General features: G+C 27.5%; 45 protein-coding genes, 3 tRNA genes and 2 rRNA genes. 45 read left to right on the forward strand and 5 right to left on the reverse strand.

The window, feature by feature from the left end:
- From CLTHE_RS03280 to CLTHE_RS03300, 5 genes are all read left to right on the forward strand, one after another.
- Window positions 1–125: ribosomal RNA gene (locus tag CLTHE_RS03280) — 23S ribosomal RNA — on the forward strand; the annotation flags it as partial.
- 57 nt (window positions 126–182) lie between these two features.
- Window positions 183–299, forward strand: a 5S ribosomal RNA gene (rrf, locus tag CLTHE_RS03285).
- A gap of 9 nt (window positions 300–308) precedes the next feature.
- Window positions 309–384, forward strand: a tRNA-Phe gene (locus CLTHE_RS03290).
- Window positions 385–393: 9 nt separating this feature from the next.
- A tRNA-Ala gene (locus CLTHE_RS03295) sits at window positions 394–469 on the forward strand.
- 190 nt (window positions 470–659) lie between these two features.
- Entirely contained in the window at window positions 660–1,406 is a 747-nt protein-coding gene (locus CLTHE_RS03300; RefSeq protein ID WP_080021985.1) for a peptidylprolyl isomerase, read from the forward strand.
- Between the two features lie 171 nt (window positions 1,407–1,577).
- Here CLTHE_RS03300 and CLTHE_RS03305 read toward each other — a convergent pair whose 3' ends face one another.
- Window positions 1,578–2,243 carry an HAD family hydrolase gene (locus CLTHE_RS03305; protein WP_080022017.1) on the reverse strand — a complete coding sequence of 222 codons (666 nt, stop codon included), beginning with the start codon at window positions 2,241–2,243 and terminating at the stop codon, window positions 1,578–1,580.
- 134 nt (window positions 2,244–2,377) lie between these two features.
- Here CLTHE_RS03305 and CLTHE_RS16640 point away from each other — a divergent pair, with 134 nt between their 5' ends.
- Window positions 2,378–2,521: a hypothetical protein gene (locus CLTHE_RS16640; RefSeq protein ID WP_002596645.1), complete on the forward strand. Its 144-nt coding sequence runs from the start codon at window positions 2,378–2,380 to the stop codon at window positions 2,519–2,521.
- A 151-nt stretch (window positions 2,522–2,672) separates the two neighbouring features.
- Here CLTHE_RS16640 and CLTHE_RS03310 read toward each other — a convergent pair.
- Window positions 2,673–2,748 (reverse strand) — tRNA-Pro (locus tag CLTHE_RS03310).
- A 393-nt stretch (window positions 2,749–3,141) separates the two neighbouring features.
- On the opposite strand from CLTHE_RS03310, the gene CLTHE_RS03315 reads away from it, so the two are divergent.
- From CLTHE_RS03315 to rsmI, 3 genes are all read left to right on the forward strand, one after another.
- Window positions 3,142–4,446: a C40 family peptidase gene (locus tag CLTHE_RS03315; protein WP_080021986.1), complete on the forward strand. Its 1,305-nt coding sequence runs from the start codon at window positions 3,142–3,144 to the stop codon at window positions 4,444–4,446.
- A 315-nt stretch (window positions 4,447–4,761) separates the two neighbouring features.
- A complete protein-coding gene (locus tag CLTHE_RS03320) occupies window positions 4,762–5,451 on the forward strand; it encodes a tRNA1(Val) (adenine(37)-N6)-methyltransferase (RefSeq protein ID WP_242945612.1) in 690 nt (229 codons plus the stop codon).
- Complete coding sequence (gene rsmI, locus CLTHE_RS03325; protein WP_080021988.1) at window positions 5,444–6,289, forward strand: 16S rRNA (cytidine(1402)-2'-O)-methyltransferase; 846 nt, start codon at window positions 5,444–5,446, stop codon at window positions 6,287–6,289. Before CLTHE_RS03320 ends, rsmI begins: the two co-directional genes overlap by 8 nt.
- A 252-nt stretch (window positions 6,290–6,541) precedes the next feature.
- Here rsmI and CLTHE_RS03330 read toward each other — a convergent pair whose 3' ends face one another.
- Window positions 6,542–6,781, reverse strand: a complete 240-nt coding sequence (locus tag CLTHE_RS03330; protein WP_002596649.1) for an AbrB/MazE/SpoVT family DNA-binding domain-containing protein — start codon at window positions 6,779–6,781, stop codon at window positions 6,542–6,544.
- Window positions 6,782–7,256: 475 nt separating this feature from the next.
- On the opposite strand from CLTHE_RS03330, the gene CLTHE_RS03335 reads away from it, so the two are divergent.
- Window positions 7,257–7,841, forward strand: coding sequence for a DUF1836 domain-containing protein (locus CLTHE_RS03335; RefSeq protein ID WP_002596650.1), 585 nt, complete (start codon window positions 7,257–7,259; stop codon window positions 7,839–7,841).
- Window positions 7,842–8,152: 311 nt separating this feature from the next.
- Window positions 8,153–10,429 (forward strand): helicase C-terminal domain-containing protein, encoded by a 2,277-nt coding sequence (locus tag CLTHE_RS03340; RefSeq protein WP_080021989.1) that lies wholly within the window; start codon window positions 8,153–8,155, stop codon window positions 10,427–10,429.
- 134 nt (window positions 10,430–10,563) lie between these two features.
- On the opposite strand, the gene CLTHE_RS03345 is transcribed toward CLTHE_RS03340, so the two are convergent.
- Window positions 10,564–11,442, reverse strand: a complete 879-nt coding sequence (locus tag CLTHE_RS03345) for an aldose 1-epimerase family protein (RefSeq protein WP_080021990.1) — start codon at window positions 11,440–11,442, stop codon at window positions 10,564–10,566.
- Between the two features lie 154 nt (window positions 11,443–11,596).
- On the opposite strand from CLTHE_RS03345, the gene CLTHE_RS03350 reads away from it, so the two are divergent.
- Window positions 11,597–12,436 carry a YihY/virulence factor BrkB family protein gene (locus tag CLTHE_RS03350; RefSeq protein WP_080021991.1) on the forward strand — a complete coding sequence of 280 codons (840 nt, stop codon included), beginning with the start codon at window positions 11,597–11,599 and terminating at the stop codon, window positions 12,434–12,436.
- A gap of 23 nt (window positions 12,437–12,459) precedes the next feature.
- Here CLTHE_RS03350 and galE read toward each other — a convergent pair whose 3' ends face one another.
- Window positions 12,460–13,446: a UDP-glucose 4-epimerase GalE gene (galE, locus tag CLTHE_RS03355; protein WP_002596654.1), complete on the reverse strand. Its 987-nt coding sequence runs from the start codon at window positions 13,444–13,446 to the stop codon at window positions 12,460–12,462.
- 262 nt (window positions 13,447–13,708) lie between these two features.
- On the opposite strand from galE, the gene CLTHE_RS03360 reads away from it, so the two are divergent.
- The 33 genes from CLTHE_RS03360 to CLTHE_RS03520 form a co-directional block, all read left to right on the forward strand.
- The gene (locus CLTHE_RS03360) at window positions 13,709–14,020 is read left to right on the forward strand and encodes a DUF6514 family protein (RefSeq protein WP_002596655.1); all 312 of its coding nucleotides are present in this window, start codon (window positions 13,709–13,711) and stop codon (window positions 14,018–14,020) included.
- Window positions 14,021–14,073: 53 nt separating this feature from the next.
- Window positions 14,074–14,442, forward strand: a complete 369-nt coding sequence (acpS, locus tag CLTHE_RS03365; protein ID WP_080021992.1) for a holo-ACP synthase — start codon at window positions 14,074–14,076, stop codon at window positions 14,440–14,442.
- A gap of 5 nt (window positions 14,443–14,447) precedes the next feature.
- Window positions 14,448–15,944 carry an NAD(P)H-hydrate dehydratase gene (locus CLTHE_RS03370; RefSeq protein WP_080021993.1) on the forward strand — a complete coding sequence of 499 codons (1,497 nt, stop codon included), beginning with the start codon at window positions 14,448–14,450 and terminating at the stop codon, window positions 15,942–15,944.
- A 58-nt stretch (window positions 15,945–16,002) separates the two neighbouring features.
- Entirely contained in the window at window positions 16,003–16,629 is a 627-nt protein-coding gene (locus CLTHE_RS03375) for a germination lipoprotein GerS-related protein (protein ID WP_080021994.1), read from the forward strand.
- An 18-nt stretch (window positions 16,630–16,647) separates the two neighbouring features.
- Window positions 16,648–17,805 (forward strand): alanine racemase, encoded by a 1,158-nt coding sequence (alr, locus tag CLTHE_RS03380; RefSeq protein ID WP_080021995.1) that lies wholly within the window; start codon window positions 16,648–16,650, stop codon window positions 17,803–17,805.
- A 90-nt stretch (window positions 17,806–17,895) separates the two neighbouring features.
- Complete coding sequence (locus CLTHE_RS03385) at window positions 17,896–18,123, forward strand: hypothetical protein (RefSeq protein WP_002596660.1); 228 nt, start codon at window positions 17,896–17,898, stop codon at window positions 18,121–18,123.
- An 8-nt stretch (window positions 18,124–18,131) separates the two neighbouring features.
- Window positions 18,132–18,485 carry a type II toxin-antitoxin system PemK/MazF family toxin gene (locus tag CLTHE_RS03390; protein WP_002596661.1) on the forward strand — a complete coding sequence of 118 codons (354 nt, stop codon included), beginning with the start codon at window positions 18,132–18,134 and terminating at the stop codon, window positions 18,483–18,485.
- A 626-nt stretch (window positions 18,486–19,111) separates the two neighbouring features.
- Window positions 19,112–19,936, forward strand: coding sequence for a transketolase (locus CLTHE_RS03395; RefSeq protein WP_080021996.1), 825 nt, complete (start codon window positions 19,112–19,114; stop codon window positions 19,934–19,936).
- Window positions 19,933–20,877, forward strand: coding sequence for a transketolase family protein (locus tag CLTHE_RS03400; RefSeq protein WP_143324024.1), 945 nt, complete (start codon window positions 19,933–19,935; stop codon window positions 20,875–20,877). The genes CLTHE_RS03395 and CLTHE_RS03400 overlap by 4 nt, the downstream gene beginning before the upstream one ends.
- 95 nt (window positions 20,878–20,972) lie before the next feature.
- Entirely contained in the window at window positions 20,973–21,818 is an 846-nt protein-coding gene (locus CLTHE_RS03405; protein WP_080021998.1) for a YitT family protein, read from the forward strand.
- 26 nt (window positions 21,819–21,844) lie between these two features.
- The gene (locus CLTHE_RS03410; RefSeq protein ID WP_080021999.1) at window positions 21,845–22,696 is read left to right on the forward strand and encodes a YitT family protein; all 852 of its coding nucleotides are present in this window, start codon (window positions 21,845–21,847) and stop codon (window positions 22,694–22,696) included.
- Between the two features lie 131 nt (window positions 22,697–22,827).
- The gene (gene ftsE, locus CLTHE_RS03415) at window positions 22,828–23,514 is read left to right on the forward strand and encodes a cell division ATP-binding protein FtsE (RefSeq protein WP_002596666.1); all 687 of its coding nucleotides are present in this window, start codon (window positions 22,828–22,830) and stop codon (window positions 23,512–23,514) included.
- Window positions 23,504–24,394, forward strand: coding sequence for a permease-like cell division protein FtsX (gene ftsX / locus CLTHE_RS03420; protein ID WP_080022000.1), 891 nt, complete (start codon window positions 23,504–23,506; stop codon window positions 24,392–24,394). The genes ftsE and ftsX overlap by 11 nt, the downstream gene beginning before the upstream one ends.
- Window positions 24,395–24,503: 109 nt before the next feature.
- Window positions 24,504–25,724 carry a S41 family peptidase gene (locus tag CLTHE_RS03425; protein WP_080022001.1) on the forward strand — a complete coding sequence of 407 codons (1,221 nt, stop codon included), beginning with the start codon at window positions 24,504–24,506 and terminating at the stop codon, window positions 25,722–25,724.
- Window positions 25,725–25,742: 18 nt separating this feature from the next.
- Window positions 25,743–27,029, forward strand: coding sequence for a PDZ domain-containing protein (locus tag CLTHE_RS03430; RefSeq protein WP_080022002.1), 1,287 nt, complete (start codon window positions 25,743–25,745; stop codon window positions 27,027–27,029).
- 23 nt (window positions 27,030–27,052) lie between these two features.
- Complete coding sequence (gene uvrB, locus CLTHE_RS03435; RefSeq protein WP_080022003.1) at window positions 27,053–29,026, forward strand: excinuclease ABC subunit UvrB; 1,974 nt, start codon at window positions 27,053–27,055, stop codon at window positions 29,024–29,026.
- Window positions 29,027–29,227: 201 nt separating this feature from the next.
- Entirely contained in the window at window positions 29,228–29,917 is a 690-nt protein-coding gene (locus CLTHE_RS03440; RefSeq protein ID WP_080022004.1) for a Pr6Pr family membrane protein, read from the forward strand.
- Between the two features lie 178 nt (window positions 29,918–30,095).
- On the forward strand, window positions 30,096–30,539 hold the full coding sequence (locus CLTHE_RS03445) for a C-GCAxxG-C-C family protein (protein WP_002596672.1): 444 nt from the start codon (window positions 30,096–30,098) through the stop codon (window positions 30,537–30,539).
- A gap of 274 nt (window positions 30,540–30,813) precedes the next feature.
- On the forward strand, window positions 30,814–33,639 hold the full coding sequence (gene uvrA, locus CLTHE_RS03450) for an excinuclease ABC subunit UvrA (RefSeq protein WP_080022005.1): 2,826 nt from the start codon (window positions 30,814–30,816) through the stop codon (window positions 33,637–33,639).
- 147 nt (window positions 33,640–33,786) lie between these two features.
- Window positions 33,787–34,227, forward strand: a complete 441-nt coding sequence (locus tag CLTHE_RS03455; protein WP_002596674.1) for an FHA domain-containing protein — start codon at window positions 33,787–33,789, stop codon at window positions 34,225–34,227.
- A gap of 18 nt (window positions 34,228–34,245) precedes the next feature.
- Complete coding sequence (locus CLTHE_RS03460; RefSeq protein ID WP_080022006.1) at window positions 34,246–35,463, forward strand: FtsW/RodA/SpoVE family cell cycle protein; 1,218 nt, start codon at window positions 34,246–34,248, stop codon at window positions 35,461–35,463.
- A 1-nt stretch (window position 35,464) separates the two neighbouring features.
- Complete coding sequence (locus tag CLTHE_RS03465; protein ID WP_080022007.1) at window positions 35,465–36,964, forward strand: peptidoglycan D,D-transpeptidase FtsI family protein; 1,500 nt, start codon at window positions 35,465–35,467, stop codon at window positions 36,962–36,964.
- Between the two features lie 188 nt (window positions 36,965–37,152).
- On the forward strand, window positions 37,153–39,018 hold the full coding sequence (gene uvrC, locus CLTHE_RS03470; protein WP_080022008.1) for an excinuclease ABC subunit UvrC: 1,866 nt from the start codon (window positions 37,153–37,155) through the stop codon (window positions 39,016–39,018).
- 96 nt (window positions 39,019–39,114) lie between these two features.
- The gene (gene murB / locus CLTHE_RS03475) at window positions 39,115–40,023 is read left to right on the forward strand and encodes a UDP-N-acetylmuramate dehydrogenase (protein ID WP_080022009.1); all 909 of its coding nucleotides are present in this window, start codon (window positions 39,115–39,117) and stop codon (window positions 40,021–40,023) included.
- A 104-nt stretch (window positions 40,024–40,127) separates the two neighbouring features.
- Window positions 40,128–41,234, forward strand: coding sequence for a histidinol-phosphate transaminase (hisC, locus tag CLTHE_RS03480; RefSeq protein ID WP_080022010.1), 1,107 nt, complete (start codon window positions 40,128–40,130; stop codon window positions 41,232–41,234).
- Between the two features lie 211 nt (window positions 41,235–41,445).
- Window positions 41,446–42,321 carry an RNase adapter RapZ gene (rapZ, locus tag CLTHE_RS03485; RefSeq protein WP_002596680.1) on the forward strand — a complete coding sequence of 292 codons (876 nt, stop codon included), beginning with the start codon at window positions 41,446–41,448 and terminating at the stop codon, window positions 42,319–42,321.
- Window positions 42,318–43,691, forward strand: coding sequence for a gluconeogenesis factor YvcK family protein (locus tag CLTHE_RS03490; RefSeq protein WP_080022011.1), 1,374 nt, complete (start codon window positions 42,318–42,320; stop codon window positions 43,689–43,691). The genes rapZ and CLTHE_RS03490 overlap by 4 nt, the downstream gene beginning before the upstream one ends.
- 145 nt (window positions 43,692–43,836) lie before the next feature.
- Entirely contained in the window at window positions 43,837–44,787 is a 951-nt protein-coding gene (gene whiA / locus CLTHE_RS03495; RefSeq protein ID WP_080022012.1) for a DNA-binding protein WhiA, read from the forward strand.
- 41 nt (window positions 44,788–44,828) lie between these two features.
- The gene (locus CLTHE_RS03500; protein WP_080022013.1) at window positions 44,829–48,404 is read left to right on the forward strand and encodes a DNA polymerase III subunit alpha; all 3,576 of its coding nucleotides are present in this window, start codon (window positions 44,829–44,831) and stop codon (window positions 48,402–48,404) included.
- A 528-nt stretch (window positions 48,405–48,932) separates the two neighbouring features.
- On the forward strand, window positions 48,933–49,892 hold the full coding sequence (pfkA, locus tag CLTHE_RS03505; RefSeq protein WP_080022014.1) for a 6-phosphofructokinase: 960 nt from the start codon (window positions 48,933–48,935) through the stop codon (window positions 49,890–49,892).
- A 74-nt stretch (window positions 49,893–49,966) separates the two neighbouring features.
- The gene (pyk, locus tag CLTHE_RS03510; RefSeq protein ID WP_080022015.1) at window positions 49,967–51,385 is read left to right on the forward strand and encodes a pyruvate kinase; all 1,419 of its coding nucleotides are present in this window, start codon (window positions 49,967–49,969) and stop codon (window positions 51,383–51,385) included.
- Between the two features lie 583 nt (window positions 51,386–51,968).
- A complete protein-coding gene (locus CLTHE_RS03515) occupies window positions 51,969–52,931 on the forward strand; it encodes an AAA family ATPase (RefSeq protein ID WP_080022016.1) in 963 nt (320 codons plus the stop codon).
- A 184-nt stretch (window positions 52,932–53,115) separates the two neighbouring features.
- A partial coding sequence (locus CLTHE_RS03520) for a rubredoxin-like domain-containing protein (RefSeq protein WP_341456349.1) occupies window positions 53,116–53,327 on the forward strand: 212 nt, incomplete at its 3' end.

Consider the following 53,327-nt stretch of genomic DNA (forward strand, 5'->3'; position numbering starts at 1 on the left):
AAGATTAGATTTCCCATAGCGTAAGCTAGTAAGATCCCTTGAAGAACACAAGGTTGATAGGTTAGGGGTGTAAGCATGGTAACATGTTCAGCTGACTAATACTAATAGATCGAGGGCTTGACCAATAAAAATATCAACAGAATTTGATGTGCAATTTTCAGAGAACAATAAATTTCTGAATATCTAGTGATGATGGCATAGAGGAAACACTCCTTCCCATTCCGAACAGGAAAGTTAAGCTCTATAACGCCGATGGTACTGCATGGGAGACTGTGTGGGAGAGTAGGAAGTTGCTAGGTACATTGTATGGCTCGATAGCTCAGTCGGTAGAGCAGAGGACTGAAAATCCTCGTGTCGCTGGTTCGATTCCAGCTCGAGCCACCATACAATTTTGGGGGTATAGCTCAGCTGGGAGAGCACCTGCCTTGCACGCAGGGGGTCAGGAGTTCGAATCTCCTTACCTCCACCAAATTGAGAGAAGATGTTCAGTGGGAGCATCTTTTTTTTTATAAAAAAGTATAGAATTTGTGGATAAATGTTTCAAAACTATAAAAATATGTGGATAATATATATAAAATCTTAAATATAATTGTCATTTTATAGTTATATTGATACAATAATAAATATATAAGCAAGATAAAGATAAAGGAGAATTTAAAATGGAAAATAAAGTATTAGCAAAAGTTGGTTCATATGAAATTACTGAACAAGAATTAAATGATATAATTTCAAAATATCCTGCAGAAAGAAAATCAATGGTAGAAAGTGAAGCAGGAAGAAAACAATTATTAGAGCAAATGATTCATTTTGAATTATTCAATAAATTAGGTGAAGATCTAAAAATTAATGAAACTGAAGAGTATAAGAAAACAGTAGCTCGTTTAGAAAAAGAAATTTTAACTCAAGCTACAATGAATAAAGTTTTGTCAGAAATATCAATTACTGATAAAGAAATAGAAGAATTTTACAATGCTAATAAGGAAAGATTTGCAGAACAAGCTAAAGTTTCTGCTAAACATATATTAGTTGATAGTGAAGAGTTAGCTAAAAAAATAAAAGAAGAAATAACTTCAGGAGAAATAACTTTTGAAGATGCTGCTCTAAAATACTCAAGTTGTCCATCAAAAGAGCAAGGTGGAAATTTAGGTGAATTTGGAAAGGGTATGATGGTTCCAGAATTTGAGAAAGCTGCTTTTGAAGCTGAATTAAATGAAATAACTGCTCCTGTTCAAACACAATTTGGATATCACTTAATAAAAGTTGAAGCTAAACATGATGCTAAAATAAAAGAATTATCAGAGGTTAAAGAAGTAGTCACTCAGCAACTTATGCAACAACAACAAGAAAAGAAATACATGGATACAATTAAAGAATTAGAAGCTAAATACGGAGTTGTTAGAAACTAGTATTTTCTTATTTTTAAGTGTGAACTGATAGTAGATAAGACTATTAGTTCACACTTTTATTATATATATGAATTTATATGTTGTTTAATTGATATATATTAAATATTTAATATATAATGATAGGTTTTATAATAACTTAGAAAAAATCACTCGATTAGCCGTTGTATTATATTAAGTGTTTATAGACAATTCCTTTAATAATTCGATATAATCTAATATATATTTATCAGAAATGTTGATAAGCTCATTTCTATCATCTATAGACTCTATATCTTCAATAGCTATTGTTTTCATTCCTATACTCTTGGCGCTTTTGATAGCAATTAATAAGTCCTCAAATACAATACAATTTGTTGGTGAAACATTTAATTTTTTAGCAGAAAGTAAATAGACATCAGGTTTATCTTTACCATTATCTACTTCAGAAGTAGTTGTTATAGAATCAAATAAATTATAAATTTCATTTTGTTTAAGAGCTGCTTCTAATAAAAGATTTGAATTACTAGTAGCTAAACCTATTTTTATTCCTTTATATTTTAAATACTCTAAGAATTCCTTAGCTCCATTTTTTAAAGGTGTAGAGGTTGAATAAAACTTAAATGCCATGTCATTCCATGTGTTCATAATAGTCTCTACTGAGTCTTGTATATTAAACCTTTTTTTAAAGTATTCTGCTGTTTGATAGAAACTTAAGTGGCCTATATCTTTATGTAAATCTTCTGGAACAGATAAATTTTTAGATTTAAGATATTCTATATCAATTTTATGCCAGATTCCTAATGAATCAATTAAAGTTCCATCCAAATCAAATATTGCAGCTTTTATATTATTAAGTATCATATTTATCCCCCCTTAAATAAACTTATATATTATTATACTATAGAATATGATTATTATTAATTAAAATGGAAATACTTTTAATTAGAAAATATTTAAGCGAGATATTATAAAGTGGAAGGAATGAGTAAATAATGATAGTATTTCTCTTATTTTATATAATAATATTAATAGTTATAATAGCCTTATGTAAAGCAGCAGGTAAAGGAGATAAAGATATAGAAGCCATAATTAAATCAGAAGATGAGTTTAAAGAGAATATAACTCATAAAGAATAATAAAGAATTTCTATGAGGAGTTTATAAACTTACATATGAACTAATATATATTTTACAAGTATATATTATTAAAAATATATACTTATACTACTTATATATTTATTTAGAAATAAAATTAAAAAAAGAACTTATCTTTTGATAAGTTCTTAAATGGTCGGGGTGACAGGTCTCGAACCTGCGACCTCATGGTCCCAAACCATGCGCGCTACCATCTGCGCCACACCCCGTTGACTACCTTATATAGTATATGTGAAAATTATATAAAAGTCAATCGTATTAATAAATTTTTAAAAAAGGTTACAAAAATGAAATTTTTGTGATATTATATATATATGGCCAATAAAATTATATGTTCATATTGGTTAGGAAATTGTAAAAAATAATTTGTGATATTAATTAGAAAAATTAGTATTACTCTTAATGAAAACATTATCAATAAATTTTATAAAATTAATAAAAAATTACTAAATTTAATAAAAAAACACTTGAAATTTATAAAATGTAAGATAATTGTCAGAAATAATATTGTTCATAATTTTCTTAAATGATATAATAAAATATGTGTTAGGGGAAAACACACAATTTGAAAGGGGGGGAGGTTCTTAGGAACCGTTTGACTCATGAAAAGAAAAATAATAGCTGCGATAGTTGCGGCGGCATTGACATTAAATGTAGTACTACCGACAATAACAGCTAATGCTGAGCCAGTTAATAAAGAAGTACAAGCTGCTCAAGATCAATATGCAGAAATGCAAGCAAATATAGCTAAGATAACAGAAAAGATTAATTCATATAATTCACAAATAGAACCATTAGTTGTTAATGTTCAAAATAATAAACAAGAAATATCAGATTTACAAAAGCAAATGGAAAATACTCAACAAGAAATTGAACAAGCTAAAGAGAAAATATCTAAGCAAGAAGAAGTTCTTGGTAATAGATTAAGTGATATGTATAAATCAGGTGGAGAATTTAGTTATGTAAATCTTATATTTGGTGCGAATAACTTTGGTGATTTAATAAATAGAATTGAAGTTGCAACAAGAATAATAACAACTGATAAAAATATAGTAGAGACATTAAAAAATGATAAAGAAAATTTAGATAATCAAGTAAAATCATTACAGGAAAAAACAAAAAAAGTTGAAGATTTAAAAACAAAAAATGAAAAAGAACTTGAAAATCTTCAAAATTTAAAATCAGAACAGGAAGTTATTGGACAGCAAGCTAATGAAGCGCAAAAAGAGTTTGATAAAAAATACTTATCAAGATATGAGAAAGAAATTGTTTCAGGACAACTTTCTGTATTAAATAACAATTCAAGTTCAATAAGTGATTTAAAGAGTGCTATATCTCAAATAACAGATTTAAATAATAGTCAGATTAAAAGTCCTATAGTTAAGCAAGAAATACAAGATGCTATAGCTAATGGAAAAAGATTAATTAGTCAAAAAGAAGCGCAAGCTAGAGCAGAACAAGAAGCACAAGCTAGAGCAGAACAAGAAGCTAATAGAGGAAGTAACGGAAATAGTACAAGCAATAGTAGTGGAAGTAGTAATAATGTAGCTCCTCCATCAGCGAACAAAGCTACAGCACAGGCTGTTTTAAATGAAGCATATAAACACTTAGGAAAGCCTTATGTATGGGGTGCTACTGGACCAAATTCATTTGATTGTTCAGGATTTACAAGTTATGTTTATAAAAAAGTAACTGGAAGATGGATTGGAAGAACTACTTATGATCAAATTAATGTAGGTACTCCAGTTTCAAGATCACAATTACAACCAGGAGATTTGGTATTTACAAGTGCAGGACATGTTGGAATTTATGTTGGAAATAACAATTTTATAAATGCGCCTAGAACAGGTTCAAATGTAAGTGTTATGCCACTATGGTCATTCTATGCTGCTAGAAGAATATTATAATTTACAATAACTATAAAAAGTAATATGATTAAAAAAGGTTTATGTCAATTTATAATAAAAGACATAAACCTTTTTTATTATATATAATACTAATATAGAAAAGAATTATAGTAGTAATTAAATGTGCAAATATTACATTGATGATTAAGGATTGATAGTAAATAGATTGAATATGTTATAGTATTGTTATGTAAAATGCTTTAATGTATAATTAAAAGAATAATTAAAATATTAAATAACATAAGGAGTTTAGTAGTGGATAATAAGCTTGTTAGAGAAGATGAAAATTTAGATGATTTACAATTAAAAGGTCTTATGCTTATTCAAAAAAAAGATGGATTTAAGTTTGGAGTAGATGCAGTACTTTTATCGCATTTTGCAAATGTAAAAAAAAAGCATAGAGTTATAGATTTATGTACTGGTACGGGAATAATACCATTTTTATTAGAAGGAAAATATTCACCAAAGGATATTTTAGGAATAGAAATTCAAGGTGAATTTGTAGATATGGCTAATAGAAGTGCAGCTTTAAATACAACTCATAACATATCATTTATAAGTGAGGATTTAAAAAATTTGAAAGCTCTTAAAAATATTGATAAGGCAGATGTTATAACAGTAAATCCACCATATAAGTTGAATAATGCAGGAATAGTAAATCCTTCTGATAAATTAGCTATTGCAAGGCATGAAATTATGTGTAATTTAGAGAATGTCATAGAAGCTAGTAGAATTTTATTAAAGGATAATGGAAGAATATATATGGTTCATAGACCAGAAAGGCTTGCTGATATAATCACACTTATGCGTAAATATAAAATAGAACCAAAAAGAATACAAATGGTTCATCCAAAATTAGGAAAAGCTCCTAATATTGTATTAGTTGAAGGCCAAAGAGATGGAGGGGCATTTTTGAAATGGGATGCACCCTTATATGTATATAATGAAGATGGAAGTATTTCAGATGAAATAAATAAAATTTATGGGAGGGATGTAAATGAATAATGGAAAATTATATTTAGTTCCAACACCAATAGGAAATCTTAAAGATATAACTTTAAGAGCATTAGAAGTTCTAAAAGAAGCTGATGTGATAGCAGCAGAGGATACAAGGCAAACTTTAAAGTTATTAAATCATTTTGATATTAAAAAGACTTTAATTAGCTATCATATGCACAATGAACAAGGAAAAAGTGAGGAAATAATAAATAGATTAAAAAATGGAGAGAAAATAGCATTAGTAAGTGATGCTGGAATGCCAGGAATTTCAGATCCTGGAAGCATTATTATAAAAAAGTGTGTTGAAGATGGAATCGAATTTGAAGTTCTTCCAGGAGCAACTGCTTTTGCAACTGCTTTAATATATTCTGCATTAGATAGTTCAGCTTTTGCTTTTAGAGGATTTATTTCAAGAGAAAATAAAGAAAGAAATAAACTTATAGAAGAAATAAAAGAAATGAAAGAAACTTTGATATTTTATGAAGCACCACATAGATTAATTAGTACCTTAACATTTTTACAAGAAAACTTAGGAAATAGGGAAATGGCTGCATGTAGAGAATTAACTAAGCTTCATGAAGAAATAAAGAGAGGGAGAATATCTGAAGTTAAAGAATATTTTTTAGAAAATCAGCCAAGAGGAGAATTTGTTCTTGTAGTTAGTGGTAAAACAGAAGAAGAATTTGAAAAAGAAAAAATGGAGGAATGGGAACACTTAACAATAGAAGATCATATAAGAAAATATATAAATGATGGGTTTTCAAAAAAAGATGCAATAAAAATGGTTGCTAAAGATAGAAAAGAACCTAAAAGCGTAATATATAAATATTCAACTGAAATATAATACTAATAGAAATGTTATAAATAACACAAAAGATAAATAGAGAGAAAGAATAGTTTTAATTTATATTTATTTGTCTGTAAAATATATCTATAATGAGCAAATACAATAAGATATAGGTTTGTAATTAATATAGAATTTTAAGTTTATAAAAATATTTTTTTATAATACAAATATTTAAATTAAAAAGCTGATGCTTATGCATCAGCTTTAATCAACCAAATTAATCATATGTAACTATCTTTTATAAAAAGATTATTTTTTAAGTTCAGCAAAACAGTTTTTGCAGATATTTTTACCTTTGTAGTTAACTACGTCTCTAGCATCACCACAGAAGATACAAGCTGGTTCATATTTTTTTAATATGATTTGCTCTCCATCTACATATATTTCTAATGCATCTTTTTCTGCTATGTCAAGAGTTCTTCTTAACTCTATTGGAATAACTATTCTTCCTAATTCATCTACTCTTCTTACTACTCCTGTTGATTTCATAAAGGTTCCTCCTAAAATTAAATTGTGTATCTATCCTACAAGTTTCGACATTTCACTATGTTATCTTACCAAAACTGTAATTTAAAGTCAACAGATAAATGTTAACATTTAATAAACTACAAAAAATAATAATAAATACTACAGTTATAATATACTACCAAAAAATACTAATGTCAATAGTTTACAAATTAAAAAATTATTAACTAATTTTATTCAAAAATTAATAATAAATACCAGCATATATATACTAAAAATAGCTTTTTAATAAATAAATGTATATATTTTATCGAATTGGATAAAATATATAAAAGTCGAAAAAATAATTATAAAAAACAATAATAATTGTAATTTTATGGAGTTATAAGAGAAGATAAAAATTAGAAAATAATGATAAAATTAACTTGTAAAAGGTTTATATAAACTATATAATAATATTATAAATAGGGAAAAGAAAGTAAGGGTGGATATAGTGACTATGAAAATAAATTCAGATTATATTGCTGAACTGACAGAAGAGATGTCAAGAAGTAGCATGATAGCTTATGATGAGTTACCAAAATATGATTTATTCTTATCTCAAGTAATTGATTACTTAAATGATAAATTTACTGAAGATAAATATACAAATAATATAGTACAAAATTACATAAAGAGTGAAGTTATAACTAAACCAGAAGACGGAAAAAAAAGAGGCTATACTAAACTTCATCTAGTTCAATTAGTTCTTTTAAGTTATATGAGACCAATTTTAACTACAGATGAAATTAAAAAAGTTTTTAGTCTTGCTTTTAATAACATAAACGACAGAACGGATGATATAATATCTTGGGAAACTGCATATAAAGTTTTTTCAGAAACTCAAAAAGAAAGTTTAGATTCCTTTTTAGCTTCTTCAAATGATATTGATGAAAAATTGGATAATTTAGTAAAAGAACTTAAATTAAATACAGATGAAGAGGATAAAATAAAAACTTTTATGTTTGTATTATCATTAATAGCTCAAGCGAGTGTTATAAAAAAATTAGTTCAAAAAATAGTGAAAGAACAGCATAATAAATAAAAAATATTAATTATATAGAAGAGTAAAATTTAATATTAAATTTTACTCTTTTTTCATTTTCTTAACTGTAACACTATAAAATTAGGAGATTTATGGGTTAATTTCTTAATTTAAATAGGAAATTTATAAGTTATAATATTGGATTATTTAGATAGATATAATAATTTGAAAATTTAAATTAATTTGGAAGTTAATAAGAGAAAAATTCATATAAGATAAGTTATTAAGAACAAAATAAGTTTAAAATTACTGATTACGTAACTTTTATGAGTAGGTTATAATATAAATAATTAAAATAATGGAGGTTTGTGATGAGTAAAGTTTTTATAAAAGAATCTGTGAGAAGTCTTGTAGAATTTATACTCAAAAGTGGAAGTATAGATAATAGATTCACATCTATAACTAATAAAAGAGCATTAGAAGGAACTAGAGCTCATCAAAAAGTTCAGAAGAATAATGAGGATTTCTATAAAAAATACGATAAGGAAGTTTATTTAAAATCAGAATTTGATTTAGGAAACTTTATTTTAAAAGTAGATGGAAGAGCTGATGGAATAATAATAGAAGGTAATAATGTTATTATTGAAGAAATTAAATCTACTTATAAAAACTTAGAAGATATAAAAGATGATAATGAGACGCATTGGGCACAATTAAAATTTTATGCATTTATTTATGCGTTAGATAATAATTTGAAAGAAATGGATATTCAACTTACATATTATCAATTAGATGTAGAAGAAACTAAAATTTTTAGGAGAAAGGTTACTTTTGAAGAACTTGAAAAATATATATTAAGTATATTAGAGGAATATAAGATTTATTTTGATCTTCTTACTACATATAGAGAAAAGCGTGATTTGACAATAAGAAGTATGGAATTTCCCTTTGAAAATTACAGAAAAGGACAATTGAAATTAGCAAGATCAGCTTATGGAACTATAAGAGAAGAAGAAACTATTTTTATAAAAGCTCCAACTGGAATAGGAAAAACTATATCAACATTATTTCCTGCGATAAAAGCTATTGAAGCATTAGGTAGAGAAAAGATATTTTATTTAACAGCAAGAGGAGTTAATGGAAAAGTAGCGGAAGATACATTAAATGTGTTGAGAGATAAGGGGTTATATTTTAGAAGTTTATCTATAATGGCTAAAGAAAAGATTTGCTTAAATGATAAAGTTAGTTGTAATCCAGAGGAATGTATATATGCTAGAGGATATTATGATAAAAATAAAGAAGCAATAAAAGAATTTTTAGGTAAAGGAGATCATATATATAGTGATGATATTATAGAAATTAGTAAAAAATTAGAGATATGTCCATTTGAGTTATCTTTAGATTTAATTGGATGGTGTGATTGTATAATTTGTGATTATAACTATATGTTTGATCCTAGAGTAGCTTTGAAAAGAGTTCAGGATGATGAAGACAAAGGAAAAATACTTTTGATTGATGAATGTCATAATTTGGTAGATAGAGGAAGATCTATGTATTCTGCTTCACTTAATAAAGAATCTGTAATGAATTTAAGAAAAAAATTAAAGGGAAAAGATATAAATATATATAAAATTCTAGGAAAAATAAATGATTGTTTTATAAAGCTAAGAAAAGAATGTGATGAGATTGAGAAGGATAATTTCAACACAAAAGAACCTCCAGGAGAAATATTTAGACATTTAAGAAGATTTATGAGTGAAAGTGAAGAGAGTCTTGCTAAATATAAAGCAGAAGAATTTATAGAGGAATATCTTCAATTATATTTTGATATAAATAAATTTTTATCTATAGGAGAAATATATGGAGATGATTATGTAACTTATGTAAAAAAGTCTGGAAATGATATAACTCTTAAATTATTTTGTGTTAATCCTTCTGAAAAATTATTAAATATATTGAAAGGGACTGGGGGAAATGTGCTTTTTTCTGCAACATTAACACCTATGAGTTATTATATGGACTTAATAGTAGGAAAAAGAGAAGCTTATAGATTAAATTTAGAAAGTCCATTTGATAAAAATAATTTACAAGTTATAAAAAAAGGAATTGATATAAGATATAAAGCAAGAGAGAGAACTTTAAGTAGGGTTTGTGATGAAATAAAAAAATTTATTTTAGAGGAAAAGGGAAATTATCTAGTATTTTTTCCATCATATGAATATTTAGATATAGCTTTTGAAGAAATAAAAAGTATTGATAATATGACTTTAATGGTTCAAGATCAATATATGTCCGATAGAGATAAAAAGAGATTTATAGAAATATTTGAAAATGAAAAAAATATTGTAGGACTTGGAGTTCTTGGAGGTATGTTTTCAGAAGGAATAGATTTACCAGGAGAAAAGCTTATAGGAACTATAATTGTAGGGGTTGGTTTTCCTAAAATCTCGATTGAAGGAGAAATAATAAAAGAATATTTTGAAGATAAAGGTTTTGATTATTCTTATATTTATCCTGGAATTAATAAAGTTATGCAAGCTGTTGGAAGAGTTATAAGAACAGAAGAAGATAGGGGAAGAGCTCTTTTAATAGATGATAGATATTTCAATTATAAATATAAAAATATATTGCCTAAAGAGTGGTATTAAAATTTTAGAATAAGATTTGATATATTAAAAATAATATTTATTTAAATATAAAAAATTAAAGTAGATTAACAAAATGGTGCATAGAAAATTTAATTTAATAAATTTTCTATGCACCATTTTGTTAAAATATATATTTATATTGTTATTGTAATAGTATAAGAACAATTAAATTCTTCATCTATATTAAGACTTTGAATTCCTTCTTTTTCTTTAAATTCTCCAGTAAAATCTTCATAATCAGAATGACCAAACCAAGGTTCAATACATACAAATGGAGCACCAGTTGGTTTAGACCATAATCCCATATATGGAAATCCAGTGAAGTCCATAGTTAAACTTTTATTATGATTTTTTGATTTTAATGAAATTTTGTTTGAGTTTAAGTTATCAAATACTAATGCATCATTTTTAAAGACTTCTTTGCTTAAATTTATTATATTTTCATTATTTAAATAAGGTAATCTTTCATGTGAGAAATATCCTTCGGCATTAAGTGTTAAAAGGGATGAAGTTTCTTTTTTATTAAATTCAAAATAATAATCATTCATTGTTTCTTCAGGCATAATAGGACACATAAAGGCAGGATGTGCACCTATTGAGAAAAATATTTCTTTTGAATCTTTATTTATTACTTTATAGCTTACTTTTACTCCATTTTCAATTAAATCATATCTTATTTGAAGTTCAAATTTATAAGGATAAACCTCTAAAGTTTTATTTGAATATAGAAGAGAGAAAATTATTGAAGTATCAGTTTTCTTTATCATATTAAATTCAGAAATTCTTGCTAGACCATGCTGAGGCAATGAATAAGTATTTTCTTCAGCTATATATCTATTATGTTTAACTTTACCTACTATAGGGAAAAGTATAGGGGCATGATATTTCCAAAACCCTTCATTTCCATTCCATAAAAATTCTGTTCCATCAATTTTAGATGTTAAGTTATGAAGTTCTCCACCAAAAGGACTTGCTGTAATTTTTATATTTGAATTTTCTAGTGTATAAATCATATAAAAACTCCTTTAAAAAAATAATTATTAATAATATGTTACCATATTATACAATAATTAAGAAGTAAATGTTATTTTACTTATAGCATGTACATATGATAATATAATTCAAAAGAAGTAATAAAATGAAAGAAAACTATTAAATGGTGAAGATATGAGAAGAAAAATAAAAAGAGAATCAATAATTGATACTTTAGTGTATCTCATTGTAAAAGTTAAAAATGATGATATTTTTGCATCAGGAGCACAACTAGCATATTATTTAATATTATCTTTTTTCCCTTTCCTTATTTTTTTGATGACATTAATAGGATTTAGTAATTTAAGTTCATCAGAAGTTTTGATGTGGTTGCAAAGAGTACTACCACTTAATGTTGTAGATTTAACTAAAAATACTATTATTGAAGTAGTAGATTTTCAACATACAGGAATTTTAGGGGTATCTATTATAATTACTCTTTGGACAGCTTCAACTGGATTTAGAGGCGTTATAAAAGGAGTTAATAGAGCTTATGATATAGAAGAAAATAGGTCTTTTATAACAAGATGTATAATTGCAATGTTAGGAGTAATTGCTTTAGCGTTAACAGTTATTTCTACACTTTTAATGTCTGTATTCGGAGAAATAATAGGAAGATATTTAAATGAGGCATTACCATTTGAGCATATTGTAGCATTTTTATGGAATGTACTTAGACATTTTGTTATTATTGTTATACTTATAGTTGTTTTTGCAATTATATATAAAATAGCTCCAGCAAAAAAAGTTAGGTTTAGAGATGTATTACCAGGAGCTATAACTAGTACACTTGGATGGTTAATTGCATCAGCTGGATTTTCATATTATGTAAATAATTTTTCTAATTATTCAAGAATATATGGGAGTTTAGGAACAGTTTTTATTTTAATGACATGGCTCTATATTACATCTATGGTTTTTATATTTGGAGTAGAATTAAATTCAGTATTAGAAGAAGAAAAAAAATGGGAGTAAGCATTTTGCTTACTCCTAAATTTTTATTTTTCATATCCGTTTGGATGTGCTTTATGCCAATTCCAAGCAGTTTCTATTATTGTATCTACTGAATTAAATTTTGGTTTCCAATTTAATTCTTCCATAGCTTTTTTACTTGAAGCTATTAAAGTGGCAGGATCTCCAGCTCTTCTTGGAGCAACTTCTGCAGGAATTGGATGGCCTGTAACAACTCTAGCTTTTTCAATCATTTCTTTAACTGAGAAACCAGTACCATTACCTAAATTATAAATTCTGCTTTCTCCACCATTCATTAATCTTTCTAAAGCTAATGAGTGTGCTGATGCTAAATCAGAAACATGTATATAATCTCTTATACAGCTACCATCTTTAGTATCATAATCATCTCCGAAAATCATTATTTTTTCACGTTTACCAAGTGCAACTTGAAGAATTAATGGGATAAGGTGAGTTTCAGGTGAGTGATCTTCACCAATTTTACCATTAATATGTGCTCCAGCAGCATTAAAATATCTTAAAGTAGTATATTTTATTCCATAAGCTGTATCACACCATTTTAATATTTTCTCAACTAAAAGTTTTGATTCTCCATAAGCATTTGTTGGAAGTGTTTTTAAATCTTCTGTTATAGGAACAATTTCTGGTTCACCATAAGTTGCAGCGGTAGATGAGAATACAATGTATTTAACATTATGATCTTTCATTGCTTCTAAAAGATTTATTGTCCCATATACATTATTATTAAAATATTTAAGTGGTTCAGTCATACTTTCACCAACTAAAGAATAAGCAGCAAAATCAATTACAGCTTCAATGTTATTTTCAGAAAAAACTTTATCTAATATTTTTCTATCTCTTAAATCACCTATATAAAGCTTTCCTCCTAAAATAGCATCTTTATGACCTTTTTCTAAATTATCTAAAATAACTACATCTTTTCCATTTTCAAGAAGTTCGGCTACCATATGACTTCCAATATAGCCGGCTCCTCCACATACTAATATAGACATGTTGCAACCTCCTTACGTTATATAAAAATATTATAACATTATTCAAAAGAAAAATAAGCATTTTATATAAAAAATTATTTTTCGACAAACTAATACTGAAAGTGGAAAATAAAAGAATAATAATATGGTGAAAGATAGAAAAAAATATATAAGTTTAAAAGAATTAAAGGAAAAAAAATTTTTTTAGCTATCACCGTTTGACATAAAATCTATTAGAAATATGGTATATTTCAATTAAAGGATTATTGAGGGGGAATATAGTATGATAAAAGAGAATTTTGTATTTGTAAGAGTAACTAATGGAATTGAGAGAAAATATTTTTATAAATTGATTGAAAATGTTGTAAATAAAAGAGTAGTTTATGGAATTGAAATTGAAAGAATTGATTTTAAAGGAACAGAAGAGATTGATTCATTTAAAGATTCAGTAGAGTTAATTTCACCAGATGAGGACAAGGTAAGAGCACTTTTAGTTATGCTTTATGATAATCAAGTTTCACCATTACATTTAATAGATATAGCTGGTGAATTTATTGATGAATGTGTGCATGATTTTGCTGAAGTAAGGATATGATTATAAATTTAGCTTAACTTAGGTTATAATAGTTTTGAGAAGGAGTTGATTATATGATTTATGGAATAGGAAATGATATAATTGAAATAGATAGAATATCAAAAGCAGTATTTAGGACAAAAAACTTCTTAGCTAAATTATTTACAGAAAGAGAAATAGAATATTTTAAATTAAAGAATATGAAAGCTGAAACTATAGCTGGAAATTTTGCTAGTAAAGAAGCTATAAGTAAAGCTTTAGGAACTGGTGTTAAAGGATTTAGTTTATTAGAAATAGAAATATTAAGAGATGACAATGGAAAGCCAATTGTAAATTTAAGCGAGAATATATTAAAAAAATTCAATTTAGAAAATGCAGTAGTTCATGTCACTATTTCACATAATAAAACATCAGCAATAGCATTTGCAGTCATAGAGAGGTAATTTTTATGGAGATTTTTAGAAAAAGTTCCTGTAAAAAAATGGAAAAAGAGGCAATTGAAAGCTTTAAAATTCCATCAATAGTATTAATGGAGAATGCAGGAGAAAGAATAGCAAATTATATTAAAAATGAAGGTGAAAAATTTGTTATAATAGCTGGTGTTGGAAATAATGGTGGAGATGGATTAGTAATATCACGTAAATTAATATTATCTAATAAAAAAGTACATATTTTTATTGTAGGAAATTTAGATAAATGTTCTAGTGAATTTAAAATAAATTTAGATATACTAATTAATATGAAAGTTGACATTTGTCATTTAAAATCAGAAGAAGATCTGTTAAATTTAAATAGGTTAATAGACAAAGACACATTAATAATAGATGCTCTTTTTGGAATAGGTTTAAATAGAAATATAGATGGAATATATAAAAAAGTAATAAGTATAATTAATAAAAGTGAAAAAGTATTTTCAATAGATATTCCATCTGGAATGGATTCTGATACAGGAAAAGCATTGGGGACTTGTGTAAAAGCTTATAAAACTTTTACTATTGAATGTTTAAAAAGAGGCTTTATACATAATGAGGGTGTTATTAACGTAGGCGAAATTAATGTAATAAATATTGATATTCCAAAAGAATTAAAAGAAAAAAATTCAGAAAAAGTATATATACTTCCTAGAGAAGCTTATATAGATAAAATCAAAAAAAGAGATAAATTAGGCCACAAAGGTGACTTTGGAAAGGTGGGGATAATTGGATGTAGTAAAGACTTTGTTGGAGCAGTTTATATAGCTTCTGAAGCAGCTATAAGAACTGGGAGTGGCTTAGTAACACTAATTACAAATAAAGATATAGCTTCAATACTTAAATGTAGGGTAATAGAAGCTATGGTTAAAGAGTATGAAAGTACATATGAAATTAGTGGTTTAGACAAATTTGATGTTATTGCTTGTGGTCCAGGTTTAGGAAGAAGCAATGAAGCAAAAGAGGTGTTATATAAAAGCATAAAAGAAACGAAATGTCCACTTGTAATTGATGCAGATGGATTAAATATTTTAAGTGAGAATAAAGATCTTTTAAATTATATAAAAAATAGATCTATTCTTACTCCTCATCTAGGAGAAATGAGTCGACTAATAGGAAAAGATATAAAATCAATAGAAGATAACAAGATAGAGATAAGTAGGAAATTTGCAAAAGAAAATAATGTAATATTGTTATTGAAAGGGTATAATACAATAATTACAGATGGAGAGTATGTATATATAAATAAAACTGGAAGTAGCAAAATGGCATCAGGTGGTATGGGAGATTGTTTAACAGGAATTATAGCTTCTTTAATTGGACAAGGATTAAGTTTAATTGACTCTGCGTTATTAGGAGCATATATACATGGTTATTCTAGTGATTTTATAGGTAAAAAAATGTATTCTGTAAGTGCAAGAGACATAATAAATGTTTTACCTAAAATAATAGAAGATTTATTATGTGAAAATTAGAATAAATTCCTCATTTGATTAATATTACTATAAAGAAGCATTAATTAATGGGGGACAAATGAGTTTACTAGAAAAATTTAAGAAAAATGATAACAAAAATCTAAAAAAGAAACTAAAAATAGGAAGTATAATTATATTGCCAATATTTATACTAGGATTAATAGTATTTTTTAGGAATGAAGTTTCACCAACTAATGAACAGATTATAGATTCAATAAAAAATATGGAGCAGTATGAAAGTATAGTAGAGTTCACAATAACGAATACTAGAGGATCATATGTTGAAAAAGCTAAACTTCATTATTCAAAAAATCATGATCCTGTTATGGAATTTGGTGATAGATTAGTTAAAACCTATAAGAAAGATTCTATTATAATGAAATATAAAGATGGAAAAGAATATAATTTAGAAAAAGATACTGATAGCTTCTATGTATTAGCAATAATTAATAATCTTCTTAATAATCCAGTTACTAAAATAGAAAATGAATCATTAGAATGGGGAGATTTGGAATATATAAAAGTTAGTATTGATATTATTTCTAATAATCAGCACTTAGATAAGGCAGTTTTTTATGTAAATAAAAAAGAAAAAGTACCTATGTTGATAAAAATTTTTGATGTAAACGGAAAAGAAAGAGTTAAAATAGAATACAGAGAGTTTAATAAAAAAGATAAATGTTAGTAGCAAGAGGTGTATAAGATGAAAAATATAAGACCAGTTTGGGCGGAAGTAGATTTAAAAGCAATTGAAAATAATATAAAAGAAATAAAAAGAGTTGCAAAAGATAAAGAAATAATTGCAGTTGTAAAAGCCGATGCTTATGGTCATGGAGCTTTAGATGTAGTTCCAGTATTATTGAAAAACGGAGCAGATAGATTAGCAGTAGCAGTAATAACAGAAGCTATCGAATTAAGGGAAGCAGGAATTAATGTACCTATATTAATTTTAGGATATACTCCAATAAGCTTTGCTGATGATATAATAAACTACGATATTGAACAAACAGTATTTGATTTAAACTATGCAAAAGAATTGTCAAAAGCAGCTTTAAGATTAGGAAAAAAAGCTAAAATTCACATATCTTTAGATACTGGTATGGGAAGAATAGGTTTTATTCCTAATGAAGAAAGTATAAATGCAATAGAAGAAATAAGTAAATTAGATGGTATAGAAATAACAGGTATGTTTACTCATTTTTCAACTGCAGATGAAGCTGATAAAAATTATACAAGAGAACAATTTGAAAAGTATAAATGGACTGTAGATCAATTAGAAAAAAGAGATATAAACGTAGGAATCAAGCATGTTGCTAATAGTGCAACAATAATAGATTTGGAAGAATATTATTATGATGCAATAAGACCAGGGATTATATTATATGGATATTATCCTTCAAATGAAGTAAATAAAGAAAAAATAAAAATTAAGCCAGCATTAACATTAAAAAGTCATGTTATTCATCTAAAAGAAGTAAAAGAAGGAACATACATAAGTTATGGTAGAAAATATGTAACAAAAGGTATTGAAAAAATAGCTACATTACCAATTGGTTACGCAGATGGTTATACAAGACTTTTATCAGGAAAAGTTAAGGTTATAATAAATAATAAATTAGTTCCGGTAGTAGGAAGAATTTGTATGGATCAGTGTATGATAAATGTAAGTGAATTAGATTCAGTTAAAGTTGGGGATGAAGTTATATTACTTGGAGAAACTGAAAATTGTAAATATAATGCAGATGATATAGCAAAAGAAATAGATACTATAAGCTATGAAATTTTATGTATGATTGGTAAAAGAGTTCCAAGAGTATACAAAATAAATGAAAGTATTGTCTCAACAAGACATTACTTATAAGATATTAAATTATTAATAAGTTTTTGACAAAATAACAGAATTATAGATATACTTCTTATATAAAGGCTCTTATATATAGGGGGGGAAAAGATGTTTTGCTCAAAACAGTTGAATAAAAAATGTTTTAAAAGAAAAAAAAGTAAACATAGTGAGAATGATTTAATATTATATATTGATAGCCCTTTTACTAAAGAGACTGAAATAGAAATGAAAGAAGGGTATCAAGAAATGGCATTTCTAAATTTAGAAATGGCAATGATGACTGATGATGAATTAAAAGAAGTTAATGATTATGAAAACTGGCTTTGCGGAGAGTGATAAATTAAATGGCGACTATGGTTGTAAAAAGAGGGGATATATTCTATGCCGATTTAAGTCCGGTTATTGGCTCGGAGCAAGGTGGAATTAGACCCGTTATAATAATACAAAATGATATAGGAAATAGATATAGTCCAACAGTTATTGTTGCAGCTATAACTTCACAAATTAATAAAGCTAAGTTACCTACTCATGTAGAAATTTCATCTGAAGAATATGGGTTAAATAGAGACTCTGTTGTTCTTTTAGAACAAGTTAGGACTTTAGATAAAAAAAGATTAAAAGAAAAAATTGGACATATGACTGATGCAGATATGAAAAAGGTAAATAAATCTTTGTTAATAAGTTTAAGTTTAATATAAGACGTACAAGCTATATTGCTTAAATTATGAAAAAGATAATTTTTATGAAGTTCACTTCGTTAAGCATAAAAGCAAATAAGATTTGAAATTTGCTTAACGAGGTGATTTTTTAGAATATATTATTATTTAAAGAATTAATATATATGTAGATAATAATAGATAAAGTTTTAACTAAAGGGAATTTAATAATAGAGAATATGAATTATTTATAATCATTATTGTAAGTTATAAATGAATAGATTTTATCAATTTGAAAACTACTTTAATTTAAATATTAAGGTAGTTTTTATTTTATAATTAATAAATTTTTAAATGTTTACATGAAGAAAAATTCAAATCTTGCGAAAAAGTAATATATATTATATTACTTATTAAATATTTTAATTTGAATTTAAACATAATAAATATATTAAATATAATATATATTATGTAAACAATTAGATTAAATAGACTTTAAAACATATGCTATTAATAATAGAGTATACTAAAGAATGAAATGTGATATATAAATGATATAAAGTAGGTTTAATAGTATATACAAAGAGCGTAATATATGTTAAAATAACTTATAGAAAAGAAAAAATAATCTATAAAAAGTTAAATTAAAGCTAGGAGGACATTAAAGAATGAAACAAAATAAACAAGAGCTTATGGAAACAGCTAAAATTATTAGAAAAGATATTGTTGAAATGCTTACAGAATCAGCATCAGGTCATCCAGGAGGATCATTATCAGCAGCTGATATAGTAACAGTATTATATTTCAATGAAATGAATATTGATCCTAAAAATCCTAAAATGGAAAATAGAGATAGATTTGTACTTTCAAAAGGGCATGCAGCACCAGTTTTATATAGTGCATTAGCTAGAAGAGGATTCTTTGATCCAGCAGAATTAATGACTTTAAGAAAAATTAATTCAAACTTACAAGGACATCCAAATATGAATGATGTACCTGGAGTTGATATGTCAACAGGTTCATTAGGGCAAGGCGTATCAACAGCAGTTGGAATGGCTTTAGGAGCTAAAATAAATGGTCAAGAAAATAGAGTTTATGCATTACTTGGTGATGGAGAATTAGAAGAAGGTCAAGTATGGGAAGCAGCTATGGCTGGAGCTCAATACAAATTAGATAATTTAACTATATTTATAGATTTTAATGGATTACAAATAGATGGAAACATAGAAGATGTTATGAATCCTTCTCCAATAGATAAAAAATTTGAAGCTTTCGGATGGAATGTATTAGTTATAGACGGACATAATTATGATGAAATTCTAGAAGCAATAGAAAAAGCAAAAGCTTGTAAAGGTCAACCAACAGCTATTATATGTAAAACAGTAAAAGGAAAAGGGGTTTCATTTATGGAAAACCAAGCTGGATGGCATGGAGCAGCACCTAACAAAGAACAATGTGAACAAGCAATAGCAGAAATTGGAGGATTAAAATAATGAGTAAAATAGCAACTAGAGAAGCTTATGGAAAAGCTTTAAAAGATTTAGCAAATACTAATAAAGATGTTATAGTTTTAGATGCGGACCTTTCAAAATCAACTAAAACAGCAGATTTTAAAAGTGTAGCACCAGAAAGATTCTTCAATATGGGGATTGCAGAAGGAAATATGATGGCAGTTGCAGCTGGTCTTTCAACATGTGGAAAAATCCCATTTGTAAGTACTTTTGCTATGTTTGCTGCAGGAAGAGCTTTTGAGCAAATAAGAAATTCAATATGCTATCCAAGATTAAATGTAAAAATATGCGCAACTCATGCTGGATTAACTGTTGGTGAAGATGGAGCTTCTCATCAAGCAATTGAAGATATTTCATTAATGAGAAGTATTCCTAATATGACAGTTATTAACCCATCAGATGCAGTTGAGACTGAGGCTGCTATAAAAGCAATTTCTGAAATGAATGGACCTTGCTATGTAAGACTTGGAAGAGCTGCTGTTAATGTAATAAATGATAGACCAGAATATAAATTTGAAATAGGAAAAGGAGTTACTTTAAAAGAAGGTGATGACTTAACTATTATAGCTACAGGAATTATGGTAGATGCTGCTTTAGAAGCTAGTGAAGTTTTAAAAGAAGAAGGAATCAATGCAAGAGTTATAAATATTCATACTATTAAACCAATTGATTCAGAATTAATAATAAAAGCTGCAAAAGAAACTGGGGCTATAGTTACTGCAGAAGAACATAATATAATTGGTGGATTAGGATCTGCTGTAGCAGAAGTTGTTACTGAAAATTATCCTGTACCAGTATTAAAAGTTGGAGTTAAAGATACATTTGGAGAAAGCGGAAAACCAAATCAACTTTTAGAAAAATATGGATTAACTAGTAAAGATATTATAGAAATATCTAAAAAAGCTCTAAATTGTAAAAAATAATACAATTGGAAATAAATTTGTGATATAACAGTATAGAGAGATCTATACTGTTATTTTTTTATAATAGTACATATTTAAAGGGGATATTAGAGAAAATGAAAGAAAAATTTAAAGAATATTTAATGATAACTATAGGAATGTTGTTTGTAGTTATAGCAATTCAGTTCTTTTTTATACCAAATAATATAACTGCTGGAGGAGTAACAGGAATTTCAGTAGTTATATGTGAGTATATTAAAGGATTAAATGTAGGTTTAGTAATGGGAGTATTAAATATATTCTTATTTATTATTACATTTATTTTTATAGGAAGAGATTTTGGTGGTAAAACAATATATGCAGCCATGGGAATATCTTTTATAAATTGGGCAATAGAAGAATTTTTTACTCCAATGGCAGTAACAAATGATTTAATGCTTTCTACAATTGCAGGAAGTTTATTTTTAGGAACTGGACTTGGAATAGTATTTACTCAAGATGCATCAACTGGTGGTACGGACATAATAGCTAAAATACTCAATAAATTTTTCCATATAGAAATGGGAAGAGGAATGCAAATAGTTGACATAATTGTTGTTATATTTAGTGGAATCACATTTGGAATAGAAAAAGCTATATATGCTGCAATTTGTGTTATTTTAACAGGAATAGTTATAGATAAAGTTATTTCTGGATATTATACATGTCATCAAGTAATAATTTTCACAAATAAAACAAAATATATAAAAGAATATATAATAAATGATATAGATAGAGGTTGTACTATTTTCACAGGTGAGGGTGGTTATACTGGAGAAAATAAGAATATTATATATTGTGTACTTGAAAGAGCTCAATTAATGAAAGTAAGAAAATTTTTAAAAGAAAATGAACCAGAAGCTTTTGTTATAGTAAATGATGCTCATGATGTATTAGGAAAAGGATTTGAGAAAATTGAGTGATAGCTATAATGTAAAGGAGTAAGTGTATGAAAAAAGCAGTAGTAAAAGATTATGTAATGATAACAATCGGAATAGTATTAGTAGCAATATCAGTTGAATATTTCTTTGCACCAAATGATTTAGCTGCTGGTGGAATAACAGGATTAGCAATAGTGATAAATAAATTTATACCAGCAATCGGAATCGGAGCTTTGACTTTAGTTTTAAATGTTATTTTATTTGCAGTTGCATTTATGTTTATTGGAGGAAATTTTGGAGGAAGAACTATATATGCAAGTCTTTTATTATCAGTTTTTATGTGGATTATAGAAAAATTTTTTAATCCTTTCGCATTAACTCAAGATTTAGTAATAGCAACTATATTTGGTACAATAATATCTGCAATAGGTATGGCAATTGTATTTAATTCAAATTCATCTACAGGAGGAACTGATATTATAGCAAAGCTTATGAATAAATATATGCATATTGATATTGGAAAATCTGTTTTAATAGTAGATTTTTTAATAACATTTGCGGCAGCTTTAGTTTTTGGATTAACTTTAGGATTTTATGCTATGCTTAGTGTAATTCTTCTTGGAATTCTTATTGATAAGATGATAGAAGGATTTAATGTTGCTAAACAAATTATAATAATTAGTGAACACAGTGAGAAAATAAGTAGGTTTATTATGCAGGAACTTGGAAGAGGATGTACTTGCATAAAAGGTTTTGGTGGATATACTAAAAAAGAAAAGTTTGTAATTTACACTGTTCTTGGAAGGAATGAATTCATAAAGCTTAAGAATCATATAAGAGAAGTTGATAAAGATGCATTTATTACTGTTGGGGAAGCGCACGAGGTTTTTGGTGAAGGATTTAAAATAAATGAAAATTAATAACGAAAAATAGACAAAAAAGAAAAACTTAATAAATTTTTATATAAAAATGAATATTCTATGTGATATAATAAAATTTATAATGGACAAGGGCATGTAAATATGTCCAATTCTATAAGGAGTGTAAAATAATGATTGAATTTAAAAGTGTATCAAAGATTTATGATAATAATGTAAAAGCGCTTTCAGATGTAAACATAACAATAGATTCAGGTGAATTTGTTTTCTTAGTTGGTCCATCTGGTGCTGGGAAATCAACTTTTATAAAAATGATACTAAAAGAAGTTGATCCTACAAATGGTACAATAACGGTTGCAGGTCAAGACCTATCAGAAATATCAAGAGGGAAGACACCTTATTACAGAAGAAAAATAGGGATGGTTTTCCAAGACTTTAGACTTATACCAACTTTAAATGTATATGAAAATGTTGCTTTCGCAATGAAAGTTGTAGAAGCTTCACCAAAAGAAATTAGAAGAAGAGTTCCAATGGTATTATCACTTGTTGGATTATCTCACAAATATAAAATGTTTCCAAATGAATTGTCTGGAGGAGAGCAACAGAGAGTTTCTTTAGCACGAGCAATTGTTAATAATCCTTCAGTTTTAATTTGTGATGAGCCTACAGGAAACCTTGACCCTCAAACTGCTAGTGAAATAATGGAGCTTTTAGAAGACATTAATTCAGCAGGAACTACAATATTAATGGCTACTCATGCTCAAGAAATAGTTAATGATATGAAAAAGAGAGTTATAGCTATTGATAAAGGTGAAATTGTAAGAGATGAGGAAAGGGGTAGATATACTGATGAAGATTAATACGATAAAGCATTTTATAGTTGATGCTTTAAAAAGTTTAAAAAGAAACAAAACAATATGTTTAGCTTCAGTAATAACTGTGCTTATTACGTTCTTTGTTCTTGGTATATTCGTACTAGTGAGTAAGAACGTAGGTTTAGCGTTAAATGGAGTTCAATCTAAGGTTGAATTAAAAGTATTTTTACAAAATGATATTAAGTTAGTAGATCAAAGAGAAATTGAAATAAAATTAAAGGATATGCCAGAAGTTAAGGATGTTACTTACGAATCAAAAGATCAAGCATTCATAAACTTCCAAAAAGGTTCAGAAAATAATAAAGGATTACTTGAAGGATATAGTTTACAAAACAATCCATTCCCAGCATCCTATGTTGTTAAATTAAATAAACCAGAAGATGCGCAAACAGTAGCGAATGCTATTAAAAATATGCCTGGTGTTGATAGTATAGGAAATCAACAAGATTTAATTAATACAATAACTAGAATTGTAAATGCAGTTAGAATTATAGGGGTTATTCTATTCCTAATATTAATAGGAGTTGCAATATTCTTAATTATGAATACAACAAAACTTACTGTTTATTCAAGGCGTAGAGAAGTAGGAATAATGAAGTTTGTTGGAGCAACAGACTGGTTTATAAGATGGCCATTTATTATAGAAGGAATGATAATAGGGCTTGTAGGAGCTATATTAGCTAGTATTCTTGTAGGATTTGCATATCAAGGCTTCTTTAGCTGGATAACAACTAAAATGTTATTTGTAGATATAGTAGGAACTTCATATATATACACATCATTATTATGGCAATTTGCTATAGCAGGTGCTGTTATAGGTGGAGGAGCAAGTTACTTCTCATTAAGAAAATTCTTAGTTGTATAAAAAGAATGAAATTGAATATACTATAATGTATAATAAACTCAGTGGATAATTTATCCACTGAGTTTTATTTTAAATTTTTATGTAAAATAAAGATATGTGAGGAAAGAGTATGAGAAAAGAGGGGCTAAATAAAGTAATCATAGCTGTTGCTGGAGTTGTTATAGCAACTGGATCTTTTTATGCAGGTAATATTGCATCAACAAAAGGATTAATACTTACTAATATAAATTCAAAAGTGAAAAATGCTATTCAAGAAGCTAGCGATACAGCTAAATATAAAGAATTATTTGATGTGAGAAATGCGATAATTTCAAATTATGATGGCGAAGTTGAAGATAAAGTGCTTTTAGAAGGAGCAATAAAAGGAATGGCAAATTCCTTAAAAGATCCGTATACAATCTATATGACTAAAGAAGAATATGAAAGTTATAATGAGCATAATTCAGGAGAATATGTTGGGATTGGAGTTCATATAGGAATTAAAGATAATAAAGTAGAAGTAGTAAAACCTATGGAAAATTCTCCTGCCAAAAAGGCTGGGATAAAGCCAGAAGATATAATAGTAGAAATAGACGGACAAGAGATTAAAGGTGATATAGAAAAAGCAAGCAAATTGATAAAAGGAAAGAAAGGTGAAGCTGTAAATCTTGTTATTGAATCAAAAGATTCAAAAGAAAAGAAAAATGTTAAAGTAATAAGAGATGAAATAAAGACAGAAGACGTTATAGTAGAGATGCTTTCAAATAATATAGGATATATTCAAATAACAGGATTTAATGAAGGTGTTACAGACAAATTGAAAAAAGGGATAAATTCTCTTAAAGAAAAAGGAATGAAAGGACTTATTCTAGATTTAAGAGGAAACCCAGGGGGATATCTTCATGAAGCAATAGGTGTAGCATCACAATTTATAAAAAAGGGAGAAACTATAACCTATACTATAAATAAATATGATAAGAAAGAAGTTAAGGAATCAAAAGGCGGAGTTGCTGAAGGAATGCCATTAGTAACATTAATTGATGGTGGAAGTGCTAGTGCATCAGAAGTTGTAACTGGAGCTTTAAGAGATTATAAAGTTGCAACTATTGTAGGAGAAAATAGTTTCGGAAAAGGAATAGTTCAAGCACCAATTGAATTTAGTGATGGAAGTGCCTTAAAAGTTACAATATCAAAATATTATACTCCTAATGGGGAAAATATTCATAAAAAAGGTATAAAACCAGATATAGTAGTAGAAATTCCTAAAGAAGTTTTAGAAAAACCTTATGATAGAAATACAGATATTCAACTAAAAAAAGCCATAGAAGTTATTGAAGATAAAACTAAATAAACTTTTAGGAGGTAGATTTTGGATTTAGAAATTTATACTTTAAAGGCTTTATCAGGAATTATTATAGATCCATTTTTTTTTGGAATACTCGTAATTATTGGTATAATATTTTATTGGAAAAACTTAAGAGTAGCAAAAATGCAGAAAATGATATTAGGGGAGAGTATAAATTCTCCTCTTGAATTAACTCTTTCCCAATTTGCACTAGGAATAATAGCGGGAATAATATTAGGATTTGTATGTAACTTTCTTGGAATAATATTTAGAGAAAATTCAGGGATAGCAACATTATTCATAATATCTATAATATTAATGGTCATAAAACCGAGATTCGCATGTTATTCTTATGGAGCATCTATTTTAGGATTTATAAGTTTATTATATAAATATGTAATAATGAGAGGAAAGACAACTAATAATTTAAATATTGATATTATCATGTTAGTTACATTTGTAGGTATTTTACATATTATAGAAGGATTGTTAGTTATAATAGATGGTAGTAAAGGTTCTATTCCAGTATTTTCAAAAAAACAAGGAGTTATATGGGGCGGATATTTATTAAATAGATATTGGTTTTTGCCTATAAGTATATTAGTATTTGTTAAGCAAAATACATTTTGTTCAATTTCACAGAAATATATAAATACTCCGAGTTGGTGGCCAATTTTAAGATCTCCATATACTATATCATTATTAAGCAGTAGTGCTATTTTAATGATGACTTTTTATGGAGTTTTCAATTACTCAGGGTTAACTTTTACGAAGAATAGAAGAGAAAAAAGGCTAGAAGCTGGAATAATAATTATTATTTATGGAATAATTATTACAATATTAGGTCAAATAGCCAATTTAGGACTAATTTTTAAAATATTAGTATTAATTTTACTTCCTATCTTACATGAAATACAGATAAAAGTTCAAAGATATAGAGAAAATAAAAGAAAACCAATATTTTATAGTTTGCCAGGGAGAATATGTGTAATAGAAGTTATTCCTAATTCCCTATCATATAAAGCTGGAATTAGAGCTGGAGATATAATAAAAAAAATAAATGATAAAATAGTTATGTCTGAAAATGAAATATATATAATGAGGGATTGTATTCAAAGAGATGTAGAGATTACTATCATAAAAAAAGATAAAGAATTAAAATTAAAAATTGATAAAGATCTAAATAAAGGTTTAGGAATACTTGTTGTACCAGTTTCAATATTAAATAAAAATAATTTTGGACATGTTTTAAAAGAAAAACAAGATCAAATTAGAAAATTGGATGAAAATAAAAAGATTAAAAATGGATAACTTATAAAGAGAGGTGAAAAGGAATGGATACTTTTAAGATAGAATCAAAATTTAAACCAATGGGAGATCAACCAAAAGCAATAGATACGTTAGTTGATTCCTTAAATAAAGGTAATAAATATCAAACTTTACTTGGGGTAACTGGATCAGGAAAAACTTTTACTATGGCAAATATAATAGAGCGAGTTGGAAAACCAACACTTGTACTTGCCCATAATAAAACTTTAGCAGCTCAACTTTGTGCTGAGTTTAAAGAATTTTTTCCAAATAGTATAGTTGAATATTTTGTTTCATATTACGATTATTATCAACCAGAAGCATATGTTCCTCAAACTGATACATTTATAGAAAAAGATGCATCAATAAATGATGAAATAGATAAACTTAGACATTCAGCTACATCTGCACTATTTGAGAGAAGAGATGTTATAATAGTTGCTTCTGTATCTTGTATTTATGGATTAGGAAATCCGGATGAATATAAAAAGCTTACAATAAGCCTTAGAAAAGGAATGGAAAAGGATAGAGATGAAGTAATAAGAAAGCTTATAGAAATTCAATATGAAAGAAATGACATAGATTTTTCAAGAGGAACTTTTAGGGTTAGAGGAGATTCTCTTGATATAATTCCTGCATCTCAATCAAATAAAGGGATAAGAGTTGAATTTTTTGGAGATGAGATTGATAGAATAAGAGAGTTTGATGTTTTAACAGGAACTATAATTGGAGAAAGAGAGCATGCTCATATAATGCCAGCTTCTCACTTTGCTGCGTCACAAGAAGTTATTGAAAGATCTATTGGAAAAATAGAAGATGAATTAGAAAAAAGATTAATAGAACTTAATTCACAAGATAAATTATTAGAAGCTCAAAGATTAAGACAAAGAACTAATTATGATATAGAAATGATTAGAGAAATGGGATATTGTAGTGGAATAGAAAATTATTCTAGGATACTTGATGGAAGAGAAGCAGGTTCTCCGCCTAAAACTCTTATAGATTATTTTCCAGAAGATTTTTTAATGTTTATAGATGAAAGTCACGTTACACTTCCACAAGTTAGAGCTATGTATGCAGGTGATAGATCAAGAAAAGATTCTCTAGTAGAATATGGATTTAGATTACCTTGTGCATATGATAATAGACCACTTAAGTTTGAAGAATTTGAAAGTAAAATAAATCAAGTTGTATTTGTAAGTGCTACTCCAGGAAAATATGAAGAAGAACATGAAAAAGTAGTTGCAGAACAAATAATTAGACCAACAGGACTTTTAGATCCACCAATAGAAATAAGACCAGTAACTGGACAAATAGATGATCTTTATAGTGAAATACTACAAACTACAAAGAGAGGATTTAGAACTCTTATTACAACATTAACAAAGAAAATGGCTGAAGATTTAACTAAATATTTAACAGAGCTTGGGGTTAAAACAACATATATGCATTCTGATATAGATACAATAGAAAGAATGAAGATAATAAGAGATTTAAGACTTGGAGAATTTGATGTATTAGTAGGAATTAACCTTTTAAGAGAAGGATTAGATATACCAGAGGTAGCTTTAGTTGCAATACTTGATGCAGATAAAGAAGGATTTTTAAGATCAGAAACTTCAATGGTTCAAACTATTGGAAGAGCTGCAAGGAATGCAGAAAGTAAAGTTATAATGTATGCTGATAATATTACAGGCTCAATGGATAGAGCTATAAAAGAAACTAATAGAAGAAGAAGTATACAAATGGTTTATAATGAAGAACATGGAATAATTCCAAAAACAATTATAAAAGACGTACGTGATGTTATAGAAGCCACAAAAGTTTCAGAAGATGAGGCTAAATATGAGGCAGAAGTTAAAGAAAAGAAATTAACTAAAAAAGAAAAAGAAAAATTAATTAAAGAGTATACAGATGAAATGATGGTTGCAGCTAAAAATCTTCAATTCGAGAGAGCTGCTGAATTAAGAGATATGATTGAAAAATTAAAATCAAACTAAATATTAGAATTAAAAAGCAATGCTAAAAAGCATTGCTTTTTATATTAAGAAATAAAAATTTACTTATAATGATGAAGTATTTAAATAGGAATAGTTTTAAATTTTATATTTGTTAACTAGATATTAAAAAAAAATACTTTGAATATCAAAATATTTTTATTATAATTTAGAGACATAAAATATTTATAGATAGGTGATTTAATGGGAAAAATAAAGAAAATTTGGAGAACTTTAGCTATTGCAATCATAATATTAGGATTAACAATATCTTTTATAATGCAAGTTTGGGTAAAACCAGATATATCAAATTCAATAGGACGAGTTCTAGGTTACTTTGATTATTTTACTCAATGGAGTAATATTTTTGTTTTAATTTGGTTTATAAATGATACATTCTTAGATAATAAAATTAAATTTTTTAATAAAAGAGGTGTAAGAGGAGCATTAAACTTATATGTATGGGTTGCTGGAGCAGTTTTCTGGCTAATTTTAAATGCTCAATGGCATCAAGTTGGATGGGATAAATTTGAGACATGCATATTACATGGATTTACTCCAGTAGTTTTCTTCTTAGATTGGTTATTCTTTTATCCAAAAGGAACGTATAAGTTTAAGGATATTATTAAATGGGAAATATGGCCAATTTGCTATATGATTTTTGCTATTGTAATGGGAAAAATAACAGGATATTTTCCATATTCATTTTTCAATATAGATAAAATGGATTTATCTCAATTTATTTCATCAATGAAATTTGTAGTTATAGGATTTGTTTTATTTGCTATTATTTTAGTTATAATAGACAAGCTATGTTATGTTATAAATAAAGCAAGAGGTAAAGAATTAGATTTAAGCTTTTTATCAGGAATGGATGCAACTTTAGATAATTAATAAGAGTTAGAGAAAAAAGGATTTCAGAAATGAAATTCTTTTTTTATTAATATTTGAGTAAATAAATTATTTATGTTTAAAAGAGATATAATGTGATTTAATTCCATAACAAAAATCATTAACTATTTAAATATAAAGTGCTATAATCTAAAATAGTATTATACTTAGGAGGAGAGTTATGGAAGAAATAAATATTCAAGAATTAAGAGAAAAAGCTGAAGGATATTATCAAAGAGGTGAGTTTTTCTGTTCAGAAGCTATAATAAAAGTTATTAAAGATGCTTTTGCACCAGAAATAAGTGATGATATTGTAAAAATGGCATCAGGATTTCCAGTAGGAATGGGAAGATCAGGTTGTACATGTGGAGCATTATCTGGAGGTATTATGGCATTAGGTATGATGTTTGGTAGAAACAAACCAAATGGAACTGAAGTAGATAAAACTATGCAAATATCAAAAGAGTTACATGATAAATTTAGAGAAATGAATAAAAGTACATGCTGTAGAGTATTAACAAAAGGACTAGTTATGGGATCAGATGTACATAAAAAGCAATGTGTTAGATTAACAGGAGAAGTTGCAGAAGAGGTTGCTAAGATAATAATAAGAGAATCTAAATAAATATAGATAAAAAAGCCTAAAAAGATTTTTTCTTTTTAGGCTTTTTTATTTAATATTTCATACAAAAAGCTAAAAACTGAAAAATAAAATAACGATATTATTTATATAATTTTGATTAAAAAATACGGGAACATATTTTCGATAATATTCATTTTTAGTTAATTAAGTATGATATAATTAGCAGATAAGGAATTAATTAAAATGATAGCTTTGGCTGTATTAATTTTATAGGAAAAGATTAAAATAGATATAGATAGAAAGAGAGGAAAAAGATATGAAGGATAAAATTATTATAAAAGGTGCTAAAGTACATAATTTAAAAAATGTTAACTTAGAAATACCTAGAGATAAATTGATAGTATTTACTGGTCTTTCAGGGTCCGGTAAATCATCATTAGCATTTGATACTCTTTATGCAGAAGGACAAAGAAGATATGTAGAATCTCTTTCTGCATATGCAAGGCAGTTTTTAGGTCAAATGAATAAACCAGATGTTGAATATATAGAAGGACTTTCCCCAGCAATTTCAATAGATCAAAAAACAACAAGTAAAAATCCACGTTCTACTGTTGGAACTATAACAGAAATATATGATTATCTAAGATTACTTTATGCTAGAATAGGAATTCCACATTGTCCTAAATGTGGAAAAGTAATAAGCCAGCAATCTATAGATCAAATAATAGATCAAGTTATGGAATTAGAAGAAAGAACAAAGATACAAGTACTTTCTCCTATAGTAAGAGGGCGAAAAGGAGTTCATGAAAAAATATTAGATAATATTAAGAAAAATGGTTTTGTCAGAGTAAGAATTGATGGTGAAATATATGAACTTGGCGAAGATGAGATAAAATTAGATAAAAATAAAAAACATAATATAGAAGCAGTAGTAGATAGACTTGTTATAAAAGAAGGAATAGAAGGTAGACTTTCAGATTCTGTAGAAACTGCTTTAAAACTTGGAGATGGACTTGTAATTATAAATATAGTTGGTGGAGAAGATAGACTTTATAGTGAAAAATTTTCATGCCCTGATTGTGGAATTAGTATAGAAGAACTTGCTCCTAGAATGTTTTCTTTTAACTCTCCTTTTGGTAAATGTGACCGTTGTGATGGATTAGGAACATTAATTGAAATTGATGAAGATTTAGTTATTCCAGATAGAAGTCTTAGTATAATGGAAGGTGCAATAGCTCCTTGGGGAGAAGGAAGAACAAAAGAAGATTCATGGACTTTTGCCATACTAACTTCTTTAAGTAAGAAATATAAATTTGATTTAAAAACTCCAATTAAAGATTTAGATAGAAAGATATTAGATATAATTCTTTATGGAACAGATGGAGAAAGAGTAAAAGTAGATTATGTTAAAGATGGAATAAAAGCAACTTATAATGTGGATTGGGAAGGAGAAATAAATTCTCTTCAAAGAAGATATATGGAAACTAATTCTGATATTATTAAAGGCGAAATAGAACAGTATATGAGTGATGATTACTGTCCAAAGTGTAAAGGTGCAAGACTTAAAAAAGAGGCACTTGCAGTTACTGTTGGAGGTAAGAACATATTCCAATTTACTGAAATGTCAATAAAAGAAGAATTAGATTTTATAAATAGTATAGAATTATCTGAAAAAGAAGCTATAATAAGTGATCAGATAGTTAAAGAGATAAGAAGTAGATTAGAATTTCTTATTAATGTTGGACTTGATTATTTAAATTTATCTAGAAGTTCAGGAACATTATCAGGAGGAGAATCTCAAAGAATAAGACTTGCAACTCAAATTGGTTCAGCTCTAATGGGAGTTTTATATATACTTGATGAGCCTAGTATAGGACTTCATCAAAGAGATAATGATAGACTTATACAAACATTAAAAAATCTTAGAGATGTTGGAAATACTGTTATAGTAGTTGAACATGATGAAGATACAATGAGAGAAGCTGATTTTATAGTTGATATTGGACCAGGTGCTGGAGAACATGGTGGAAAAATAGTGGCAGCAGGTACTCTTGAAGAAATATTACAAGATGAGAATTCAATAACTTCTCAATATTTAACTGGAAAGAAAAAAGTTGAAGTTCCTAAAGAAAGAAGAAAGGGAAATGGAAATAAAATATCTGTTATAAAAGCAAGTGAGAATAACTTAAAAAATGTTTCAGTTGATTTTAATTTAGGTGCATTAACTATGGTAACAGGAGTTTCAGGTTCAGGAAAAAGTACTCTTGTTAATGAAATACTTTATAAAGGATTAAATAAAATTATAAATAAAAGCAAAAATCCAGTTGGAATGCATAAAGAAATTAAAGGCGCAGAAAATATAGATAAGATAATAGCTATTGATCAAAGTCCAATAGGAAGAACTCCACGTTCAAATCCTGCAACTTATACAGGAACTTTTGATATAATAAGAGAACTTTTCTCACAAACACCAGAAGCTAAAATGAGAGGATATAAACCTGGAAGATTTAGTTTTAATGTCAAAGGTGGTAGATGTGAAGCTTGTACAGGAGATGGAATTATAAAAATAGAAATGCAATTTTTATCTGATGTATATGTACCATGTGAAGTTTGTAAAGGAAAGAGATATAATAGGGAAACATTAGAAGTTAAATACAAAGGAAAAACTATTGATGATGTATTAAATATGACAGTAGAAGATGCTTTAGAATTTTTTGATAGTATACCTAGAATAAAAAATAAATTACAAACTTTATATGATGTAGGACTTGGATATATAAGACTTGGGCAACCTTCAACACAATTATCAGGGGGAGAAGCTCAAAGAATAAAGCTTGCATATGAACTTTCAAAAAGAAGTACAGGAAAAACATTCTATATTCTTGATGAACCTACAACTGGACTTCATATAGATGATGTAAATAGATTAATTTCAATATTACAAAGACTTGTAGATGGCGGGAATACAGTAGTAGTAATTGAACATAATTTAGATATGATTAAATGTGCTGATTATATTACAGATTTAGGACCAGAAGGTGGAGATAAAGGTGGAAATATTGTTTATTCTGGACCTTTAGAAGGAATATTAAAAGAAGAACATTCATATACAGGCAAATATTTAAGTAAAATCTTAAAATAGGTAATAAACCAAGCAAATGTTAATATTAACAAAATTTTAACATAATTGCTTGGTTACATTAATATAAAATTAAATGTAAGATAAATGTATGAATTAAAGTTAATTTTAGTGTATAATCTAAAAGATAAAGTAATATGAGGTGAAAATATGAGTTTTGAAAGATTTATAGGAGGCGTTTTTGGAATTTTCTTTATTTTAATATTATTCATCATAATTATATCTGCATTAAAGATAATGGCTAAAGATGTTAAAAGTGGTGAAAAAAGAAAATCAACTGCTAACAAAAAACATCATGGAATTGAAGTTGTAAAAGCAGGCAAGAATGTAAATCTTAAAGTTGGAACAATTGTACCCGTTAAGGTTATAACTACAATAGGAAGATCGAGTGATTGTACTATAGTATTAAGTGATAATTATGCATCAACAAAACACGCAAGAATTGTAGTTAAAAATAATGTTTTAATACTAGAAGATTTAGGAAGCACTAATGGTACTTATCTAAATGGAGAAAAAATTAAAGGTAGAGTTAAGCTTTTCACTAGAGATGAAATAAGAGTTGGAACAGCAGTATTTAAAGTGTTAGCTTAATGTGATTGAGGTGAAAAAATGAAAAAAAATAGAACAGGATTAGGAATTCTAATTCTTATATTTATCCTGTGTATGGGTCTTTTTACAAATCTAGCAATTTTAAAAACACCTATAAATACAAAGCCTCTTTATGTTGGTTTAATTTTATGTGTTGTAATTGGAGTTGCTTATTTTATTACTAGGAAAACAAGTAAGAATGGAGATAAATTTATATTTTTATTTGCAAGTGTAGAAGCTGTAATTGGAATTGCAATGTTATATAGATTGCGTCCAGAAACGGGCGAAAGGCAACTTGGATGGTTCATAGTTGGTTTAGTTATATTCTTAATAATAATTAAGTTCTTACCGGATTTTAGAAATTTTACTAAATATCAGAATCTTTATTTGATAGGTGTTATAATATTTATGCCTATGGCCCTTATTTTTGGTAGAGATGTAATGGGAGCTAAAAACTGGGTATTCATAGGAGGATTTAGTTTTCAGCCATCTGAATTTGGTAAAATCGCATTAGTTTTATATCTTGCAGCTGCACTTAGAGGATTTAAAAATAAAAATGCAAAAGAAAATATAAGACAAATATTTAAACCTGGATTAGTAGTTATGTATTCTATGGCTTGTATGGTGTTACAAAATGACTTAGGTTCAGCACTTATTTTCTTTGGTATATCAGTAACTATGTTATTTATAGCAACAGCAAAGAAGAAGTACATAGCAATTTGTTTAGGACTTGCAGCTATTGGGTCTTTTGTGGCATATAAGATAATTCCACATGTTACTCTAAGAGTTGAGATATGGCTTAATCCTTGGAAATATGCTAGTGATAAAGGATATCAGCTAGTACAAGGCTTCTATGCAATAGCTACTGGAGGAGCATTAGGATTAGGATTAGGTCAAGGATATCCAGGTTTTGTACCAGTTAATACAACAGACTTTTTATTTGCAGTAATTTGTGAAGAGTTAGGTATTGTTCTAGGAATTGGAATGATAATAATCTACTTTCTTTTATTTTATAGGGCAATAAGAGCTGCATTTGTTACTGATGATGAATTTTTACAACTTACAGTAGTTGGATTTAGTGCAATGTTAGCATGTCAAGTACTAGTAATAATTGGAGGGATATTTGCAATTATACCTTTAACAGGAATTGCGTTACCTCTTGTTAGTTATGGTGGAACATCGATGATAACGACTATGTTTGCATTAGGAATACTTCAAAAAGTTTCAGGAGAGAGCTAATATGAATGATTTAAAAAAGAATGTAACAAAAGTTATGATAGTATTTCTATTTTTATTTATAGCTTTAATTTCATATATTGCTTACTTTCAAGTTTTCAAAGCTTATAATATTGCTCATAAGCAAGGAAATAGAATTGTATGGGCACAAAGAAATTCAGTATTAAGAGGAACTATTTATGATAGAAATATGAATCCTTTAACAAAGAGTGTTAGAACGGGGCCACTTTCTCAAAAAGTAGAATATCCATATGGAGGTATTTTTGCACATCCAATAGGATATATGAGTGAAAGATTTGGTGTTACTGGATTAGAAGCAACTTTTGATAAACAATTATCAACTTATAATAGTACTAGAACAGACTTAAAGACTTTAATGGATAATTTTAGTTGGCAAAATTTAAAAGATATGTTCTTCCAAAGAAATAATAAGAGTAATCAGGTTGGTAATAGCGTAGTTACTACACTTGATACTAAAGTTCAAGAAGCTGTAGTAAAAGCTTTTGGAAACCATAAGGGAGGAGCAGTTGCAATTGATCCAAAAACAGGGCAAGTTTTAGCAATGGTTTCAATGCCAACATTTAATCCAAATGACTTAGCGACAGAAATGGCAAGAGCTAATAAGATAGAACAAGAAAATAAAAATTTACCTGACCCAGGTAGTCCTCTAGTTAATAGAGCTATCAATGGATTATTCCCACCTGGATCTACATTTAAGATTGTTACAACAACAAGTGCTTTAAATAATATTCCAGGAGTAGGATCAGAAATATTCCATGATACAGGAGAAATTAAATTCCCTGATGGGCAAGTATTACACAATAATGATTATGAAGTAGATGGAAATATAGATTTAAGAAGAGCGTTTGTACTTTCAAGTAATGTTGTTTTTGGTACTCTTGCAATGCAACTTCAAAATCCTAAGTTAAGACAGACAGCTGAAATGTTTGGATTTAATGAACAAATACCTGCAATTGGATTTGCTATGACACCAAGCCAATTCCCTAAATATGATAGTTGGCAAATTGGATTAATAGCTCAATCAGGTATAGGTCAAGCAGGAGTTCTTGCATCACCAATGCAAATGGCTCTTGTAGCAGGAACTGTTGCAAATAATGGTGTAATGATGGAACCTAAGTTAGTTAATAAGATTATTAACCAACAAGGGCAAACAGTACAATCATTTAGTAACCAAGAATATAGAAGAGTTATGTCACAAAGTGATGCAGCAACAATAAAAAGCTATATGACAAGTTTAGTAGAAAATAATATGGCAGGAGGATATTGGTCATTCTTTAAAGGATATGATGTTGCAGCTAAAACAGGTACAGCAACTCATGATGGAAAAGCACCAGACTCATGGCTTGAAGGATTTGCACCAGCAAATGATCCTAAAATAGCGTTTGCTGTTTGTGTAGAAGATGCAGGTTATGGAGCAGGAGCAGCTTCAGATGTTGCAGGAGCTATGCTTCATGCTTTCTTTAATAATAAACCACCACAATAAATAATTTTTAGAGGTAAGTGAATTGGCTTGCCTCTAAATTTTTGAGTACAATTTTATAATATAAGATATAATTTGACAAAAAAGACGATTAAAAAACAAATAAAAGTATTTTCAATAGAATTAAATTGTGCTTTAATTAATTTGTAATTAACTGTATAAGATAATTATTAAAAAAGGAGGAGGTAAAAATTTTTGATTTTGAATATCACTTAAAAATGTTACCTGATAAACCAGGGGTTTATTTAATGAAAAATAAACTTGGTGAAGTAATATATGTTGGAAAAGCGAAAATTCTTAAAAATAGAGTAAGACAATATTTTCAAAATTCAAAGAATCATTCTGAAAAAGTTCGAGCAATGGTAAAGAATATTTGGGAATTCGAATATATAGTTACAGATTCAGAAATGGAAGCCTTAATTTTAGAGTGTAATTTAATAAAAAAATATAGCCCTAGATATAATATCCTTTTAAAGGACGATAAATTCTATCCTTTTATAAAAATAACCATGAATGAAGATTTTCCAAGAGTTTTTGTGACACGTAATTTTTCTAAAGATGGAAATAAATATTTTGGTCCTTACACTGATGGAAGTGCAGTTTATGAAACAATAAATTTAATTAGAAAGATCTTTCCTGTGAGAACTTGTAAGAAAAATATAGTTGTTGGTGGGGAGCCTACAAGACCTTGCTTAAATTATCATATTAAAAAATGCATGGCTCCTTGTGGAGGACATATATCAAAAGAAGACTATATGAAAATAATTGATTCGATAGTTGATATATTAAATGGAAAAGATAAAGCAATATTAGCAGATTTAAAAGCTAAAATGGAAGAAGCAAGTTTGAATTTTGAATTTGAGAAAGCTGCAGTTTATAGAGATAAAATTATATCTATTCAGACTTTAGTTCAAAAACAAAAAATGTTTAAAGTAACTGAAGGTGATGAAGATTTTATAAATATATATAGAGATAATAATGATAGCTGTGTACAAGTTTTTTTCCTAAGAGATGGAAAAATAACAGGAAGAGAGCATTTTATAATTGAAAATACGTTTGATGAGAGTGATGAAAAAGTATTATCACAGTTTATAGTTAATTTTTACAGTGGAACAGCAAAAGTTTCAAGAAATATATATATTCCTAATATTGAAGATGAAGAAATTTTAGAAGAATTCTTAACTATAAAAAGAGGAAGCAAAGTTTCTTTAAAAATTCCTCAAAAAGGTGAAAAGAAAAGTATGTTAGATATGGTTAAGGAAAATGCAAAAATAACTTTAGAAAAGTTTAAAGATAAAATATTACAAGAAAAAGCAACTAATAAAAATTCATTAAATGAATTATCAGAAATATTAGGATTAGATATATTTCCTCACAGAATTGAAGCTTATGACATATCTAATATACAAGGAGTAGATTCTGTAGGAAGTATGATAGTATTCGAAGATGGAAAAGCAAAAAACAGTGACTATAGACGATTTAGAATAAAAACAGTAAAAGGTGCTAATGATTATGATAGTATGAGAGAAATCTTAACTAGAAGATTTGAGCATGGATTAAAAGAAATACAAGAAATACAAAGTAGGAATTTACAATTTTCCAAAGGAAAATTTTCTAACTTTCCAGATCTAATAATAATGGATGGAGGAAAAGGTCAGATTAATATCGCTTTAGAGGTATTGAGAGATCTTCAAATAAATATAGAGGTTTGTGGATTAGTTAAAGATGATAAGCATAATACCAGAGGTATAATTTATAATAATGAAGAATTTATAATAAGAAGTAATTCTGAATTAATGCAGATGCTTAGAAGAATTGGAGACGAAGTACATAGATTTGCTATAACATATCATAGATCTTTAAGGGATAAGAGAACTCTTCATTCAATATTAGATGATATTCCTAATATAGGGAATAAGAGAAGAAAAGAACTTTTATTGAAATTTGGAAGTGTAGATAATATTAAAAAAGCAACAATAGATGAACTATTAGAAACACCAGGAATTAATAGAAAAGCGGCAGAAAGTATAATTAACTACTTCAACAAAAAAGAATAATAAAAAGAGTTAAACAATTTGTAATTTTAATGCACTTGTTTTAATTTCCAATTTAGAATATACTATAAAATTATAACAGTAATGAGGAGTTTAGTAATGAATGAATATAATAAATTATTCAAAGAAGTATTTTTAGAAGATCAAATAGAATATAATGCATTAATGAGTGAACATATATACTTTAAAGTTGGAGGACCAGTAGATGTACTTTTAGTACCTAGAAATGTAGATCAAGTTATAAAAGCTTTAAAGATATGTAAGGACAACAATATTCCATATTATGTTATAGGAAATGGTTCTAATCTTTTAGTTAAAGATGGTGGAATGGATGGTGTTGTAATTAAGCTTACAGAGCTTAAGCAGTTAAAAGTAGATGGCGAAAAAATAGAGGCTGAATGTGGTGTTTTATTAAAAGATGTAAGTAAATTAGCTTTAGAAAATTCATTGACAGGATTTGAATTTGCATGTGGAATTCCAGGATCAGTAGGAGGAGCTGTATTCATGAATGCAGGTGCTTATTTAGGTGAAGTTGCTCATGTGATAGAAAGTGCTAAAGTTATTGATAAAGATGGAAATATAAAAGTATATAGTAAAGAAGAATTAGAACTTGGATATAGAACTTCAAAAGTTATGGAAAATAATGAGATAGTTTTAAGTGCAGTTTTTAAACTTGAAAAAGGTGAATTCCAAAAAATAAAGGATAGAATAGATGATTTAACTTATAAGAGAGAATCAAAACAACCTCTTGAATATCCTTCAGCAGGTAGTACTTTTAAAAGACCAGAAGGGTATTTTGCAGGAAAGTTAATTCAAGATGCAGGACTAAAAGGATTTGAATTAGGTGGAGCAGCTGTTTCAAGCAAGCACTCTGGTTTTGTTATAAATAAAGGTGGTGCAACTGCAAAAGATATATTAGATTTAATTCATCATGTTCAATCTGAAGTTAAGAAGCAATTTGGAGTTGAATTACATCCAGAAGTTAGAATAATAGGTAAAGATAAATAGGATTTAAAAAGAAGACTTTTATATAAAGTCTTCTTTTTTTATAACTTTATTGAAAAAAAATACATTAATGTTATAATAAGTATAATTGTTGAGGGGGCGGTATTATGAAAAAAATTATTAGAAATGAAGTTTTAAATTTAGAAGAATATATAGCAGGAAAACCTATAGATGAGGTTAAAAGAGAATTAGGTATAGAAAGAGTTATTAAGATGGCATCAAATGAAAATCCTTATGGATGTTCAGAAAAGGTAAAAGAAGTATTAAAGAATACAATTAATGAGGTATGTCTTTATCCTGATTCATCATCTTATGAATTTAAGAATGAATTAAGTAAGAAATTTAATATTGAGTCAGATATGATTTTTTGCGGAGCTGGATCTGATTCACTTATTAAAGATATCTGTGCTACTTTTTTAAATAAATCAGATGAGAGTATAATGGCTAATATAACATTTCCAAGGTATAAAAGTAATACACTATTAATGGGAGGAATACCAATAGAAGTTCCATTAAAAGAAAATAAATTAGATTTAGAAGAAATGATAAATAAAATAAATGATAAAACTAAAATAATATGGCTTTGCAATCCTAATAATCCAACAGGAACTATATTCACAAAAAAAGAGTTTGATGAAATTATAAATAAAATACCTAAGAATGTAATTATCGTAATGGATGAAGCTTATATTGAATTTGTAGATAAAGAAATAGAGCTACCAGATTCATTAGAACTTTTAAAGAAACATGAAAATATTATTATACTTAGAACATTTTCTAAAGCATATGGACTAGCTTCTTTAAGATTTGGTTATGGAATAGCAAGCAAAGAAATAGTTTCATATTTAAATAGAGTAATAAATCCTTTTGATTCAAATCTTTTTGCACAAAAAGCAGCATTAGAAGCGATTAAAGATAATGATCATTTAGAATATGTAATAAAAAACAATAGAGAACAAAAGGAATATTTTTCAAGAGAGTTTAAAAAGCTAGGATTAGAGTATATAGAATCACAAGCTAATTTTATAATGGTAGATATAAAATGTGATGATAAAAAAATATATGAGTATTTATTAAGAAAAGGATTCATAATAAGACCAGGATTTTTATTAGGAATGAAAGGGCATTTAAGGATAAGTATAAGCAAAGAAGAAAATAATAAAGAATTTATGTATAATTTAGAAGAAGGATTAAGAGAAATAAATAAAATATAAACTAACTATAATATGAAAATAAGTAGAATTATTATCTACTTATTTTTTTATTTAAATTTTTTGAAAAATATATAACTTAAAATTAGATTATTATAGAAAAGTAAAGTGTATGTTAAAAATTCTTAATTCAAGAAATGGTTATAGAAAAATAACAATATAAATATATTATGATATAATAGTCATATACCAATGTTAAGTAGGAGGAAACTAGATGAGATTTGTAATAGTAACTGGACTTTCAGGGGCTGGAAAAACAGAAGCAACTAGAAGTTTGGAAGATTTAGGATATTTTTGCGTAGATAATTTACCACCACAACTTATACCAAAGTTTGCGGAGGCATGTAGAAGCAGTCTTGAAAAGGTAGCTATAGTTACAGATATAAGAGGTGGAGTTTTCTTTGATGATCTATTTGAAAGTTTAAGATATTTAAAAAATAATGAAATAGAATATGAAATTCTTTTCTTAGAAGCCTCAGATGAAGTTCTTGTAAAAAGATTTAAAGAGGCTAGAAGAAGCCATCCTCTTTCACCAAAAGCGAGAGTTCTTACTGGTATAACTGAAGAAAGACACAAATTAAGAGAAGTTAAAGATAGATCTGATCAAATAATAGATACTTCAAAATATAAAATTGGAGATTTAAGAGAAAAGATAAATGAATTATTTGGGTCAAATGCAGAACCTGATAAAGAGCTTTCGATAACTGTATTAAGTTTTGGGTTTAAATATGGAATACCAGTAGATTCAGATTTAGTATTTGATGTTAGATTTATTCCAAATCCTTTTTATATACCAGAATTAAAAGCTTTTTCAGGAAATGAAGCTCCTGTTAGAGATTATGTTATGAAACAAGAAGAGACTATTGGATTTATAGAAAGATTAGAGGAAATGCTTAAATTCCTTATTCCTAAGTATACTAAGGAAGGAAAGAGACAGCTTATTATTTCAATTGGTTGTACAGGAGGAAGACATAGATCTGTTGCCATAGCAAATAAAATTTATGAAATTCTTGAAGCTGATGGTTATAAAGCTGGAATTGAACATAGAGATGTTTCAGAAGATGTTCATAGAGGAGCTAAAAAGCTATGAGGCTATCCGATTGGCTCAAGCCAGGTATTAAAGTTAAACGTTGGGTTTTCTTTGGATTATTTGGTGTTCTGCTAATTGCATTTGGATTTACAGAACTTGTTACTCACAGGGTTTATGATTTTTACTATAAATTATTCTATATATGTCTTAATATAACTGGAGTATTTGTTATTTATATTGCTGGAAGTGAGGCTATAAAATCAACAATAGCTCTTATGAATAAAGGATATATAAAAATGTCTCTTGACAGTAAAAAGATAGAAACTCTTATAACTGAAAAAAGACTTCTTGTAAAAGGTTCTAAAATTGTTGTTATAGGTGGAGGAACAGGTCTTTCTACAATGCTTAGAGGACTTAAATACTATACTTCTAATATAACTGCTATAGTTACTGTAGGAGATGATGGTGGAGGTTCAGGAGATTTAAGAGAAGATCTTGGAATGCTTCCTCCTGGTGATATAAGAAACTGTATTTTAGCATTAGCAGATACAGAGCCTTTAATGGAAGATTTACTTCAATATAGATTTACTGAAGGAAGACTTAAAGGACAAAGTTTTGGAAATTTATTTTTAGCAGCAATGGATGGAGTATCTGAAAATTTTGAAGATGCTGTAAGAAAAATGAGTTCTGTTCTTGCTGTAACAGGAAAAGTTATTCCTGTTACTTTAGATGATATGCAGCTTATTGCTTATTTAGAAAATGGAAATAAGGTAGTAGGCGAATCTAATATACCAGAAGAGGCCCAAAAACAAAAATCTAGAATTAAGAAACTAACAATAAATCCATCTAATGCAAAACCTTTAGAAGGTGCATTAAAAGCTATAGCAGAAGCAGATGCAATTGTTATGGGACCAGGAAGTCTTTATACAAGTGTACTTCCTAATCTCCTTGTAAAAGGAATAACAGAATCTATAAAGAAAAGTAGTGCATTAAAAATATATATTTCAAATGTTATGACACAGCCAGGAGAAACTGATGGATTTAATGTATCTGATCATGTGAAAATTCTTAGAAAATATTGTGGGCGAGATATTGTAAATTGTGTTATAGCAAATACAGGTGCTATAAGTACTGAAATGAGAGAAAAATATAAAGCAAAAGGTTCTGATTATGTTAATATTGATTATAAAAATCTTGAAGATATGGGGATAGATTTAGTTGAGAAGAATTTAATAAGAACTAAAAATGGTACTATTAAACATGATTCAGACTATTTAGCACAAGTTTTAGTTGAAACTATAATGGAAAAGAAATTACTATTTGATAGAAAAAAAATTATTGAATATATGTATCTTTCTCAAAGAATTAAAGAAAGAGATAAGACAGAAAAGAAAAATCTTAGAGCAATGTTTGATAAAGATAAATTATAATTGTATAAAAGTGTTAAATTAAGGGGAGAAAAGGATAAATTTCTCTCCTTAATTTTATATAGTGAATGAATAAATTTATGATATAATTAAATATTGTTATAAAAGAAAAATATTTAAGTTAAACATAAAAGGAGAGCAATATAAGATGTCATTTTCATCAAAAGTAAAAGGAGAGATTTGCAGATATAGTGATATAAGTAAAGAAGAAGCATTAGCAGAATTATCAGCTATAATGAAAGTAAGCGGAACAATAGCATTTAGCGGACTTGGATTATCTTTTAGAATAACTACTGAAAATCCAGCTAGTGCAAAACTTATATTTTTATTACTTAAAGAACACTTTAATATACACTCTAAATTAATGGTTAAAAAAAGTAATTCTTTAAAAAAGAATAATATCTATATGGTCGTTATAGATGAAAGCATGGGTGTACGTGAATTATTGAGTACTACTGGTATTTTTAAAGAAGTAGATGGAATAATGAATTTAGACTATAGTATTGAAAAGGAAATGATTGAGTCTGATGAAACTAAAAGGGCATATATAAGAGGTGCTTTCTTAGGTGGAGGAAGTATAAGTAATCCAGAAAAAACTTATCATTTAGAATTTGTAACTCATAGTGAAGAATACGCAAATGAGCTTTGCAAGCTTATAAATAGCTTTGGTCTTAATTCTAAAGTAATTCAAAGAAAAAATAGTCATATAATTTATATAAAAGAAGGAGAGCAAATAGTCGATCTATTAAATATTTTAGGAGCTCATACTTGTCTTTTAGAACTTGAAAATATAAGAATAAAAAAAGAAATGAGAAATAATGTTAACAGACTTGTTAACTGTGAAACTGCTAACCTTTCAAAAACTGTTAATGCAGCAGTAAGACAGGTCGAAAGTATTGAACTTATAAAGTCTAGTGTTGGACTTCAAAGACTTCCAAAAAATCTTCAAGAGATTGCTGAACTTAGACTTCAATATCCAGAAGAATCTTTAAAAGAACTTGGAGAAATGCTTGATCCACCAATTGGAAAATCAGGAGTTAATCATAGATTAAGAAAAATTGAAAAAATTGCAGAAGAGATTAGGTCAGGTACATATTAGTATCTACCTTAGCTTTAAATATATATAAAGGATGTGATTTAATGAAAAAAGATTTTTGTCATTTACATCTTCATACTGAATATAGCCTTTTAGATGGTTCTGGAAAAATTAAGAAGCTTGTAGAAAGAGCTAAAGAGCTTGGAATGGATAAAATGGCTATAACAGATCACGGAGTTATGTATGGATGTGTAGATTTTTATAAAGCTTGTAAAGAAGCTGGAATAAAACCTATATTAGGATGTGAAATATATGTTGCAAGTAAGTCAATGAATATTAAACATACTGATAAAGACAATAAAACAAATCACTTAGTCCTTTTAGTAAAAAATGAAAAGGGATATGAAAATCTAATGAAAATAGCTTCGGATGCGTCAATAGAAGGTTTTTATTATAAACCTAGAGTTGACCATGATTATTTAAGAGCACATAGTGAAGGATTAATTGCTTTAAGTGCTTGTCTTGGAGGAGAGGTTCAAAGAAATCTTCTTCAAGAAAATTATGAAGAGGCTAAAAGAATAGCTCTAGAATATAAAGAGATTTTTAAAGAAGGATTTTATTTAGAACTTCAAAATCATAATATGGAAGAGCAACAAAAAGTAAATGAACTTAATATAAAAATATCAAAAGAAACAGGAATTCCATTAGTTGCAACTAATGATGTTCATTACATAAATAGAGAAGATTCAAAATCACATGATATTTTAATGTGTATTCAAACGGGGAAAACAGTAGATGATCAAAATAGAAGAAGATATCCATCAGATCAATTTTATTTAAAATCACCTGAAGAGATGTGGGATATGTTTGACTATATACCAGAAGCTTTAGTAAATACAGTTAAAATAGCAGAAGAATGTAATTATGACTATCAATTCCATGTTTCTAAATTGCCTAAATTTCCTTTACCTGAAGGAACTGATCCATTTATATTCTTAAGAGATTCTTGTTTCAAAGGATTAATTAGAAAATATGATATTTTAAATGAGTTTAGAGATAAAGAATATAATTATGAAGAAATAATAAAAGAATCAGAAGTTAATGAAGAAATAAAAACTATAGTTGATAGATTAAATTATGAATTAGGCGTAATAAATCAAATGGGATATGTTGATTACTTTTTGATTGTTGGAGATTTTATAAAATATTCTGTGGACAATGGTATTCCAACTGGTCCAGGAAGAGGTTCAGCAGCAGGTTCAATAGTAGCATACACATTAGATATAACAAAAATAGATCCATTAAAATATAGTCTATTATTTGAGAGATTTTTAAATCCTGAGCGTGTTAGTATGCCAGATATAGATTCAGATTTTTGTTACGAAAGAAGACAAGAAGTAATAGATTATGTAGTTGATAAGTATGGGGAAAGAAATGTATCTCAGATAATTACATTTGGAACAATGGCTGCTAGAGCTTGTATAAGAGATGTAGGAAGAGCAATGAATTATGCTTATTCAGAAGTAGATAGAATTGCAAAAATGATACCAACAATGCTTGGAATAACAATTGAAAAAGCGTTAGATCTTAATCCAGAGCTTAAAGCAGCTTATGATTCTGAAGAGAGAGTAAAAAACTTAATTGATGTAAGTAAAGATTTAGAAGGATTGCCAAGGCATTCTTCTACGCATGCAGCAGGAGTTGTTATTGCATCAAAACCTTTAGTTGAGTATGTTCCACTTCAAAAAAATGATGAAATGATAGTAACTCAATTTGGAATGAACACATTAGAAGAGCTTGGACTTTTAAAAATGGACTTCCTTGGTTTAAGAACTCTTACAGTAATGAGTGATGCTATTAAAATGATTGAATACAATCGAGGAATAAAAATAGATTTAGATAAAATTGATACAAATGATAAAGAAGTATATAAAATGATTGGAGAGGGAAAAACTGCAGGAGTATTCCAGTTAGAATCTCCAGGAATGGTATCTTTCATGAAAGAACTTAAACCAGATTGTTTAGAAGATATTATAGCAGGAATATCACTATATAGACCAGGTCCAATGGCTGAAATTCCCAATTATATAGAAAGAAAAAGAAATCCAGAAAAAGTTCAATATATAACTCCTGAACTTGAAGATATACTTAATGTTACTTATGGAGTAATGGTTTATCAAGAACAAGTTATGGAAATTGTTAGAAAACTTGCTGGTTATTCAATGGGAAGAAGTGACCTTGTAAGAAGAGCTATGTCTAAGAAAAAACATAAGGTCATGGAAGAAGAAAGAAAGAATTTTATCTATGGAATAGTAGATGATCATGGAAATATAGAAGTTCCAGGATGCCTAAGAAATGGAGTTTCTGAGGAAGCTGCAAATAAAATTTATGATATGATGATGGACTTTGCATCATATGCATTTAATAAAAGTCATGCTGCTGCATATGCAATAATAGGATATCAAACAGCTTTCTTGATGAAATATTATCCTGTTGAGATGATAGCTGCCATGCTTAATTCTGTAATGGGAACAAGTGAAAAAGTTGCTCATTATATTAAATTTGCAGAAAATCAAGGTATACAAGTAATTAGACCTAATGTTAATTTAAGTCATACAAGATTTACTGTTGATGGAGATAAAATAATATTTGGACTTGCAGCAGTAAGAAACGTTGGAGTAAATGTATGTGAAGGAATAGTTAAAAGTAGAGAAAGCAAAGGACAATTTACTTCATTAATAGATTTTATAAATAAAATAGATTTAGGTACTATAAACAAAAGAGCTGTGGAAAGTTTAATAAAGTCTGGAGCTATGGATGATTTTAAGGTATATAGATCAAAAATGCTTGGAGTATTTGAAAAATTAATGGATGGAATTTCAAGTGAAAAGAAAAGAAATATAGATGGGCAAATAAGTTTATTTGGTGGATTAGATGAAGAAGAAAATTTACCACAAGTTGATTATCCAAATATAAATGAATTCAATAAAAAGAATTTATTAAGTATGGAAAAAGAAATGACAGGACTTTATTTGTCAGGTCATCCACTAGATGAATATGAAAAAAGTATAAAACTTCAAACATCAATAGATATACAAAGCATTTATAATTCACATAAAATTCTTCAAGAGGAAGCTGAAAAAGGTATTGCAGATGATGAAATGCTTAATAATATTAAGGTTAAAGATAATCAAACTGTAATTCTTGGTGGAATTTTAACTGAAGTTAATCAAAAAGTCACTAGAAATAATACTTTAATGGCGTTTTTAACATTAGAAGATTTAACTGGTGAAATTGAGGTTATAGTATTTCCTAAAACTTTAGATAGAGTTAGAGAGTCTATACAATTAGATGGATTAGTAACAATAAGAGGAAGGGTAAGCTTAAAAGAAGATGAACCTCCAAAGCTTATTTGTGAAAAAGTAGATCCTTTAGAACAAGTAAATAGCAATAAGATTTATATAAAAGCTGATAATAGAGATATAGTTAGAAAAATAAACTTTGAGTTAAAAGGAATAGATTCACATTATAAGGGAGATACACCAGTATATATTGTAGATGCAGAAGAAAGAAAATCATATAGAGCTCCAAGAGAAAGTTGGATGAATTTAAATACTGATATAGTAATTGAATTAAAAAGAAGATATAAAGATGAAAATGTAAAAGTTGTAGAAGATTAGAATAAAAAATAGAGGCTTAGAATATATCTAAGTCTCTTTTTTATTAAATAAATTAAAAAATTTGATAAATTATTAAAATAGCCTAAAAATAAATAAAATTAATAAATATATTCTTGAAATTTGTTGTAAAACAAGAGATAATTAAATAGAAGATATAAATAAAAAATATAAAAAAGATATTAAGTGCAAATTGAAGAATTGTTAATATACACGTATTAATAATGATAATTTTACAATATAAAGTCTTTTGTTTAACAAAAACTCAAGTGAAAATTTTTACAAAAATTAATTCCTTAAAAAAATTAAATAGTTATATAAATATATGTTTAATAGGGTATAATAGTTTTGTAATTAATTGTTTATATAGTATATCTTATATACGTTTGAAGATAAATATCAAAAAGTGTAGACAATACATTGATAAAAGTCTATATTTTATGTACAATTATAATCGGTCATATAAACGTGGGAAGTTTTGTTACCAGCGGGTCAAAATGAGACCCTGTGGTGATTTAAGGAGGAGTAAAGATGAAAAAGATAGCTATTTTAACTAGTGGTGGAGACGCACCAGGAATGAACGCTGCTATAAGAGCGGTAGTAAGAACTGCTTTAAATGCAGGAATCGAAGTTATGGGTGTTCACAGAGGATATAGTGGATTAATCAATGGTGAATTATTCCCTATGAATAGAACTTCTGTTTCAGATATAATTCAAAGAGGAGGAACAATCCTTAGAACAGCTAGATGTCCAGAATTCAAACAAGAAGAAGTTAGAAAAAAAGCTGTTAAAATATTAAAAGCATATGGAGTAGATGCTTTAGTAGTAATCGGAGGAGATGGTTCATTTACAGGAGCTAAGCTTTTATCAAAGCTTGGGGTTAAAACTGTTGGTTTACCAGGAACTATCGACAATGACTTAGCTTACACTGACTACACTATAGGGTTTGACACAACTTTAAACACAGTTTTAGATGCAATAAATAAAATAAGAGACACATCAACTTCACACGAAAGAGTTTCTATCGTAGAGGTTATGGGAAGAAACTGTGGAGATATAGCTTTATATGCTGGTTTAGCAGGTGGAGCAGAAGCAATTATTACACCAGAAAAAGGTTTTGATAAAGATGAATTATGCAAAACTATTTTAGAAGGAAAACTTAAAGGAAAAATGCACAATTTAATTCTTCTAGCAGAGGGTGTTGGTGGAGCATTTGAATTAGCTAAAGAAGTAGAGGACGTTACAGGAATCGAAACTAGAGCTACAGTGTTAGGTCACATCCAAAGAGGTGGAAGCCCAAGTGCTTTTGACAGAATTTTAGCATCAAAAATGGGAGCTAAAGCTGTTGAAGTATTACTAGAAGGAAAAACATCAAGAGTTATTGGTTCCGTTGATAATAAAATTGTAGACTTTGATATAGATGAAGCGTTAGCTATGGAAAGCAAGTTTGACGAAGATTTATACGAAGTAGCAAAAATATTATCAAAGTAATCATTAATTAAATAGATTTAAATATATAAATTTTAGGTTTAGCTACAATAATGAAGTAGGGAGTGTTATTTGTAATGAGAAAAACTAAAATGATCTGTACAATAGGTCCAGCAAGTGAAAGTGATGAAATTTTAACTAAAGTTATTGAAGCAGGAATGAATGCTTCAAGACACAACTTCTCTCACGGTGATCATGAAGAGCACAGAGGAAGAATGGAAAGCGTAAGAAGATTAGCTGCTAAATTAGGAAAAGAAATAGCTATCGTTCTTGACACTAAAGGTCCAGAAATAAGAACTGGAGAATTTGAACCAAGCAAAGTAGAATTACAAAAAGGTTCAGAATTCACTATATATGTTAAAGAAGATGTTGTAGGAGATACTACTAAATGTTCAGTAACTTATGATGGATTAGCTAATGATGTAGTTCCAGGAAACACAATCTTAATAGATGATGGTTTAGTTGGATTAAAAGTTAAATCAGTAGAAGGAAATAAAATTGTTTGTGAAGTTATGAATACTGGATTAGTAGGAACTCACAAAGGGGTTAACGTTCCTGGTGTTTCAATAAAATTACCAGCATTAACTCCAAAAGATGAAGCTGATTTAAAATTTGGATGTGAAATGAAAGTAAACATGATTGCTGCTTCATTCGTAAGAAAAGCTGATGACGTTTTAGCAATAAGAAAAGTTTTAGATGAAAATGGTGGAAAAGACATTTTAATCTGTCCTAAAATAGAAAACCAAGAAGGTGTTGATAACATAGATTCAATAATCGCTGTTTCAGACGCTATAATGGTAGCTAGAGGAGACCTTGGTGTTGAAATTCCAATAGAAAATGTACCTGGAGTACAAAAAATGATAATTGAAAAATGTAATCAAGCTGGAATCCCAGTTATTACAGCTACACAAATGTTAGATTCAATGATCAGAAACCCAAGACCAACAAGAGCAGAAGTTTCAGACGTAGCTAATGCTATATTAGATGGAACTGATGCAATCATGTTATCAGGAGAAAGTGCTAATGGATCATATCCAGTAGAAGCAGTTTCAACTATGGCAAGAATTGCTACAGAAGCTGAAAAACAATTAGATTATGAAGTAGCTGTATCAAAAGCTAAAAAACATATACCTGCAATAGCTGGTGTTATCAGCAGAGCTGCTTGCAATGCTGCTAATGAATTACAAGCTGCTGCAATCGTAACTTCAACTAAGAGTGGAGCTACTGCTAAGAGATTATCTCAATGCAGACCAGAATGTCCAATATTAGCTATAACTGCAGATCCAGTTGTTGCTAAACAATTAGTATTCTCATGGGGAGTATTCCCAGTTGTTGCTGATAAATTTGAATCAACAGATGCAATGATGGAAAAATCAGTTGTTATAGCTGAAGAAAAAGGATTTGCTGCTAAAGGTGATACAGTAGTTGTTGCTGCTGGAGTACCAGTTGATAAAGTTGGAGCAACTAACTTAATGAAAATTGAAGTAGTAGAATAATCTACTTTTAAAAAAGATCGAGAAAATCTCGATCTTTTTTTATTATATAATATGTTAAATAATTTATTTTAAAATTAATTAAAGCTATATCAATTATTAATTTATATAGCTTTTTTATTATAAAATTAAAATTCCAATTATATTTAATATAATGTAATTTTAATAAACAACTATAAATATAATAGGTAAAATATTAAAAAAATATATATTAATATGAAATTACTTATATAAAGATAAATCTTAAGAAAATCTTAATAAATATATATGGGGAAAATAAGATATAATGAATATTATCTATTGTAAAAGTAAAGACTTTAGAGGATAAGTGTATAATTGTGATTATACGGCAACTGATTCGAGTTTGTACTCAAAGTTATTGTTATAATGACGGCAACCATTATAATAATAAAAACAAATGCTTAGGATTATTATTCTAAGCATTTTTTTTATTGAAAGGATATAGTTAAAATATATAAAAATTTTCTATTTTAACAAATAAATTGTTATATATTAGAAATTAGATGCTATAATTAAATTATAAAAAGAGGGGGAATAGTAGAAATAAAACTACTAAATTAATGATATGAAAAAAGCTTTTATTGGAAACATAAAAATTACTGATCACAAAATTTTAAAGAACACTGAAATCGATATACATAAGAATAGTACTAAACATATTATTATTACAGGTAAAAATGGAAGTGGAAAAACTGAATTACTAAATTCTATATATATTTATTTAAATTCTTTAAATTTAAAAGAGTATCGAAATGTAGTTAACTTAAATAAAGATATAAATGAATGCAATAAAAATTTAAATTTTTTAAGAAATGAAGAAATACTCACTGAGGTATCAAAAGGTGAAATAAATAAATTAAAAAATCGCATTAATTTTTATAATTTAAAAAAGATAAAATTTTGTAACGGGATTGATATAAAAATATATAATGATGATGAGCTTCAAAAAAAGTTTGATATGGGTGAATTTATTTTTGAGTATTATAAGTCAAGAAGAAATATAGACATTATAAAAAGTAAATCTGAAGATAAAAATAAAGTTGATAGGTTTATAGAATTTTTATATCAATTAAAAGATAGAAAAGATGAGGCTATAGCTATAGAAGATGAGGAAGAAGAAATAATAATAGATAGATGGCTTAATATGTTTGAAAGATTGATAAAGCATATACTTATGAAAAAAGATGTGAAATTTTATTTTGATGATATAGATAGTGAATATAAAATAAAGGAGAAAAATAGAGAAGCTTATAATTTATATGAATTATCTGATGGACATTCTGCAATATTAAAAATATTTATTGAGCTTATGATAAGTATGGAAAAATCAAGAACTAATAAATATGATGTTGAGGGAATTGTATTGATTGATGAAATAGAAAAGCATATACATCCAGAACTTCAAAAAATAATACTTCCATTATTAAATGAGTTTTTTCCTAATGTACAATTTATAGTAACTACAATGTCATCATATATAAAAGAAAATATGAAAAGCTGCTTTATTTATGATTTAGATAAAAAATAAAAATTTTTTTATAAAAAGGGTTTACAATGGATAATTATTATTATATAATAAAAATGTACCAAGGAGGTACATAAAAAAAGAAATAAAATCTAAAGCTTTTAAGAGTTTAAAATTGGGAAGTTTTTAAAAGTTTTAGCTAGATAGAGAAAAATAAAAGTGTGTTAAATAAGAGGAGGAAATTAAAATGAAAAAATTTATTTGTACAGTATGTGGATATGTTCATGAAGGAGAAACTGCACCAGAAAAATGTCCAGTATGTGGTGTAGGATCAGAAAAATTCAATGAACAATCAGGAGAAATGGCTTGGGCTGATGAACACAAAATCGGTGTAGCACAAGGTGTAGATGAAAGAGTAATTGAAGGATTAAGAGCTAACTTCATGGGAGAATGTACAGA

The organism is Clostridium thermobutyricum DSM 4928 (assembly GCF_002050515.1).
Classification (GTDB): Bacteria; Bacillota; Clostridia; order Clostridiales; family Clostridiaceae; genus Clostridium; species Clostridium thermobutyricum.

Excerpts from the sequence above, each read along its gene's own strand:
- CLTHE_RS03300 (WP_080021985.1), top strand. The coding sequence starts at position 660 with ATGGAAAATAAAGTATTAGCAAAAGTTGGTTCATATGAAATTACTGAA.
- CLTHE_RS16640 (WP_002596645.1), top strand. The coding sequence starts at position 2,378 with ATGATAGTATTTCTCTTATTTTATATAATAATATTAATAGTTATAATA.
- CLTHE_RS03315 (WP_080021986.1), top strand. The coding sequence starts at position 3,142 with ATGAAAAGAAAAATAATAGCTGCGATAGTTGCGGCGGCATTGACATTA.
- CLTHE_RS03320 (WP_242945612.1), top strand. The coding sequence starts at position 4,762 with ATGCTTATTCAAAAAAAAGATGGATTTAAGTTTGGAGTAGATGCAGTA.
- rsmI (WP_080021988.1), top strand. The coding sequence starts at position 5,444 with ATGAATAATGGAAAATTATATTTAGTTCCAACACCAATAGGAAATCTT.
- CLTHE_RS03330 (WP_002596649.1), bottom strand. The coding sequence starts at position 6,781 with ATGAAATCAACAGGAGTAGTAAGAAGAGTAGATGAATTAGGAAGAATA.
- CLTHE_RS03335 (WP_002596650.1), top strand. The coding sequence starts at position 7,257 with ATGAAAATAAATTCAGATTATATTGCTGAACTGACAGAAGAGATGTCA.
- CLTHE_RS03340 (WP_080021989.1), top strand. The coding sequence starts at position 8,153 with ATGAGTAAAGTTTTTATAAAAGAATCTGTGAGAAGTCTTGTAGAATTT.
- CLTHE_RS03345 (WP_080021990.1), bottom strand. The coding sequence starts at position 11,442 with ATGATTTATACACTAGAAAATTCAAATATAAAAATTACAGCAAGTCCT.
- CLTHE_RS03350 (WP_080021991.1), top strand. The coding sequence starts at position 11,597 with ATGAGAAGAAAAATAAAAAGAGAATCAATAATTGATACTTTAGTGTAT.
- galE (WP_002596654.1), bottom strand. The coding sequence starts at position 13,446 with ATGTCTATATTAGTATGTGGAGGAGCCGGCTATATTGGAAGTCATATG.
- CLTHE_RS03360 (WP_002596655.1), top strand. The coding sequence starts at position 13,709 with ATGATAAAAGAGAATTTTGTATTTGTAAGAGTAACTAATGGAATTGAG.
- acpS (WP_080021992.1), top strand. The coding sequence starts at position 14,074 with ATGATTTATGGAATAGGAAATGATATAATTGAAATAGATAGAATATCA.
- CLTHE_RS03370 (WP_080021993.1), top strand. The coding sequence starts at position 14,448 with ATGGAGATTTTTAGAAAAAGTTCCTGTAAAAAAATGGAAAAAGAGGCA.
- CLTHE_RS03375 (WP_080021994.1), top strand. The coding sequence starts at position 16,003 with ATGAGTTTACTAGAAAAATTTAAGAAAAATGATAACAAAAATCTAAAA.
- alr (WP_080021995.1), top strand. The coding sequence starts at position 16,648 with ATGAAAAATATAAGACCAGTTTGGGCGGAAGTAGATTTAAAAGCAATT.
- CLTHE_RS03385 (WP_002596660.1), top strand. The coding sequence starts at position 17,896 with ATGTTTTGCTCAAAACAGTTGAATAAAAAATGTTTTAAAAGAAAAAAA.
- CLTHE_RS03390 (WP_002596661.1), top strand. The coding sequence starts at position 18,132 with ATGGCGACTATGGTTGTAAAAAGAGGGGATATATTCTATGCCGATTTA.
- CLTHE_RS03395 (WP_080021996.1), top strand. The coding sequence starts at position 19,112 with ATGAAACAAAATAAACAAGAGCTTATGGAAACAGCTAAAATTATTAGA.
- CLTHE_RS03405 (WP_080021998.1), top strand. The coding sequence starts at position 20,973 with ATGAAAGAAAAATTTAAAGAATATTTAATGATAACTATAGGAATGTTG.
- CLTHE_RS03410 (WP_080021999.1), top strand. The coding sequence starts at position 21,845 with ATGAAAAAAGCAGTAGTAAAAGATTATGTAATGATAACAATCGGAATA.
- ftsE (WP_002596666.1), top strand. The coding sequence starts at position 22,828 with ATGATTGAATTTAAAAGTGTATCAAAGATTTATGATAATAATGTAAAA.
- ftsX (WP_080022000.1), top strand. The coding sequence starts at position 23,504 with ATGAAGATTAATACGATAAAGCATTTTATAGTTGATGCTTTAAAAAGT.
- CLTHE_RS03425 (WP_080022001.1), top strand. The coding sequence starts at position 24,504 with ATGAGAAAAGAGGGGCTAAATAAAGTAATCATAGCTGTTGCTGGAGTT.
- uvrB (WP_080022003.1), top strand. The coding sequence starts at position 27,053 with ATGGATACTTTTAAGATAGAATCAAAATTTAAACCAATGGGAGATCAA.
- CLTHE_RS03440 (WP_080022004.1), top strand. The coding sequence starts at position 29,228 with ATGGGAAAAATAAAGAAAATTTGGAGAACTTTAGCTATTGCAATCATA.
- CLTHE_RS03445 (WP_002596672.1), top strand. The coding sequence starts at position 30,096 with ATGGAAGAAATAAATATTCAAGAATTAAGAGAAAAAGCTGAAGGATAT.
- uvrA (WP_080022005.1), top strand. The coding sequence starts at position 30,814 with ATGAAGGATAAAATTATTATAAAAGGTGCTAAAGTACATAATTTAAAA.
- CLTHE_RS03455 (WP_002596674.1), top strand. The coding sequence starts at position 33,787 with ATGAGTTTTGAAAGATTTATAGGAGGCGTTTTTGGAATTTTCTTTATT.
- CLTHE_RS03460 (WP_080022006.1), top strand. The coding sequence starts at position 34,246 with ATGAAAAAAAATAGAACAGGATTAGGAATTCTAATTCTTATATTTATC.
- CLTHE_RS03465 (WP_080022007.1), top strand. The coding sequence starts at position 35,465 with ATGAATGATTTAAAAAAGAATGTAACAAAAGTTATGATAGTATTTCTA.
- murB (WP_080022009.1), top strand. The coding sequence starts at position 39,115 with ATGAATGAATATAATAAATTATTCAAAGAAGTATTTTTAGAAGATCAA.
- hisC (WP_080022010.1), top strand. The coding sequence starts at position 40,128 with ATGAAAAAAATTATTAGAAATGAAGTTTTAAATTTAGAAGAATATATA.
- rapZ (WP_002596680.1), top strand. The coding sequence starts at position 41,446 with ATGAGATTTGTAATAGTAACTGGACTTTCAGGGGCTGGAAAAACAGAA.
- CLTHE_RS03490 (WP_080022011.1), top strand. The coding sequence starts at position 42,318 with ATGAGGCTATCCGATTGGCTCAAGCCAGGTATTAAAGTTAAACGTTGG.
- whiA (WP_080022012.1), top strand. The coding sequence starts at position 43,837 with ATGTCATTTTCATCAAAAGTAAAAGGAGAGATTTGCAGATATAGTGAT.
- CLTHE_RS03500 (WP_080022013.1), top strand. The coding sequence starts at position 44,829 with ATGAAAAAAGATTTTTGTCATTTACATCTTCATACTGAATATAGCCTT.
- pfkA (WP_080022014.1), top strand. The coding sequence starts at position 48,933 with ATGAAAAAGATAGCTATTTTAACTAGTGGTGGAGACGCACCAGGAATG.
- pyk (WP_080022015.1), top strand. The coding sequence starts at position 49,967 with ATGAGAAAAACTAAAATGATCTGTACAATAGGTCCAGCAAGTGAAAGT.
- CLTHE_RS03515 (WP_080022016.1), top strand. The coding sequence starts at position 51,969 with ATGAAAAAAGCTTTTATTGGAAACATAAAAATTACTGATCACAAAATT.